At 71.2% G+C, this 57,671-nt stretch carries 46 protein-coding genes and 1 tRNA gene (2 of these 47 cut by a window edge); 19 read left to right on the top strand and 28 right to left on the bottom strand.

Annotated elements, in window-relative coordinates; all coding sequences use genetic code 11:
- The 3 genes from AB0E07_RS18425 to AB0E07_RS18435 all read left to right on the top strand — a co-directional run.
- Positions 1-118, top strand: the end of a protein-coding gene (locus AB0E07_RS18425) for a serine/threonine-protein kinase (protein ID WP_362252555.1). Its footprint begins 1,490 nt before the window's first position; the window shows 118 of its 1,608 coding nt (coding positions 1,491-1,608); the start codon falls outside the window, past its left edge; the stop codon is at positions 116-118.
- A gap of 50 nt (positions 119-168) precedes the next feature.
- Positions 169-2,349: a UvrD-helicase domain-containing protein gene (locus tag AB0E07_RS18430; RefSeq protein WP_362252557.1), complete on the top strand. Its 2,181-nt coding sequence runs from the start codon at positions 169-171 to the stop codon at positions 2,347-2,349.
- 89 nt (positions 2,350-2,438) lie between these two features.
- Positions 2,439-2,978, top strand: a complete 540-nt coding sequence (locus AB0E07_RS18435) for a DUF262 domain-containing protein (protein ID WP_362252560.1) — start codon at positions 2,439-2,441, stop codon at positions 2,976-2,978.
- Positions 2,979-3,700: 722 nt separating this feature from the next.
- Here AB0E07_RS18435 and AB0E07_RS18440 read toward each other — a convergent pair.
- Entirely contained in the window at positions 3,701-4,468 is a 768-nt protein-coding gene (locus AB0E07_RS18440) for an IclR family transcriptional regulator (protein WP_362252563.1), read from the bottom strand.
- 278 nt (positions 4,469-4,746) lie between these two features.
- On the opposite strand from AB0E07_RS18440, the gene AB0E07_RS18445 reads away from it, so the two are divergent.
- Positions 4,747-5,268, top strand: coding sequence for a hypothetical protein (locus AB0E07_RS18445; RefSeq protein WP_362252566.1), 522 nt, complete (start codon positions 4,747-4,749; stop codon positions 5,266-5,268).
- A 210-nt stretch (positions 5,269-5,478) separates the two neighbouring features.
- On the opposite strand, the gene AB0E07_RS18450 is transcribed toward AB0E07_RS18445, so the two are convergent.
- Complete coding sequence (locus AB0E07_RS18450) at positions 5,479-5,799, bottom strand: helix-turn-helix transcriptional regulator (RefSeq protein ID WP_362252569.1); 321 nt, start codon at positions 5,797-5,799, stop codon at positions 5,479-5,481.
- Positions 5,800-5,820: 21 nt separating this feature from the next.
- Between AB0E07_RS18450 and AB0E07_RS18455 the strand changes: the two genes are divergently transcribed.
- Both AB0E07_RS18455 and AB0E07_RS18460 read left to right on the top strand, forming a co-directional pair.
- Complete coding sequence (locus AB0E07_RS18455; protein ID WP_362252572.1) at positions 5,821-6,822, top strand: hypothetical protein; 1,002 nt, start codon at positions 5,821-5,823, stop codon at positions 6,820-6,822.
- Positions 6,819-8,720, top strand: a complete 1,902-nt coding sequence (locus tag AB0E07_RS18460) for a hypothetical protein (protein ID WP_362252575.1) — start codon at positions 6,819-6,821, stop codon at positions 8,718-8,720. Before AB0E07_RS18455 ends, AB0E07_RS18460 begins: the two co-directional genes overlap by 4 nt.
- Positions 8,721-8,962: 242 nt before the next feature.
- On the opposite strand, the gene AB0E07_RS18465 is transcribed toward AB0E07_RS18460, so the two are convergent.
- From AB0E07_RS18465 to sucC, 4 genes are all read right to left on the bottom strand, one after another.
- Positions 8,963-9,050, bottom strand: a tRNA-Leu gene (locus tag AB0E07_RS18465).
- Between the two features lie 191 nt (positions 9,051-9,241).
- Positions 9,242-10,789, bottom strand: a complete 1,548-nt coding sequence (locus AB0E07_RS18470; protein WP_362252577.1) for an aldehyde dehydrogenase family protein — start codon at positions 10,787-10,789, stop codon at positions 9,242-9,244.
- Between the two features lie 52 nt (positions 10,790-10,841).
- Positions 10,842-11,726, bottom strand: a complete 885-nt coding sequence (gene sucD, locus AB0E07_RS18475) for a succinate--CoA ligase subunit alpha (protein WP_362252579.1) — start codon at positions 11,724-11,726, stop codon at positions 10,842-10,844.
- A gap of 14 nt (positions 11,727-11,740) precedes the next feature.
- Complete coding sequence (sucC, locus tag AB0E07_RS18480) at positions 11,741-12,871, bottom strand: ADP-forming succinate--CoA ligase subunit beta (RefSeq protein WP_362252582.1); 1,131 nt, start codon at positions 12,869-12,871, stop codon at positions 11,741-11,743.
- Between the two features lie 145 nt (positions 12,872-13,016).
- On the opposite strand from sucC, the gene AB0E07_RS18485 reads away from it, so the two are divergent.
- The 4 genes from AB0E07_RS18485 (at position 13,017) to AB0E07_RS18500 (ending at position 19,608) form a co-directional block, all read left to right on the top strand.
- Positions 13,017-14,699 (top strand): thiamine pyrophosphate-binding protein, encoded by a 1,683-nt coding sequence (locus AB0E07_RS18485; RefSeq protein WP_362252585.1) that lies wholly within the window; start codon positions 13,017-13,019, stop codon positions 14,697-14,699.
- 10 nt (positions 14,700-14,709) lie between these two features.
- Positions 14,710-15,951 carry a formyl-CoA transferase gene (gene frc / locus AB0E07_RS18490; protein WP_362252588.1) on the top strand — a complete coding sequence of 414 codons (1,242 nt, stop codon included), beginning with the start codon at positions 14,710-14,712 and terminating at the stop codon, positions 15,949-15,951.
- Positions 15,952-15,955: 4 nt separating this feature from the next.
- Positions 15,956-18,100, top strand: coding sequence for an acetate--CoA ligase family protein (locus tag AB0E07_RS18495; RefSeq protein WP_362252591.1), 2,145 nt, complete (start codon positions 15,956-15,958; stop codon positions 18,098-18,100).
- A 122-nt stretch (positions 18,101-18,222) separates the two neighbouring features.
- The gene (locus AB0E07_RS18500) at positions 18,223-19,608 is read left to right on the top strand and encodes an OFA family MFS transporter (RefSeq protein WP_362252594.1); all 1,386 of its coding nucleotides are present in this window, start codon (positions 18,223-18,225) and stop codon (positions 19,606-19,608) included.
- A gap of 78 nt (positions 19,609-19,686) precedes the next feature.
- Here AB0E07_RS18500 and AB0E07_RS18505 read toward each other — a convergent pair whose 3' ends face one another.
- From AB0E07_RS18505 to AB0E07_RS18595, 19 genes are all read right to left on the bottom strand, one after another.
- Positions 19,687-20,736, bottom strand: coding sequence for a sugar phosphate isomerase/epimerase (locus AB0E07_RS18505; protein ID WP_362252597.1), 1,050 nt, complete (start codon positions 20,734-20,736; stop codon positions 19,687-19,689).
- 79 nt (positions 20,737-20,815) lie between these two features.
- On the bottom strand, positions 20,816-22,225 hold the full coding sequence (locus AB0E07_RS18510; protein WP_362252600.1) for a nucleotide pyrophosphatase/phosphodiesterase family protein: 1,410 nt from the start codon (positions 22,223-22,225) through the stop codon (positions 20,816-20,818).
- On the bottom strand, positions 22,222-23,379 hold the full coding sequence (gene eboE / locus AB0E07_RS18515) for a metabolite traffic protein EboE (protein WP_362252603.1): 1,158 nt from the start codon (positions 23,377-23,379) through the stop codon (positions 22,222-22,224). The genes AB0E07_RS18510 and eboE overlap by 4 nt, the downstream gene beginning before the upstream one ends.
- A 3-nt stretch (positions 23,380-23,382) precedes the next feature.
- Positions 23,383-24,231, bottom strand: a complete 849-nt coding sequence (locus AB0E07_RS18520; protein ID WP_362252606.1) for a TatD family hydrolase — start codon at positions 24,229-24,231, stop codon at positions 23,383-23,385.
- A complete protein-coding gene (locus tag AB0E07_RS18525; RefSeq protein ID WP_362252609.1) occupies positions 24,231-24,971 on the bottom strand; it encodes an EboA domain-containing protein in 741 nt (246 codons plus the stop codon). The genes AB0E07_RS18520 and AB0E07_RS18525 overlap by 1 nt, the downstream gene beginning before the upstream one ends.
- Positions 24,968-25,912: a sugar phosphate isomerase/epimerase family protein gene (locus tag AB0E07_RS18530; RefSeq protein ID WP_362252613.1), complete on the bottom strand. Its 945-nt coding sequence runs from the start codon at positions 25,910-25,912 to the stop codon at positions 24,968-24,970. Before AB0E07_RS18530 ends, AB0E07_RS18525 begins: the two co-directional genes overlap by 4 nt.
- Entirely contained in the window at positions 25,909-27,120 is a 1,212-nt protein-coding gene (locus AB0E07_RS18535; RefSeq protein WP_362252616.1) for an SCO3242 family prenyltransferase, read from the bottom strand. Before AB0E07_RS18535 ends, AB0E07_RS18530 begins: the two co-directional genes overlap by 4 nt.
- Entirely contained in the window at positions 27,117-28,295 is a 1,179-nt protein-coding gene (locus AB0E07_RS18540; protein ID WP_362252619.1) for an inositol-3-phosphate synthase, read from the bottom strand. The genes AB0E07_RS18535 and AB0E07_RS18540 overlap by 4 nt, the downstream gene beginning before the upstream one ends.
- Positions 28,296-28,380: 85 nt before the next feature.
- Positions 28,381-32,112, bottom strand: coding sequence for a ThuA domain-containing protein (locus AB0E07_RS18545; protein WP_362252622.1), 3,732 nt, complete (start codon positions 32,110-32,112; stop codon positions 28,381-28,383).
- A 377-nt stretch (positions 32,113-32,489) separates the two neighbouring features.
- Positions 32,490-33,488 (bottom strand): sugar phosphate isomerase/epimerase family protein, encoded by a 999-nt coding sequence (locus AB0E07_RS18550; RefSeq protein ID WP_362252625.1) that lies wholly within the window; start codon positions 33,486-33,488, stop codon positions 32,490-32,492.
- Positions 33,489-33,502: 14 nt separating this feature from the next.
- Positions 33,503-34,714 carry a Gfo/Idh/MocA family oxidoreductase gene (locus AB0E07_RS18555; protein ID WP_362252627.1) on the bottom strand — a complete coding sequence of 404 codons (1,212 nt, stop codon included), beginning with the start codon at positions 34,712-34,714 and terminating at the stop codon, positions 33,503-33,505.
- 55 nt (positions 34,715-34,769) lie between these two features.
- Positions 34,770-35,807 (bottom strand): substrate-binding domain-containing protein, encoded by a 1,038-nt coding sequence (locus AB0E07_RS18560; RefSeq protein WP_362252630.1) that lies wholly within the window; start codon positions 35,805-35,807, stop codon positions 34,770-34,772.
- A 17-nt stretch (positions 35,808-35,824) separates the two neighbouring features.
- Positions 35,825-36,844 (bottom strand): ABC transporter permease, encoded by a 1,020-nt coding sequence (locus AB0E07_RS18565; RefSeq protein ID WP_362252633.1) that lies wholly within the window; start codon positions 36,842-36,844, stop codon positions 35,825-35,827.
- Positions 36,841-38,358, bottom strand: a complete 1,518-nt coding sequence (locus AB0E07_RS18570; RefSeq protein ID WP_362252636.1) for a sugar ABC transporter ATP-binding protein — start codon at positions 38,356-38,358, stop codon at positions 36,841-36,843. Before AB0E07_RS18570 ends, AB0E07_RS18565 begins: the two co-directional genes overlap by 4 nt.
- Positions 38,359-38,471: 113 nt before the next feature.
- Complete coding sequence (locus tag AB0E07_RS18575) at positions 38,472-39,653, bottom strand: ROK family transcriptional regulator (protein ID WP_362252639.1); 1,182 nt, start codon at positions 39,651-39,653, stop codon at positions 38,472-38,474.
- A gap of 203 nt (positions 39,654-39,856) precedes the next feature.
- Positions 39,857-40,534, bottom strand: a complete 678-nt coding sequence (locus tag AB0E07_RS18580) for a GntR family transcriptional regulator (protein WP_362252642.1) — start codon at positions 40,532-40,534, stop codon at positions 39,857-39,859.
- Positions 40,535-40,646: 112 nt separating this feature from the next.
- Positions 40,647-41,585 carry a beta-ketoacyl-ACP synthase III gene (locus tag AB0E07_RS18585; RefSeq protein ID WP_362252645.1) on the bottom strand — a complete coding sequence of 313 codons (939 nt, stop codon included), beginning with the start codon at positions 41,583-41,585 and terminating at the stop codon, positions 40,647-40,649.
- A gap of 162 nt (positions 41,586-41,747) precedes the next feature.
- Complete coding sequence (locus AB0E07_RS18590; protein ID WP_362252648.1) at positions 41,748-41,882, bottom strand: hypothetical protein; 135 nt, start codon at positions 41,880-41,882, stop codon at positions 41,748-41,750.
- A complete protein-coding gene (locus AB0E07_RS18595) occupies positions 41,851-43,209 on the bottom strand; it encodes an OFA family MFS transporter (protein WP_362252651.1) in 1,359 nt (452 codons plus the stop codon). Before AB0E07_RS18595 ends, AB0E07_RS18590 begins: the two co-directional genes overlap by 32 nt.
- Before the next feature lie 154 nt (positions 43,210-43,363).
- Between AB0E07_RS18595 and AB0E07_RS18600 the strand changes: the two genes are divergently transcribed.
- From AB0E07_RS18600 to AB0E07_RS18625, 6 genes are all read left to right on the top strand, one after another.
- The gene (locus AB0E07_RS18600) at positions 43,364-44,404 is read left to right on the top strand and encodes a 2-dehydropantoate 2-reductase (protein WP_362252857.1); all 1,041 of its coding nucleotides are present in this window, start codon (positions 43,364-43,366) and stop codon (positions 44,402-44,404) included.
- On the top strand, positions 44,401-46,320 hold the full coding sequence (locus AB0E07_RS18605) for a molybdopterin-dependent oxidoreductase (RefSeq protein WP_362252654.1): 1,920 nt from the start codon (positions 44,401-44,403) through the stop codon (positions 46,318-46,320). Before AB0E07_RS18600 ends, AB0E07_RS18605 begins: the two co-directional genes overlap by 4 nt.
- 4 nt (positions 46,321-46,324) lie before the next feature.
- Positions 46,325-48,142, top strand: a complete 1,818-nt coding sequence (locus AB0E07_RS18610; RefSeq protein WP_362252657.1) for an NADH-ubiquinone oxidoreductase-F iron-sulfur binding region domain-containing protein — start codon at positions 46,325-46,327, stop codon at positions 48,140-48,142.
- A gap of 28 nt (positions 48,143-48,170) precedes the next feature.
- The gene (locus AB0E07_RS18615) at positions 48,171-49,031 is read left to right on the top strand and encodes a 2Fe-2S iron-sulfur cluster-binding protein (RefSeq protein ID WP_362252660.1); all 861 of its coding nucleotides are present in this window, start codon (positions 48,171-48,173) and stop codon (positions 49,029-49,031) included.
- A gap of 17 nt (positions 49,032-49,048) precedes the next feature.
- The gene (fdhD, locus tag AB0E07_RS18620; protein WP_362252663.1) at positions 49,049-49,897 is read left to right on the top strand and encodes a formate dehydrogenase accessory sulfurtransferase FdhD; all 849 of its coding nucleotides are present in this window, start codon (positions 49,049-49,051) and stop codon (positions 49,895-49,897) included.
- Positions 49,898-50,036: 139 nt separating this feature from the next.
- Positions 50,037-51,260, top strand: a complete 1,224-nt coding sequence (locus AB0E07_RS18625) for a DUF4185 domain-containing protein (protein ID WP_362252666.1) — start codon at positions 50,037-50,039, stop codon at positions 51,258-51,260.
- Here the strand turns inward: AB0E07_RS18625 and AB0E07_RS18630 are convergent.
- The gene (locus AB0E07_RS18630) at positions 51,196-52,200 is read right to left on the bottom strand and encodes a bile acid:sodium symporter family protein (RefSeq protein WP_362252669.1); all 1,005 of its coding nucleotides are present in this window, start codon (positions 52,198-52,200) and stop codon (positions 51,196-51,198) included. The genes AB0E07_RS18625 and AB0E07_RS18630 overlap by 65 nt on opposite strands.
- A gap of 160 nt (positions 52,201-52,360) precedes the next feature.
- On the opposite strand from AB0E07_RS18630, the gene AB0E07_RS18635 reads away from it, so the two are divergent.
- The 3 genes from AB0E07_RS18635 to AB0E07_RS18645 all read left to right on the top strand — a co-directional run bounded on the left by AB0E07_RS18635 (position 52,361) and on the right by AB0E07_RS18645 (position 56,220).
- Positions 52,361-53,224 carry a LysR substrate-binding domain-containing protein gene (locus AB0E07_RS18635; RefSeq protein WP_362252672.1) on the top strand — a complete coding sequence of 288 codons (864 nt, stop codon included), beginning with the start codon at positions 52,361-52,363 and terminating at the stop codon, positions 53,222-53,224.
- A gap of 225 nt (positions 53,225-53,449) precedes the next feature.
- Positions 53,450-55,276: an AMP-dependent synthetase/ligase gene (locus AB0E07_RS18640; protein WP_362252675.1), complete on the top strand. Its 1,827-nt coding sequence runs from the start codon at positions 53,450-53,452 to the stop codon at positions 55,274-55,276.
- A 107-nt stretch (positions 55,277-55,383) separates the two neighbouring features.
- Complete coding sequence (locus tag AB0E07_RS18645) at positions 55,384-56,220, top strand: aldo/keto reductase (protein WP_362252678.1); 837 nt, start codon at positions 55,384-55,386, stop codon at positions 56,218-56,220.
- Between the two features lie 138 nt (positions 56,221-56,358).
- On the opposite strand, the gene AB0E07_RS18650 is transcribed toward AB0E07_RS18645, so the two are convergent.
- Together AB0E07_RS18650 and AB0E07_RS18655 are read right to left on the bottom strand one after the other, a co-directional pair.
- On the bottom strand, positions 56,359-57,060 hold the full coding sequence (locus AB0E07_RS18650; protein WP_362252681.1) for an SDR family oxidoreductase: 702 nt from the start codon (positions 57,058-57,060) through the stop codon (positions 56,359-56,361).
- A 143-nt stretch (positions 57,061-57,203) separates the two neighbouring features.
- Positions 57,204-57,671: the 3' portion of a class I SAM-dependent methyltransferase gene (locus tag AB0E07_RS18655; protein WP_362252684.1), read on the bottom strand. Its footprint extends 444 nt past the window's final position; only the last 468 of its 912 coding nucleotides appear in the window; its start codon lies beyond the right edge, outside the window — the gene reads right to left on this strand; it ends in the stop codon at positions 57,204-57,206.

A 57,671-nucleotide genomic window follows, 5' to 3' on the forward strand; every position in this document is an offset into this window, starting at 1 on the left:
GCACGCGGACTTGTGCATGGTGTTCGGCCCGGGCGACGAACTCACCGCCGAGGTCGCCGAGACGCTGGCCGTGATCCGTCTGGATCTCGACGGTGGCAGCCCCGGCTCCTCCTCCTGACCTGGTACTCCGCCCGCATCGCACCCCGCCCGGCCTTTAGGATCCCCCTCATGCCGCAGCTCGCCTTCGACATCGGTTTCTTCGCCGAACTCCCCAAGCTCCAGCCCCCGGTCAGGAAGGGCGTGCTCGAGGCGTGGGAGAAGTTCAACCAGCTCACCCTCGATCAGCTCTTCAAGGATCAGGGGCTGAAGCTGGAGAGCCTGACGAACGCGAAGGATAAGCAGATACGGACGATCCGTATCGACCAGTTCTGGCGCGGTGTGGTCCTCGCTCCGCCGACGGGGGACACGTTCATCCTGCTGCGGGTCATGCAGCACGACAAGGCGATCGCCTGGGCGAAGAAGCAGAAGGCCAGCATCAACGAGGTGACGCGGGCCGTCGAGATCCGGGATGCGGCGACCCTGGACGAGCTCACGCCGGCGTACGAGCGGGTCGCGGAGGGCTCGCCGAAGAAGCGGCTGTTCGCGGAGTTCTCCGACGGGGACCTGAAGGCTCTCGGCATCGACGACGAGACGCTGCGGCAGGCGCGGTCGCTCGTCGACAAGGAGCAGTTGGAGGTGTTCGCGCCGCTGCTGCCGCAGGACCAGCGTGAGGTGCTGCAGTACCTCGCCGAGGGGATCCCGATCGAGGAGGTGTGGCAGGACATCGTCGCGCCCGCCCTCCAGGCGTCGACGCAGCCGGTGGACACGCAGGACTACGAGACGGCGATCCAGCACACCCGGGCGCGCATCGCGCTGGTCACGGCGCCGGAGGAGCTGTGGGACATCCTGGAGAAGCCGTTCGCGGCCTGGCGGGTGTTCCTGCACCCCTCGCAGCGCAAGGTGGCCTACCGGGCGTCGTACTCGGGGCCGGCCCAGGTCACCGGTGGGCCCGGCACCGGCAAGACCGTCGTCGCCCTGCACCGCGTCAAGCACCTGCTGGGGCACCTGCGCGACGGGGACCGCATCCTGCTCACCACCTACACCAACGCGCTCGTCAACGCGCTCCGCTCCGGCCTCGAGTCGCTGGTGGAGGACCCGGAACTGCGCGAGAAGGTGGACATCTCGACGGTGGACGGATTCGCCGGCCGGGTCGTCGCAGAGGCGCCGGGCGCGGTGGCTCTGCGGCCGCTGATGAACAACGAGGAGGAGAGCCGCTGGGGCAAGGCCGCCAAGGCGACCGGCTTCCCCGGCAGCGCGCAGTTCCTCGCCCAGGAGTACCGGCACGTCATCCTCGCCCAGGACATCCGGAGCCTCGCCGAGTACGAGTCGGCGGACCGGCGTGGGCGCGGGAGCCGGCTGACGGCGGCCGAGCGACCGCTGGTGTGGGAGACAGTGGAGCGGTTCACGAACGGCCTGGCCGCGGACGGGGCCCGGACCTGGCTGCAGACCTGCGCAGAGGCGGCGCGGCTGCTGGCGGAGAAGGGGCCGCGATACCGGCATGTGGTGGTGGACGAGGCGCAGGACCTGCACCCGGCGCAGTGGCGTCTGCTGCGCGCGGCCGTGCCCGCCCGCCCGGACGACCTGTTCATCGCGGGCGACCCGCACCAGCGCATCTACGACTCGAAGGTGTCCTTGAAGTCGCTCGGCATCAAGGTCACCGGGCGGTCGGTGAAACTGCGCAAGAACTACCGCAGCACCCAGGAGATCCTGCGCTGGTCCACCGCCCTGCTCATCGGCCGTCCCATCGCCCAGCTGGAGGACGAGGGCCGCGACGACACGCTGCTCGGCTACCGCTCCGCCCTGCACGGCGACGGGCCTGCCGTGCACGCGGCGGCGGAGGAGGACGTCGAACTCGCGGCTCTGGTCGCCCAAGTGCGGACGTGGCTGGATGCGGGCGTCGGCGCCGAGGAGATCGGGGTGAGCACCCGGTTCAACAAGACGTGCGCCAAGGCGGTGACCCACCTCAAGACCGCAGGCATCCCCGCCGTATCGCTGCGGTCCGCCGACACAGCGGGCGCGGCGGATGCCGTACGGGTCGGAACCATGCACTCGTTCAAGGGACTCGAGTTCCGCTGCGTCGCGGTGATCGGCGCCAACGACGGTGCCGTGCCGTTCGCGAAGGCGGTGACGCCGGCCGAGCTGGATTCCAAGCAGCACGAGACGGACATGATGTCGGAACGCTGCCTGCTGTTCGTCGCCTGCACGAGAGCGCGCGACAGTCTGTACGTGTCGTGGTCGGGCGAGGCGAGTCCGTTCCTGGTGGAGGCCGGAGTGGGGGCCGGTACACCTCAGGAGAGTCCGGCGGGGTGACTATAAGCATCACCGTGCCGTCCGGCGTGACGTCATAGAGTGCCCGCCCGACGCATGACGAAGGTCATCGGTGAAGAGGGGGCGCGAAGTTGCAGGCGAAAGAGACGTTGTTCGACGATCTCGTACAGGGGCGGGCACAGCAATCCCAAGTGCCGCTCTGCCAGAGGACGTACTCCTGGACGGAGAAACAACTCGCGCAGTTGTGGGACGACATCCTGGAGCAGGCGGAGTTGGTGGAGCCCGGGGACAAAAGGAGCACCCACTTCCTCGGCTCGGTGGTCCTCGCGCCCTCGCCGCAGAACGAGCCGACGTTCCCGCGCTGGCTGGTGGTGGACAGACAGCAGCGCCTCACGGCACTGGCGCTGGCCGCGATCCGTGATCACATCGCGGATTCCGAACCTGACGAAGCCGAGCGGGTGGACGAGGAATGCCTGATCAACAAGCGCCGCAAGGGCGCCGACCGGTACCGTCTGCTGCCAACGCAGGCCGACCGTCCGCAGTACGCCGCGCACATCCTGGACACCCCAGCGGATCAGGCTGCCGGGGACCGAGTGACCGCCGCCTACCGCTTTCGAGCGGGCCATCACCTCCAGGCTCACGCTCGTCGCCGTCACCGCCGAGCGCGGTGACAACGTGCACCGCATCTTCGAGTCGCTCAACAGCACCGGTCTCAAGCTCAGCCAGGCCGATCTCCGTACGGCTTGTGGGCTGCCCCCAGGCGCGACGAATCACACTCACCGCATTGAGCTTAGAGATGAAACTCGCGTCGATCCGGGACACGAGTGGCCGGTTAAGCGGCCGCATGTCAGGATCGGACTGTGCCTGTCTTCCTGGACGCTGCCGAGAGTTCGGGGCTCCCTGCCGTGCCGCCTCCCAGGATGCGGCGGGTGGTTTTCGTCGCGTTGCTGAGCTCGGACGGCCGGCTTGCGCTGGTGGCAGACGACCTGTCTGGAGTTCTTCCCCGATGGGTGCTCCCTTCAGGATCCGCCCGAGCCACAGAGACCTACCGTGAGGTGGCAGTGCGCGTACTCCGCGATGTGGTCGGCGCGATGCCGGTGCGCGGGGGCGCTGTTGAAGGATGCCGCTGGGCTCAGGTGCCTGTGCCCGTAGGCCGGAGCCGTCGAGAGGCGCACGTGTTCGTCTTTCGTCTCGCTGAAGCTGGTGATCCGCCGGATTATCTGTCCTGGAGGGGAGCGACACGCTGGGCGGGGCCTGAGCAGTGGCAGGAGTTGTGCGCACGGTGTGATCTGCCGAATGTGGATGTGCTGTTGACGGGATACCTGGAGGGGTGGATCCCGGACGGGCGGATCACCCTGGAGCCTTGAAGACCCCGGCACCTCGACATCCCCCGTCACTCGGCCCTGGCGATCGTGGCGGCGGTCTCCTGAAGGGCCGTAGCAACCGCTGGCATGTCCTGTTCACGCAGACGTACGGCGGGCGCGTACACGGAGATCGCGGCGAGCGGTTCCCCGATGCGGTTACGGATGGCCACGCCTACGCCGTGAAGGTCGTGTGCACTTTCTTCGAGGTCTGCCGCCCATCCCCGGACTCTGACTTCCTCCAACTCCACTTCAAGCAGCGGCCACTCAGTGATGCTTCCTGCCGCCGTGGCGGGGAGCGCGGCCGGGAGCGTCGCGCGGACATCTGCCGGGTCGCGCAGAGCGAGCAGAGCCTTGCCCGCCGCTGTGACGTGGGCGGGGAACTCCTGTCCGAGCGGAACGCTGACGCGCAGGACATGCCGGCACTCGACTCCGTCGAGTAGTCGGACGACGGCCGAATCCAGGGAGTACAGGCACACCGTCTCCTGCAGCTTCTCGGAGAGCTCCTCCAGGGGTCTGCGCGCCTGTCGTCGGACATCCAGCTGGGCGATCGCGGCCAGTCCCATGCGTACGAGCTGCGGCCCCGCCGAGTATCCGTGCTGGCCAGTATCGTGGCGCAGGAAACCCGTGCGCTGCAGCGTGACCAGGATGCGGTGTGCGGTGGAACGTGAGATACCGAGCTCCCGGGCGGTTTCGGTAACACCGATTTCCCCCCGGTCATACGCCAGGACTAGAACATCCAGGGCCTTCGTCACCGACGCCAAGGCCTCTGTCGCCGACAGATGCTTGCCATCCACCATGAAGGAACCGTAACGCTCAAACGTTCCCGGAGACCGGGAGCTTCGACAGAATCCACACGTCAGAATTCTGTGGTTGCACGTCTCACAGCTCCGGTGCGGTATCGCACGAACCCGGCGAGCCAACTCTGCGCCAACACGGGTCGAGTCCTGCGCTAACCCCGACCGGACTTGCCGTGCTTGAGCGCACTGCTGACCGTTTGATAGCGCCTCACAGGAACTGCGTGCGTGCCACAGTGTGCCGTCCCTACACTGGCAGCGACCTTCCTTAGGAGTTCGCTATGGCGGGATACCAGACCAACGCACCTGCGTCAGACAAGGGTGTCTACATCGGTCAGGCCCGGCATGCCGTGAAGGAGCTGATCACTTCACTGCGCGGCGAGTTGGCGACATTGGAAGCTGTGTACGCGATGATGTGCCAGGACGTCGAATCCACCGATGTCCGCGAAGAGCCGCCGGACACTGGCGAGGACGCGGAAACCGCCCAGCCTTCCCGGGAGGGTCCGTCTGAAGTTTCTGTCGCCGACGAGGATCCTTCGTCCGAAGATGTGCGCCCGGGGATTGGCACTCGGGCCCTGGGGCCACCACGTAACGGAAGCATGCGCGATGCGATCCTCACACTCCTGTGCGCCGCTCAAGAGGCAATGTCCATCACCGATATCGCGGCGGCAGTGCGCCCGGGAGCGGACGCGACGGTCCGCTCATCCGTAGGAAAAACCCTCAACCGCATGAAGCAACTTGGCGAGGTGGAAAACGTAGCACCGGGAATGTTCCGGGCCGTGCTGTCACCCCGGGCCGCTTGATCCACCCGAGAACGACCCTAACCCAACAAGCAGGCCTCCCTCGATTAGCGGTCGAGGGAGGCCGCCAAACACGCGAACGGACGCTTCTCCTAGCAGGGTTCCGGTCCGTCGCGCACGTTCACTCTAGCGCCCCCACGGATGGCGCTATAGGGCGTCTGCACCATTCCGCACTTGAGCGTGCACGACTGACCTCAAAGAGGCAATTGGGGATCAGTCATGAACACATTGGGTCGCATTCGATCCGGGCCAGAGCGCCAGACCCAGGGCACGCTCCAGTCGGCAGACCGTCAACACATCCGGCCAGGTGGCGCCCGCCAGCAGATCGCCGATGGTCTGTCTGCCGACGTTGCTCTGGGCGGCCAGGGCACGCAGCGAGAGCTCCGGCCTCTCACGCAGGGCGGCGGCGAGGCGACGGGCAATCGTCTGGACCACCGCCGCGGCGGGCTCCCCGGCGATCCGGGCATCCGGCCACTCCTCCGGATCGACGGCGTAGCTCCATGGCGGCGCCGTGCGCGCTCGGCCTCCGGTCATAAAGATGCGTTCCTTCAGATCGTGATCGACACTGACATCAGTGGCCGGTTAACCGGCCACCTGTCATGGGCCTTGCGCCTGGAGGTCGCTGTGTCGAATCGCCTGCTGGCCTACGCACCGAAGGCGGAGACGGTGCCGCCCACCCAGTGGCGCCGCATCGCTCCGGTCGTCCGCTCGCTGGGATTCATGGCCGTCGCAGCGGGACCCTACGGCCCAGACGTGATCATGACACCGCTCGCACGGCTGGTCGCCTGGGTCGAGGCCCAGGGCCTCCCGCTCGAACCCTCGGTGATCCTTGACCAGAGCACCGTCGAACGGTTCATCCTCGTCGGCTGCCGCGACATGGCCGCCAACAGCCGCCGAACCTGCAGCAGCCAGCTGCGCCGGGCCTCCGAAGCACTCCTGCTGGACCAGCTCGGACAACATCCGCCGATCCGGCTGAAGGCCACCGCCGCCCCAGTGGCCCCCTACCCGCCGGCGGAAATCGCCTACTGGCTGATCTGGGCGCAGAGCCTGCCCACCCCGGCCCAACGGCGCAACGCCTGCCTGCTGTTCTGCCTCGGCGTTGGCTGCGGGCTCGCCGTTGAGGATCTTGTGTACGTTCAGGGGGGGGACATCCTCGCGGGCCCCACCGGCCGGGCACTGGTCAAGGTGCACGGGCGCCGTCCGCGCACTGTCGTATGCCGGTACGCCTACGAGGAACTGCTGCTGGCGGAAGCCGCCCACATCCCGGCAGACGCGTACGCATTCCGGCCGGACTGGCAGGACCGCACCAGCAAGCACATCGCATCGGACTGGCTGGCCAGGTACCCACGGATCATCGGCCGTTGTGACGGTGCAGTGCTGCAGACCCAGCGGCTGCGTACGACCTGGCTCGTCGAACTGCTGAACGCAGGGATTCCGCTGAAGGTGATCCTCAAAGCGTCCGGACTCGGGACCCTGCACAGCCTCTCGCGCTACCTCGTCTTCCTCCACGACGTGCCCGAAGCGGAGGCATCCGATCTGCTGCGGGGGGCGGCATGAGCAGGAAGAACCCGGAGGACAAACCCTGCCGGCGTACCGGCCTCGCCTTACGCCCTGCACCGCAGGCCCCCGGCCGTACCCTCAGCGACCGCGTTGTGAGGCAGGTCTTCGACCTCGTGCGCCACAGCGGAGTACTGGAACGCCTTCCCTCCAACGAGCACCGGCCAGGCCCGAAGGGCTTCCCGTTCCGCACAGTGCTGATCGGCCTGATCCTGTCGCAGTACATGGGCAAGAGCGCGAACATCAACGACGCATGGGAGACGCTCTTCTTCGCCCTGTCTCCAGGGTCCAAAGCCCTCCTTGACGTCCCCGACGTCGACCTGCACATCCGCGAGGGCGCAACCCGAGAAGAAATCGACCGCGTCGCGCACCACCAGTACGCGACGTCGAAGCGCGTCTACCGGTCCTGGGCCTCGATGACCCGGCGCCTCGACCCGGCACCACACGACCGCCGCAAGCGGCTGTCGCTCAGCGAGGCCAAGAAGATCCGACGGAAGTGGAATGCCCGCGCCAACCAGGACACCGTGCGCAACCTGGAGGCCATCGCCCAGGATCTGATTCTCGCTCCGGTGATGGCTTCCTACCGGCGCGGCGACTTCGCTCGGTGGCCTGGCCACATCGCGGTCGACGACACTCCGGTTCCGGTCTGGGGCAAAGAGCCGGACTACCACCAGGACCGGGCCTCGCTTGAGATCACCGCCGGGATGTACGTGAAGGGAGGAACCCAGAAGAAGCCGAGGCCCAGCGGCAAAGCTGCGGCCTCCACGAACACTGGCACCCGGCGCGGCACGGCAAACAAGCCAGTGCCTCGCAAGACCAAGTCGGCACGGGAGAAGAAGGCCAAGGCGCCAGAGAAGAGAGAGTTCCGCTACGCCATGATGGCCGCATTCCCAGGCCATGGCCATGGCGACCTCGCTGGCGCCTACCCCGCGGTCTGCCTCGGCATGATCCTTCACACCCCGGGCACCGAACCCGGCCCGGCCGCCCTGCGCGCCATCCAGCCGGCCTTCGAACGAGGCCTGGTCAAAGACCTGTTCTGCGCCGACCGGGGCATCACCCAGGCCAAGCCTCACAACCTGCATCTGCAGCTGCTCAAACTCGGCCTCAACTCGGTGAAGCACTACAACGACGACAAGGTCGACCGGCAGGGAGAGTTCCGCGGCATGCAGCTGGTCGGCGGCGAGTTCTACTGCCCGCTCATGCCCACCCCGCTCGTCACTGCAGGCGCCACATACATCGACAGCCGCACTGACGAGGACCGCGCCCACGCACTCGACCTGATCCAGTCCCGGAAGGACTACCAGACCAAGATCAAGGAATACGGGCCCGCAGGGGACCAGCGTCGACAGTGCCCCGCCCTCGGGCCGCACGCCACGGTCACCTGCTACCGCCGGCCCCAGCCACGCCCATCTACCGTCGTCGACCTCGACGCCCCCACTGTCCGTACCCCGGCAGCCCTGCCCACCATCCCCAGGCCCAAGCGGGACAGCCCCGTCTACCCCGACATCTGCAGGGGGAAGAGCATCACCGTCCCGGGCACCGTGTTGGCCAAGTGGCGGCAAAAATACCCCCTGTTCACCCCTCTGTGGCAGGAAGCCTGGTCCGGACTGCGCAGTCAGAACGAGGGCGGCAACGGCAACCTCAAGAAATCCGCCCTCGACAGCATCGACAACCCCCAGCTCCGCCTGCCGCACGGACGCGTCGCACAGACCCTGCTCAATGCCGTCATCATCTTTGTGGCGAACCTCAGAGCCATCCGACGGTTCCTCCGCGACCAGGGCATCCAGCCCCGCAAAGCCAGCACGCAGAGCGCCGCAATCCAACCCGGTGAGCCCTCCGACTCGCCTCAGGCGCGACCGCTTCCGACTGAGCAGGTCGAGCCTCCGCCACGCGAGTGACACACCTCCGCCGCGCTCCGCCCCCTGAAAACCCCACATGCCTGCGCCACGGCTACCAGCCGTGGCGCAGGCATGTCCTGTTTCCGCAGGCGAGAGGCGCAGTACCTGGACCGCCACCGCCCCACCCCCTCACCGGGCCGATCACGAGGCTCAAGGCCCCAGAAACGACGAAATACCGGCGAGTCACATGACTCGACCGGTAATTCGTGAACGCTTCGGGACGATCTCGTGAACGTCCCTGCTGGTGTCCGAGGGGGGACTTGAACCCCCACGCCCGATAAAGGGCACTAGCACCTCAAGCTAGCGCGTCTGCCATTCCGCCACCCGGACCGGGTGTATGCCGCCTGACCGGGGGTGTTCCCCGCGGCGACATGGACAACAATACCAAGGTTTCGGAGTGCCAATCACCCGCGTTTTCCGTGGGCGGGAGGGCCTCGGCAGGCGCCCGCGCGAGGCGTCACCCGTGGTGACCCGGCCGTCACCGAGGCGCGATGGCGGCCGGGTCGTCCCAGGTCGCGGGCTCAGGGCATGAGGTGGTGGTCCGGGAAGTTCCCCGGCAGCCGCTCGCCCTCCGGGCCTCGTGTGACGGCGCGCACCAGCAGCTCGCCGCCGACGAAGGCGCCTCGCCAGGACCCGCCGAACCCGCCGAACAGCTCGTCGCGGTCCCCTCGGGAACGCGGGACGCCGTGGCCGACCTTGAACGCGCGGATCTGCGGGGCGAGCCGCTCGAAGACCGACCGGTCGTCCGTGGAGAGCGTGGCCACCAGGGCGCCGTTGGAGGCGTTCATGGCGGCGAGCAGTTCCGCCTCGGTGTCGACCAGGACGACGGTGTCGACCGGGCCGAACGGTTCCGCGTGGTGCAGCGGCGAGGAGGGCGGCGGGTTGAGCAGGGTGACGGGCTGGACGTAGGCGGCGGTGTCCTGGCCGGGGAGGAGGCGCGCCTCGGACGGGCGGCCCCGGTGCAGCGGGACGGCACCCCGGTCGATCGCCTCGGCGACCTGGTCGTGCAGCTCCTTGGCCTTGGCCGCGCTGATCACCGGGCCGAAGTCCAGCGCGGGGCAGGGGTCGTCGGGGTGTTCCACGGCCAGGGGGTGGCCGACCCTGAGCGTGCGGACCGCCGGGAGGTAGACGGCCAGGAACTCGTCGAACAGCTCGCGCTGGACGACGAAGCGCGGGTAGGCCGTGCAGCGCTGTTTGCCGTAGTCGAAGAGCTTCGGCACGACCGCGCCGAACGCGTCCCAGTCGGAGTGGTTCCAGATGCCCCAGGTGTTGAGTCCCTCCTGTTCGAGGATGTGCCGTTTGCCGAGGTCGGCGACTGCCGTGGCCACCGCGGCGCCGGTGTCGCGACCGCCGACGAAGGAGACGCAGCCGATCTCGGGCGCTCGCACCAGCGCCGGGGACAGCTCGCTCCCGCTGCCGCTGACGAGGGTGACGGGAATCCCCTCGCGCGCGGCGAGCGCCGAGGCCAGGGTGAGGCAGGCGACTCCGCCGTCGGTCGGGGTCTTGGCGATGACCGCGTTGCCTGCCAGTGCCTGTACCAGTACCGCGTGAACGAGCACGCTCATCGGGTAGTTCCAGCTGGCGATGTTGGAGACGGGACCTTCCAGCGGGGACCGTCCGGCGAGCATCGGCTCGATGCCGTCGACGTACCAGCGCACGCCGTCGACGGCCCGGTCGACGTCGGCGCGGGCGAGCCGCCAGGGCTTGCCGATCTCCCAGACCAGCAGGAGGGCCAGCAGGTCGCGGTGCTCGGCGAGCGCGTCGAGGGTGGCCGCGACGCGGGCGCGCCGCTCGTCGAGCGGGATGTGCCGCCAGGCTCGGTGCTGGTCGAGCGAGGCGCGTACGGCGCGGTGGGCGGTGGCCCGGTCCAGGCGGGGCGGGCCGGCGAGGGGCCCGCCGTCGACGGGTCCGGTGGCGGGCAGGACCCGGCCGTCGGCGTGCCAGGTGCCGTTCCAGAGGTTGAGGACGCGGTCGTCGCGGAACGCCTCCGGGGCGACGGCGAGACAGCGCCGCCAGGCATCGGCCCAGGAGGTGCCCGGTTTGAGGGCGAGGGTGGTGGTCGTCGTCATGGGGTTGCTCCGCTCTCGGTGCACGGTCGGGGGCGGGGTGGAGGGGAGGCGGCTACCGCTCTTCGCCGAGCAGGTCGAGGACGAGCCGCGCGGTCTCCGTGGGGGTGCTCCCCACCCGGACCCCGGCGGCCTGAAGGGCCGTACGCTTCGCCGCCGCCGTACCGGAGGAGCCGGACACGATGGCGCCCGCGTGGCCCATGGTCCTGCCCTCGGGCGCGGTGAATCCGGCGATGTAGCCGACGACGGGCTTGGTGACGTGGTCGCGGACGTGGGCGGCCGCGCGTTCCTCCGCGTCGCCGCCGATCTCCCCGATGAGGACGATCAGTTCGGTGTCGGGGTCGTCCTGGAAGGCGGTGAGGCAGTCGATGTGGCTGGTGCCGACGACCGGGTCCCCGCCGATGCCCACGCAGGTGGAGAAGCCGATGTCGCGCAGTTCGTGCATCAGTTGGTAGGTGAGCGTGCCCGACTTGGAGACCAGGCCGATACGGCCCGGCTTGGCGATGTCGGCCGGGATGATGCCCGCGTTGGACTGGCCCGGGGTGATCAGGCCCGGACAGTTGGGTCCGAGGACGCGGGTGCCCCGGGACTTCGCGTGGGCGAGGAAGGCGACGGAGTCGTGGACGGGGATGCCCTCGGTGATGACGACCGCGAGGCCGATCCCGGCGTCGGCGGCCTCGATGACGGCCGCCTTGGCGAAGGCGGGCGGTACGAACAGGACGCTGACGTCCGCGCCGGTCTCCGCGATGCCCTCGGCGACCGAGCCGAAGACGGGGACGGCGCGCTCGTCGAAGTCGACGGTGCGGCCCGCCTTGCGGGGGTTGACGCCGCCGACGACGTTCGTGCCCGCGGCGAGCATGCGCCGGGTGTGCTTCATACCCTCGCCGCCGGTCATGCCCTGGACGAGGACCTTGCTCTCCTTGGTGAGGTGGATCGCCATGGTGTCCCGTCTCCTCAGGCTGCGGTCGCGAGTCGGGCGGCCTGCCGGGCGGCGCCGTCCATGGTGGTGGCCTGCTCGACCAGGGGATGGGCGCGGGCGTCGAGAATCGCCCGGCCGCGGGCGGCGTTGTTGCCGTCGAGGCGGACGACCAGCGGCTTCGTCAGCCGGACGGTCTCCAGCGCCCGCACGATGCCGTCGGCGACCGCGTCGCAGGCGGTGATCCCGCCGAAGACATTGACCAGGACCGACTTCACGGCCGGGTCGGCGAGGACCACGGACAGTCCGTCGGCCATGATCCGGGCGGAGGCGCCGCCGCCGATGTCGAGGAAGTTGGCGGGTCGGGCGCCGCAGCCGGCGACCACGTCGAGCGTCGACATGACGAGTCCCGCGCCGTTGCCGATGATGCCGACCTCGCCGTCGAGCCCGACGTAGTTGAGGCCCTTCGCCACGGCCGACGCCTCCAGCGGGTCCGCGCGCGTCTCGGCCTCTGCGCCCCAACGGGTCTGCCGGAAGGCGGCGTTGTCGTCGAGGGTGACCTTGCCGTCGAGGGCGAGGATCCGCCCCTGCCGGGTGCGGACGAGCGGGTTGACCTCGACGAGCACGGCGTCCTCGCGGACCAGTACCTCCCAGAGCCGGACGAGCACGTCGACGGTACGCGGCGGGAGTCCGGCCGCCGCCGCGATCTCCTGCGCCTTGGCGGAGGTGACGCCCTCGGCCGGGTCGACGGGGACGCGGGCCACCACCTCCGGGCGTTGGGCCGCGACCTCCTCGATCTCCATGCCCCCTTCGGCGGAGGCGATGGCGAGGAAGCGCCCGGCCGCGCGATCGAGGACGTAGGAGACGTAGAACTCGGTCTCGATGTCGACGGGTTGGGCCAGCATGACGGTGCCGACGCGGTGGCCCTTGATGTCCATGCCGAGGATCTGCCGCGCCGTCAGTTCGGCCGCGGCCGGGTCAGCGGCGAGCCTCACCCCGCCCGCCTTGCCGCGCCCACCCGTTTTCACCTGGGCCTTGACGACGACCCTGCCGCCCAGCCGGCGGGCGATCCCGCGGGCCTCCTCGGCGGAGTCCGTGACTTCGGCCCTCGGCACCAAGATGCCGTATTCCTCGAAGAGTTGTCTTGCCTGGTGCTCGTACAGGTCCATTCCGGCTCCTGACTCAAAAGTGCCGCACGCCCCCTGGACACCACCCATCGGATGCGGGATAACAAGCTTCATACAGTATTCGTCGACTGTATGCAATGTACCGCGTGAGCCGCTCCAACCCCCTACGAAGGGACAGGACTTCGCCATGCCCGACGACACCCAGGACGTCATCTCCGGTGGCCATCTCGTAGCCAAGGCCCTCAAGGCCGAGGGGGTCGACCGCATCTACACCCTGTGCGGCGGCCACATCATCGACATCTACGACGGCTGCGTCGACGAGGGCATCGAAGTCGTCGACGTACGCCACGAACAGGTCGCCGCGCACGCCGCCGACGGCTACGCCCGGATCACCGGCAGGCCCGGCTGCGCCGTCGTCACCGCCGGACCCGGCACGACCGACGCGGTCACCGGCGTGGCCAACGCCTTCCGCGCCGAGTCCCCCATGCTGCTGATCGGCGGCCAAGGGGCACTCACCCAGCACAAGATGGGCTCGCTCCAGGACCTTCCGCACGTCGACATGATGACGCCGATCACCAAGTTCGCCGCGGCCGTGCCCGACACCGCGCGTGCGGCGGACATGGTCTCCATGGCGTTCCGCGAGTGCTACCACGGCGCGCCCGGCCCGTCCTTCCTGGAGATCCCGCGGGACGTCCTGGACGCCAAGGTGCCCGCCGCCAAGGCCCGCGTGCCCCGCCCCGGCGCCTACCGCGCCTCCACCCGTTCCGCCGGCGACCCGGAGGCGATCGAGCGGCTCGCCGACCTCCTCGTGCACGCCGAGAAGCCCGCGATCCTGCTGGGCAGCCAGGTGTGGACGACCCGCGGCACCGAGGCTGCCGTCGAACTGGTCCGCACGCTCAACATCCCCGCCTACATGAACGGCGCCGGACGCGGCACCCTGCCGCCCGGCGACCCGCACCACTTCCAGCTGTCACGCCGGTACGCCTTCTCGGGCGCCGACGTCATCGTCATCGTCGGCACGCCCTTCGACTTCCGCATGGGCTACGGCAAGCGGCTGTCCCCGGACGCGACCGTCGTCCAGATCGACCTGGACTACCGGACCGTCGGCAAGAACCGCGACATCGACCTCGGCATCGTCGGCGACGCCGGACTGGTGCTCAGGCAGGTCACCGAGGCCGCCTCGGGGCGCCTGAACGGCGGCGCCACCCAGCGCAAGGAGTGGCTCGACGAACTGCGCGCCGCCGAACGGACCGCGCTCGACAAGCGGCTGCCGCACCTGCGCTCGAACGCCTCCCCGATCCACCCCTACCGGCTGGTCAGCGAGATCAACGACTTCCTCACCGAGGACTCCATCTACATCGGGGACGGCGGCGACATCGTCACCTTCTCCGGTCAGGTCGTGCAGCCCAAGTCGCCCGGCCACTGGATGGACCCGGGACCGCTCGGCACCCTCGGCGTCGGCGTCCCCTTCGTCCTCGCGGCCAAGCAGGCCCGCCCGGACAAGGAGGTGGTGGCCCTCTTCGGCGACGGCGCCTTCTCCCTCACCGGCTGGGACTTCGAGACCCTGGTCCGCTACGACCTCCCCTTCGTCGGCATCGTCGGCAACAACTCCTCGATGAACCAGATCCGCTACGGCCAGAAGGCCAAGTACGGCGAGGCCCGCGAACGCGTCGGCAACACCCTCGGCGACGTCCACTACGACAAGTTCGCCCAGATGCTCGGCGGCTACGGCGAGGAGGTCCGCGACCCCGCCGACATCGGCCCCGCGCTGCGGCGCGCCCGCGAGTCCGGGAAGCCCTCCCTGATCAACGTCTGGGTCGACCCGGACGCGTACGCCCCCGGAACCATGAACCAGACGATGTACAAGTGAGGTGGCTGCCATGACTGGAACGCCGCACAAGGCACTCGACGGCATCCGCGTCCTGGACATGACGCACGTCCAGTCCGGTCCCTCCGCGACCCAGCTGCTCGCCTGGCTCGGCGCGGACGTCGTGAAGCTGGAGGCGCCGACCGGCGACATCACGCGCAAGCAGCTGCGTGACCTGCCGGACGTCGACTCGCTCTACTTCACGATGCTCAACTGCAACAAGCGCAGCATCACCCTCAACACCAAGACCGAGCGCGGCAAGGAACTGCTCACCGAGCTGATCCGGCGCTCCGACGTCATGGTCGAGAACTTCGGTCCGGGCGCGGTCGACCGGATGGGCTTCACCTGGGACCGCATCCAGGAGATCAATCCACGGATCGTCTATGCCTCCATCAAGGGGTTCGGCGAGGGCCCGTACACCAACTTCAAGGCGTACGAGGTCGTCGCGCAGGCGATGGGCGGTTCGATGTCGACCACCGGTTTCGAGGACGGGCCGCCGCTGGCGACGGGGGCCCAGATCGGGGACTCGGGCACGGGCGTCCACGCGGTGGCGGGCATCCTCGCCGCGCTGTTCCAGCGGGAGACCACCGGGCGTGGGCAGCGGGTGAACGTGGCCATGCAGCACGCGGTGCTCAACCTCTGCCGGGTGAAGCTGCGCGACCAGCAGCGCCTGACCCATGGCCCACTCGCTGAATACCCCAACGACGACTTCGGCACGGAGGTTCCCCGCTCGGGCAACGCGTCCGGCGGCGGGCAGCCCGGCTGGGCCGTCAGGTGCGCGCCGGGCGGCCCGAACGACTACGTGTACGTCATCGTGCAGCCCGTCGGCTGGAAGCCTCTCAGCGAGCTGATCGGCCGGCCCGAGCTGGCCGACGACCCCGAGTGGGCGACCCCGGAGTCCCGGCTGCCGAAGCTGGGCAAGATGTTCCAGCTGATCGAGGAGTGGTCCGCGACCCTGCCCAAGTGGGAGGTGCTGGAGAGGCTCAACGCGCACAACATCCCGTGCGGCCCGATCCTGTCCACCAAGGAGATCATCGAGGACGCCTCCCTGGTCGACAACGAGATGGTGGTCACCGTGCCGCATCCCGAGCGGGGCGAGTTCGTGACCGTCGGCAGCCCGCTGAAGCTGTCCGACTCACCCGTGGAGGTGAGCAGTTCGCCCCTGCTCGGCGAGCACAACGAAGAGGTCTTCGTCGGCGAGCTGGGTCTCGGTGACGAGGAGCTGCGCCTGCTCAAGTCGAACGGGGTGATCTGACGTGATGGCGGAGGACCGGGCCCTGAGGGTGCGCGCGCTGCTCGACTCCGTGCGGGCCGAGGGGCGCACCGCGCTGACCGCCCCCGAGGGCAAGGTGATCGCGGACGCCTACGGGATCGCCGTACCCGGGGAGGAACTCGCCACCGACGTCGAGGAGGCGGTGGCGTACGCGGCCCGCTTCGCGGGACCCGTGGTGCTGAAGATCGTCTCCCCGGACATCCTGCACAAGACCGACGCCGGCGGAGTGGTCGTGGGCGTGGAGGGCGCGGCCGGGGTACGGGAGGCGTTCCACCGGATCGTCGCCAACGCGCGCGCCTACGACGCCTCGGCGCGCATCGAGGGCGTCCAGGTCCAGCGACTCCTGCCCCCGGGGCAGGAGGTCATCGTCGGGGCGGTGACGGATCCGACGTTCGGGAAGGTCGTCGCGTTCGGGCTCGGCGGGGTGCTGGTCGAGGTCCTCAAGGACGTCACCTTCCGGCTCGCCCCGGTGGACGCCGACGAGGCCCTGTCGATGCTGGACTCGATCCGCGCGGCGGAGGTCCTGCGCGGGGTGCGCGGGCAGGCGGCCGTGGACCGCTGGGCCGTGGCGGAGCAGATCCGCCGGGTCTCGCAACTCGTCACGGACTTCCCGGAGATCGCCGAGGTGGACCTCAACCCGGTGATCGCCACGCCCGAGGGGGCGACCGCCGCCGACATCCGGGTGATCCTCGCCCAGGAGCAGCCGCCGGAGCGCCGCAGGTACACGCGCGAGGAGATCCTCACCTCGATGCGCCGCCTGATGCAGCCCTCGTCGGTCGCCGTGATCGGCGCCTCCAACGAGCAGGGCAAGATCGGCAATTCGGTGATGCGCAACCTGGTCGACGGCGGCTTCTCCGGAGAGATCCACCCGGTGAACCCCAAGGCCGACGACATCCTGGGCCGCAAGGCGTACCGGAGTGTCACGGACGTCCCCGGTGAGGTGGACGTCGCGGTCTTCGCGATCCCCGCCCGGTTCGTGGCCTCGGCCCTTGAGGAGGTGGGACGCAAGGGGATCCCCAACGCGGTGCTGATCCCGTCCGGGTTCGCGGAGACCGGGGAGCACGGACTCCAGGCCGAGATCGTCGCGATCGCCGAGCGGCACGGCGTGCGGCTGCTCGGGCCGAACATCTACGGCTACTACTCGACGTGGCAGGACCTGTGCGCCACGTTCTGCACGCCGTACGACGTCAAGGGCGGGGTGGCGCTGACCTCGCAGTCCGGTGGCATCGGCATGGCCGTCCTGGGCTTCGCCCGCACCACGAGGACGGGCGTGTCGGCGATCGTCGGCCTGGGCAACAAGTCGGACCTGGACGAGGACGACCTCCTGACCTGGTTCGGCGAGGACCCGCGCACCGAGTGCATCGCGATGCACCTGGAGGATCTCAAGGACGGCCGCGCCTTCGTCGAGGCCGCTCGGGCGACCGTACCGAGGAAGCCTGTCGTCGTGCTCAAGGCCGGCCGGACCGCCGCCGGAGCCAGGGCGGCCGGATCGCACACCGGGGCGCTCGCGGGCGACGACGCCGTGTACGACGACATCCTGCGGCAGGCGGGGGTGATCCGGGCGCCCGGCCTGCGCGACATGCTGGAGTACGCGCGCGCGTTGCCGGTGCTGCCCACCCCCCGGGGCGACAACGTGGTGATCATCACCGGGGCGGGCGGCAGCGGGGTGCTGCTGTCCGACGCGGTCACCGACAACGGCCTGACCCTGATGGAGATCCCGCCCGACCTGGACGCCTCGTTCCGGGCGTTCATCCCGCCGTTCGGGGCCGCGGGCAACCCGGTCGACATCACCGGGGGCGAGCCGCCCTCGACGTACGAGGCGACCATCCGGCTGGGTCTGGAGGATCCGCGTGTCCACGCGCTGGTCCTCGGCTACTGGCACACCATCGTCACTCCCCCGATGGTCTTCGCCGAGCTGACCGCGCGCGTGGTGGCCGAGTTCCGCGAGCGCGGCGTCGAGAAGCCGGTCGTGGCGTCGCTCGCGGGCGACGTCGAGGTCGAGGCGGCCTGCCAGTACCTGTACGAGCGGGGGGTCGTGGCGTACCCGTACACGACCGAGCAGCCGGTGGCCGTGCTCGGCGCGAAGTACCGCTGGGCGCGGGCCGCGGGACTGTTGGGGGGCGGTTCATGACGTGAGGGAGTTCGGGGCCGGCCGACGGTGCGCGTCGGCCGGCGCCAGGACCCGTGCGCGCACGAAAGGCAACGGACAGGGGGCGCTGGCCAGATCTTTCGACGCAAGGGGTGCAACGAGCCGTGACAACCACCGACGTTCCACAGGTCGCCGCCTACCGGGAGGTGGCCGACAAGAACGGACGCGTCTACCGCGTGGGCGAGTCCGACATCGACATCATGGGGCGCAAGCGCAAGTGGATGGTGATCCTGCCCTGGATCGGCATGATGGGCATCTCCTCCGCCGAATACGCGTTCGCGTCCGCCGAGGACACCCTGCACACCGCGCATTCCTGGAACAGCATGCACATCTTCTGGATGATGACCGTCTGGGTCTTCTTCCAGGCCGCGGTGGCCTTCCCCGCGGGAAAACTGCGTGAGAGCGGCCGGCTTCCGGCCCGCTGGGCGATGATGCTCGGCGCGGTGGGCACCCTGCTGGGCTATCTCTCGCTGGCGTTCGCGCCGCATGTCGTCTTCGCCTACATCGGCTTCAGCATGTTCAGCGGCATGGGCGCGGGCATGGTGTACGCCACCTGCGTCAACATGGTCGGCAAGTGGTACCCGGAGCGCAAGGGCGGCAAGACCGGCTTCGTCAACGGCGGTTTCGCCTACGGTTCGGTTCCCTTCGTGTTCCTCTTCAACGGCTACATGGATCTGACGAACTTCCGCTGGGTGCTGGTCTCGGCCGGTGTCCTGCTGGCCGGGATGGTCGGCTTCGCCGGCTTCTTCTTCAAGGACCCGCCGAAGAACTGGTGGCCGGCCGCCGTCGATCCGCTCAACCCGCCCAAGGACCCGCGCGCGGCGCGCTCGATGCGCATGAACCCGCCCGCGGTCCGCCAGTACTCCCCGAAGGAGGCGTGGGGCACCGGCCGGGTCGCCCTGATGTGGTTCTGCCTGGCCTGCACCTCGGGCGTGAACATCTTCGGCATCGCCTTCCAGGTGGACATCGGCGAGGAGGCGGGCTTCGCCGGGGGCATCGTGGCGACGGCGATGTCACTGAAGGCGATCGTCAACGGCACCGGCCGCGGTGTCATCGGCTGGCTCTCCGACCTCTACGGACGCAAGCGGTGCCTGCTCGTCGTCTGCGTCATCCTCGGCCTCTCCCAGTACGGCATCCTCTGGTCGGCCGAGGCGAAGAACCTTCCGCTCTTCCTGGTCTTCTCCTCGATCTCCGGCTTCGGCGGCGGCGCCATCTTCCCCATGTTCGCCGCGCTCACCGCCGACTACTTCGGTGAGAACAACAACGCGTCCAACTACGGCATGGTCTACAGCGCCAAGCTCGTCTCCGGGCTCGGCGCGGGCATGGGCGCCGTGGTCGTCAGCGCCTGGGGGCACTCCGGTGCCTTCATCCTGGCCGGTTCCATCTCGCTGTTCGCCGGCTGCATGGCGCTGTTCCTCACCCCGCCGGGGCGTGACAAGGGCAGGCGCATCGTCCCCAATCCCCAACCGCTCGGCGAGGAGACGGCGTGAGGCCGGCGCGCTGACCGTCCGTACGGCCGAGGAGGCCCTCCCCGTCGCGGGGAGGGCCTCCTCGTGCGGGTACGGCTGTCAGCACTTCTCGCGGAGGGAGTGCAGGTGCTCGCTGGACTTGCGGGCGAAGGTGAAGGACTCGGCCGGGTTGTCGTGCTCGGCCTGCCAGTGGTGGGCGAACCGTTGGCCCCGCAGCCGGGTCACCCCGGAGATGAACCGCTGGTAGTCGATGTCCCCGTCACCGACGTCGGTCATGCGGTAGCCGTACTGGTTCGCCGGGTCGCTGACGCCGTCCTTGACGTGGAAGAGCGGGTAGCGGTGCGGCTGCCTGAGGACGTAGTTCAGGGGGTCGAAGGGCGCGGGCCTGCCGTCGGGCCGCTTGGAGAAGCGGAACTGGCCCGAGTAGGCCCAGAAGATGTCCATCTCCAGGAAGACGAGATCGGGGTCGGTCTCCGCGAGGAGCACGTCGTAGAGGCGGACCTTGGGGTTGTCGGTGGCGAAGGAGAACTCCTCGGAGTGGTTGTGCTGGTAGAACTTCATGCCGCGGGCCCGTGCCGCCGCGCCGTAGGTGTTGAAGTCCTCGGCGGCGCGCTTCCAGGCGTCGACGGTCGAGCCGTAGCGGAAGGGGCCCGAGGCGGTGCCGATGTGCTTGAGGCCGAGGGCCTGGGCGTCGTCGAGGACCTTGGTGAGGTTGGTGGCGAAGGTGTACGCGGCCGGGTCGTCGGAGTAGTAGCCGACGTGGCTGCCGATGGGGTTCAGGCCGTGGTCGCGGGCCAGCCGCTTCAGCTGGGCGAGGGTGATGGGGCCCGCCGAGCCCTGGGTGTAGCCGGCGAACTCGACCTCGTCGTAGCCGTACTTCTCCAGTTCGGCGAAGACGGGGGCGAAGCCGAGGGTGGAGACCTTGTCGCGGAGGCTGTACAGCTGGATACCGAGGCGTCCGGGCGGCAGGACGGGACGGCCGCGGCGCCCGGCTGAGGCGGCGGGGGCCGCCGCCGGGGGCGCGGCCGCCGCCGGGGTGGCCGCGCTGCCCAGCAGTGCGGCGGCGGTGGTGCCCGCGGCCACGCCGAGCATGCCTCGTCTGCTGAGTCGGTGGGTGAGTTCGGGGTCGGGCTGGATCATGCGGCTCATGCGGGAACTCCTCCTGGTCACGGGGCGTTGTCGGTGGTGAGTGCTTCACTGGGAACCGGTCGAGGTCCGGGGGGTCCCCTCAGGCGAGACCGGCGACTCGGAGCAGTAGGGCTTTCACATCGGTGGCCGCGAGACGGTCGCCGACAGCACGGGGGGTGGAGCAGATGAGGAGCGGACCGTCGTCGTCGCTCTGCGGAAGGCGGCCGTGGCTGCCGCGAATAGGTGAGGGGTCCAGGGGCACGACCGCCATGCGGTAGCGCATGCCGAGCTTCTTGCGCGCCAGGGCGGTGGCGGCCTTGACCTTGACGTAGGGGTCGAGCGGGTCCATGAACAGCTCGACCGGGTCGTAGCCGGGTTTGCGGTGGATCTCGACCAGGCGCGCGAAGTCGGGCGCGCGATCGTCGTCGAGCCAGTAGTAGTACGTGAACCAGGCGTCCGGCTCCGCGAGGGCGACGAGTTCGCCGGCGCGCGGATGGTCGAGGTGGTGGGCCTTCTTGCCCTCGTCGTCGAGGAGTTCACCGAGTCCGGGCAGTCCGTCCAGCGCCGCCCGGGTCGCGTCGAGGTCCTCGGGGCGGCGCACATAGACATGGGCGATCTGGTGGTCGGCGACGGCGAAGGCGCGGGACGCCATCGCGTCCAGGTACTCCATGCCGTCCTGGGTGTGGACCTCCAGCAGGCCCGCGCGGCGCAGGGCGCGGTTGATGTCGACGGGCCGGTTCACACGGGTGATGCCGTATTCGGAGAGCACGACGACGGTACGGCCCTCGGCGCGGGCGTCGTCCAGGAGCGGTGCCAGCGCGGTGTCGAGGTCGGTGGCCGCCTTCAGGGAGCGCGGGTCGTCGGGGCCGAAGCGCTGGAGGTCGTAGTCGAGATGGGGGAGGTAGGTGAGGGCCAGGTCCGGGTGGCGCGTGCGGATGATGTGGCGGGTGGCGTCGATGATCCAGCGGCTGGAGACCAGGTCGGCGCCGGGTCCCCAGAAGTGGAAGAGGGGGAAGGTGCCGAGTTTCTCGGTGAGTTCGTCGTGCAGGTGGGGCGGGCGGGTGTAGCAGTCGGGTTCCTTGCGGCCGTCGGCGTAGTAGATCGGGCGGGGGGTGACGGTGATGTCGGTGTCGGCGCCCATGGCGTACCACCAGCAGATGTTGGCGACGGTGTAGCCGGGGTGGGCGCGGCGCGCGGCGTCCCAGAGCTTGTCGCCGGCGACCAGGCCGTTGTGCTGGCGCCACAGCAGGACGTCGCCGAGTTCCCGGAAGTACCAGCCGTTGCCGACGATTCCGTGCTCGGACGGGTGGGTGCCGGTGAGGAAGGTGGATTGGGCGGCGCAGGTGACGGCGGGCAGCACGGTGCCGAGCGCGGCGCGTGAACCGGACCCGGCGAGGGTCTTGAGGTGGGGCATGTGGTCGAGGAGACGGGGGGTGAGGCCGACGACGTCGAGGACGAGGAGCGGGACGGGACCGCTGTCGGGGGCGGTCCGTGGGGCGCTGGTGTTCATGGCAGCTCCTTCAGGCCGAGGTCGGTCAGCAGGTCGCGGGCCAGGGTGAGTTCGGCGGCGATGCCGTCGGCGAGCTGGGCGCGGGTGCCGGGGCGCAGTTCGGGCGGGAGGGCCTGCCAGGTGTAGGTCTCGACCTCCAGATGGCGGACGAGGGGGCGGGGGCCGCCGACGAGCCGGGTCAGTGTGTCCTTCAGGACGGGGAGGGTGGAGGTGAGGGGCGCGGCGGGGGCCGCGTGCAGCGGGACGTGGAAGTGGGACCGCCAGGGCACGGCGTCGGGGAGTGCCCGGCCGGTGAGGGCTTCGCCGAGGTCGTCGGTGCCGCGCAGGCCGGCCGCCGTCCGGGCGCGGGTCTGGTGCAGGAAGCGGGGTTCGTCGAAGGCGGCGAGCGCCTCGCGCACCTCGGGCAGGTGGGGTTGCTCGGCGTGCAGGGCGGCGGAGAGCTGGGATTTGACGACGGGTGTCCGGGACGCGGTGAGGGCGTCCAGGGCGGTGTGCGGATCTTCGAAGGAGGTGGCGAGGTGGCAGGTGTCGACGCAGATCCCGATGCGGGGGTGGCCGATCGCGGCGAGCGGGGCGATGGCGTCGGCGGTCGTCTCGACGACGCAGCCCGGTTCGGGTTCCAGTCCGATCCGGATGGAACGGCCGGTGAGTTCCGCGAGCGCGTCGAGGCGTTCGCCGAGCGCGCGCAGCGCGGTGCGGGCGGACTCGGCGGGGCGGGTCCGCCAGGCGAGCGGCAGGGTGGAGATGCTGCCCTCGTCGACGTCGTCGGGGAGCAGGCCGGTCAGGACCCGGGCGAGGGCGGTGGTGTGGTCGAGGCGTTCGGGTTCGGTCCAGTCCGGGCGGTAGACGCGGTACTTGACCTCCTCGGCGCCGAAGCCTTCGTAGGGGAAGCCGTTGAGGGTGACGACTTCGAGTCCCCGCCGGTCGAGTTCGCAGCGCAGGCCGCGCAGGGCGGCCGGGTCGGTGACGAGGGCGCGCGCGGCGTCCCTGGCCAGCCACAGGCCGATGCCGAGGCGGTCGCGGCCGAGGCGCCGGCGGACCGGTTCGCAGTGGTCGCGCAGTTGGGCGAGGACCCCGTCGAGGGTTTCCGCGGGGTGTACGTTGGTGCAGTAGGCGAGGTGGACGGTGGAGCCGTCGGGGTGCCGGAAGCGCATCGCTCACGCCCCGCCGCGCAGGATGGAGTTGCCCTCGTGGGTGGCGTCGGGGGCCGCGATCTCCAGGTTGAGCCGGCCGCTGAGCCCGTAGAAGGCGACGGGGTTGCGCCACAGCACGCGGTCGACCTCGTCCTCGGTGAAGCCGTCGGCCAGCATCGCCTCGCCGACCCTGCGGGTCTTCAGGGGGTCGCTGCGGCCCCAGTCGGCGGCGGAGTTCACCAGCACCCGCTCGGGTCCGTGGGCCCGCAGCACGGCGACCATCCGCTCCTCGTCCATCTTGGTGTCGGGATAGACGGAGAAGCCGAGCCAGCAGCCGCTGTCCTTGGCCTCCTTGACGGTGGTCTCGTTGAGGTGGTCGACCAGGACGCGGTCGACGGGCAGCGCGGACTCGCGGACGACGTCCAGGGTGCGCCGCAGCCCGGCCGCCTTGTCGCGGTGCGGGGTGTGCACCAGCGCGGGCAGCCCGTGGTCGGCGGCGAGCTGGAGCTGGGCGGCGAGGGCAGAGTCCTCGGCCGGGGTCATCGAGTCGTAGCCGATCTCCCCGACGGCGACGACCTGGTCCTTGACGAGATACCGGGGCAGTTCGTCGAGGACCGGGAGGCAGCGGGGGTCGTTCGCCTCCTTGGGGTTGAGGGCGAGCGTGCAGTGGTGGGCGATGCCGTACTGGGCGGCCCGGAAGGGCTCCCAGCCGAGGAGGGAGTCGAAGTAGTCGAGGAAGGTGGCCGGCGAGGTGCGGGGCTGGCCCAGCCAGAAGGAGGGTTCGACGACGGCGCGGACGCCCGCGTCGTGCATGGCCCGGTAGTCGTCGGTGGTCCTGGACGTCATGTGGATGTGGGGGTCGAAGATGCGCATCAGGACTCCTTGCCGTGGGGGTGGACCGAGCCGTGCGGCGGTGCGGGCGGGCCCGCCTCGGTCAGGGCCAGGACGCGGTACAGGTCCTCGGGGACGGTGCGGCCGGCGGCGGTGCGTTCGGCGGCGTAGTCGTCGAGCATGCGGGCGAGTTCGGTGTCGGCACGGGCCCGGCGCTCCAGGTCCGCCACGGCGCTGACGGGCACGCCGGTAAAAAGGCACTTCAGTACGGCGTGGCGCCACTGGTGGGGGTCGAGGTGCCGGGCGGCGTAGGGGCCGACGGCGGCGCCGAGGATTCCGGTGTCGTTGGTGCGCAGGGCGTCCTCGACGAGCGGGAGGGCCTCCGGGCCCGGCACGAGGTGGGGCAGGGCGTGCAGGACGGCCCGGCGTTCGGCGCCGGTGCCCTGGAAGTAGACGCGGGCGGCCGCGTCGGCGTCGGCCCGCGCCGCGATCAGGATGAGGAGGCGGACGGCGTCGGCGTGCCCGGCGCCGCAGCGGCGGCCCGCCTCGGCCACCCGCAACTCCCAGACGGAGATGGGTCCGTGGGCGCCGGGATGGGCGGCGGCCTCGTCGAGGGCCTGGTCCAGCCAGGCGCGGGCGGCTCCCGGGAGGTGGGTTCTCAGGTGGGCCCGGAGCTCTGCGGGCGGAGACTGTGCGAGGGCGGCGCCGGGAGCGGGCCGTCGGGCGGGGTCCGCTGTGGGGGTGCCCGTGGGGGTGCCCGTGGTGGGGCGGGGGTGGGTCATGAGGTGCTCCCTTCGGGGATGGCCGAGGGTTCGCCGGGGTGCGGGGCGGGGGTGGGCCCCGCAGCGGCGGTGGCGGTGGCGGCGGCGGCGGCGCGGAGGAACGGGAGGGAGCGCTCGGCGTGGTGGGGGCCGGCGTGGGAGTGGCGGGGCAGTTCCACCACGGTCAGGCCCCGGTAGCCGGTGGCGGCGAGGGCCGCCAGGACGGGCGGGAAGTCGATCTCGCCGTCGCCGAAGGGCAGGTGTTCGTGGACGCCGCGGCGCATGTCCTCGATCTGGACGTGCCGCAGCCAGGGAGCCGCGGCCCGGACGCAGTCGGCGGGAGGGAGGGGTTCGAGGCACTGGCAGTGGCCGATGTCGAGGGTCAGGCCGAAGGGGGCGGGGTCCCCGAGGAGGCGGCGCAGGTGGTGGAAGTCGGCGAGGGTGGCGAGGAGGTGGCCGGGCTCGGGTTCGACGGCGAGGGGGATCCCCGCGGTGGCGGCCGCTTCGAGGACGGGGGTGAGCGATGCGGCCAGCCTCTTCCAGGCGGTGTCCGGGTCGACGCCGTGCGGGGGGACGCCGCTGAAGCAGTGCACGGCGTGGGCGCCGAGGTCGGCGGCGATCCCGACCGCGCGGATCAGCAGGTCGGCCCGGCGGGCGCGGGCGCCGGGGTCGGGGTCGAGGAGGGAGGGGCCGTGCTTGCGGCGGGGGTCGAGGACGTAGCGGGCCCCGGTTTCGACGGTGACGTCGAGGCCCAGGGTGTCCAGCCGGTGCGCGAGGCGGCTCACGCGGCCGGGGAGGTCCGGGGCGAGCGGGTCCAGGTGCATGTGGTCGAGGGTCAGGCCGACGCCGTCGTAGCCGAGGTCGGCGAGGAGGGAGAGCGCGTCGTCGAGGCGGAGGTCGGTGAGGCCGTTGGTGCCGTAGCCGAAGCGCAGGGAGGGGGCGGGACCCGGCGTGGGGGTCACGTGATGCTCACCTTCCTCGCGAACCGGCGGCCCAGCGGGGCGAGGGCCGCGACCAGCACCGCGGTGACGGGGGCGCCGGCGCGGGCGGCGAGGGCGGCCTGGAGGGGGATGGCGGCGCGGACGCCGGCGCCGACGGCGCGTTGGGTGAGCGGGGGTGAGGGGTTGAGGGCGGCGTGCAGGTAGGGGCGGGCGGCGGTCGCGGCGTAGGTCGCGGCTAAGGCGGCACGGAGGGCGGCGGTCCCCACTCCGCCTGCCGTAACGGACTCGGCCCCCGTGCCGGTGCCACTCCCGGTCCCGGACCCGGTCCCAGTGCCGGTGCCGGTGCCGGTGCCAGTGCCAGTCCCACTGCCGGTCCCGGTCCCAATCCCACTGCCGGTCCCGGTGCGGGACCCGGTCCCGGTGCCGGATCCAGTGCCGATCCAGGCCCCCGTGCCGATCCCGGCCCCCGTACCCGTCCCGCTCGCTCCGGCGGGCGCGCCTCGCCCGTCCGCGCGGACGCCTGTGACCCGGGCGCCTGCGACCCGGACGCCTGTGACCCGGACGCCTGTGACCCGGGCGCCTGTGGCTCGGATGCCTGGGATCCGGGCGCCCGCGATCCGGGCGCCCAGTAGTCCCGTTGTCGCGAGTGCCGCGAGGGGGGCCAGGGAGGAGCCGCCCTGGGTTTCCTTCCGGGAGACGAGGGTGACCGCCAGGGTGTGGGTGCCGAGCAGGGCCGCGGACGGCAGGGCCCTGCGGGTGGGACCGCCGGTGGCCGCGGCGCCGAGCAGCAGGTCGAGGGCGCGGGCCGTCGCCATCGCCGCGGGTCCCGCCGGGGTGTGCTTCAGGCGCAGGTCGTAGGCCCAGACCGTGGCGGCGAGCGGGACGGCGACGCGGAGTGCGGGACGGCCCGCGCGGGCGGCGAGGGCCAGTCCGGTGGCCGTGAGGGCGCAGGCCGCGGTGAGGGCGGCGGCGGGGCGGACGCGACCGGAGGGCAGGGGGCGGTGCGGGCGTTCGACGGCGTCCTCGGCGCGGTCGGCCCAGTCGTTGAGGGCCATGCCGGCCTCGTACAGGCAGAGGGAGGAACCGATGGCCAGCAGGGTGCGGGGGCTACGGGGCGCTCCGGTGGCCGCCGCTCCGGCCAGGGCGTCGCCCGGGACGGTGAACAGGGCGGGCAGGCGCAGGAGTTCGGCCCAGGGGTGGCAGGTGCCGGCCCTGCCGAGCCCGCTCACCCCGCCTCCCCCACGCCGCTCCCCGGTGTTGGGCCCGCGTCCGCCGCCGCGTCCGGACCGGCCAGCAGCGCCCCGAAGCGGACGAGTTCCCCGTACTGCTCGGCGAGGGACGCGGGGCCGGAGCCCACCGGGTCCTTGAAGTAGAAGCCGAGGGCGCCGAGAGGGCCCGACAGGCCGCGCTCGTGGGCCCGGGCGGTCAGCCGCGCCAGGTCGAGGACGAGGGGCGCGGCCAGCGCCGAGTCGCAGCCCTGCCAGATGGTCTGGAGGACCATGCGGGTGCCGAGGAAGCCGTCGAAGGCGATGTGGTCCCAGGCGGTCTTCCAGTCGCCGAGGGCGGGGACGTCGTCGATGTGCACCTGCCCCTCGGGGACCGTGCCGAGGGTGTCGGCGAGGACGCGTTCCTTGCCCGCGTTCTTCGCCGCCGCGGCGGCCGGGTCGGCGAGAGCCGCTCCGTCGCCGCCGCCGAGCAGGTTGGTGCCGGACCAGGCCCGTACGGTGAGGGCGCGCTGGGCGAACATCGGTCCGAGCACGGCTCGCAGCAGGGTCTGGCCGGTCTTGCCGTCGCGGCCCGCGTGCGGCAGGCCGCTCAGCTCGGCCTCGCGGGCGGCGACGGGGTGGTGCAGGCCGGCGGAGGGGGTGAAGTTGACGTAGGAGCAGCCGGTCCGCAGGGCAGCCAGCGCGTACAGGGTGCCGGCGGGAAGGGGGGCGCCGGGCTGCTGCGGGGCGGGTTCGGTGGAGGCGACGTTGACGACGACGGTCCGTGCCAGGGCGTGCCGGTGCGTGAAGTCACGGATGTCGTCGGCGAAGGCCGCGATCAGTTCGGCCTCGGTCCTGGTGTCGCCCGGTACGGGGCCGCCGGGCCGGATCTCCCGGTCGGCGGCGGCGAGTTCGGCGGCGACGGCGGTGGCGACCCCGGGCGGCAGGACTCCGCCGGCGGTGAGGGTCTCGGCCCGTTTGGGGAGCGGGCAGTCGAGGGTGTCGTGGCCGCCGAAGACGAGGTCGGACAGGGCGGGCAGGCCGCTGTCGGCGAAGGCCGGGGTCTCGGTCACCATGCCGGTGGCCGGGTGGAGTCCGGCGGTGACGGCGGCGCACCCCGTGACGACGGTGGTGGCGACGGAGCCGCGTGCTCCGATCAGCCACACCCCCACACGCGGTCGGGCAAGGGACGCGGACATGAGCAGCCTCCTGATCGTGCGCGAGCCTGGTGGGGGTGGTACGAAGACGGCGGGCGGAGGTCCGGCGTCCTCCGCCCGCCGTCGCTCAGCCGCCCGTGGTGGGCAGTTCCTTCAGCCGGATGTCGCGGAAGGAGACCTGGTCGGCGGCACCGTGGTTCTGCAGGCCGATGTAGCCGTCGGTCAGGCTCCGCTCGGGGTCCTTGTTCGTGAAGTCGTTGATCTTCACGCCGTTGAGGAACACCTGGAGGCGTTCGCCCTGGACCTTGATCTCGTAGGAGTTCCACTGGCCGGGCGGCCGGAGAACCTGGTCACGGGCCTTGATGTTCGCCGACTTGAAGGAGTACACGGCACCCGTGGTGCGGTCGGCCGCGTCGGTGGCGTCGATCTGGATCTCGTAGCCCTTGTTCACCGCGGACCAGGGGTCGTCGGAGGCGGGGAAGCCCACGAAGATCCCGGAGTTGTCGTCGCCGCGCATCTTCCAGTCGAGCTTGAGCGAGTACGACTTCAGCTCCTTGGCCTGGTACCAGAGCAGGCCCATGCCGCCCTCGGAGACCAGGGTGCCGTCCTGGACGTCGAACTTGCCGGGGCCGGCCTGCTTCCAGCCGTCCAGGGTCTGCCCGTTGAAGATCTTCCGGTGGTCCTTGCTCGGCTTGCAGTCCGCCTTGACCTGGCCGGTGGCGTACTGGAGGCCGCCGAGCAGGTGGGCACGGAAGGCTTCGTCGGCGTAGGACTCCTTGGTGTGGCCGCCGCCGGTGTAGAAGGACCGGCCGCCGCCGTAGCTCTGGCACCAGGCGATCGGGTGGTCGCCCTTCATGGTGCCGCCCTGGTAGGTGGTCTCGTCCAGGGTGGCGAGGACCTTGGCCTGTCCGCGCGGGTTGGTGCGGTAGTTGTACCACTCGTCGGTGCGCTCCCAGGTGTCGCCGAGGTGCGCGGTGGACGGGTGGTCGTGGTCCTCGACGCGCACGGTGGCCTTCTGGATGGCCGGGTGCGAGTCGAAGTAGGCGCCGACCAGGCCGCCGTAGAACTCCCAGTCGTACTCGGTGTCGGCGGCGGCGTGGATGCCCAGGTATCCGCCGCCGCCCGCGACGTACTTCTCGAACGCCTGCTGCTGCTCGGCGTTGAGGACGTCACCGGTGGTGGACAGGAAGGCCACCGCGTCGTACTTGGCGAGGTTGGCGGTGGTGAACTGGCGTGCCTCCTCGGTCGCGTCGACGGTGACGCCGGCCGGGGCGCCCAGTTCCTTCAGGGCCGCGATGCCGGCCGGGATGGAGTCGTGCCGGAATCCGGCGGTCTTGGAGAAGACCAGGACCTTCTTGCCGCCCTTGAAGGGTTCCTTGGAGAACTCGAAGTCGTCGACGTCGTAGAGCGCGCCGTCGCCGCCCTTGAAGACGAGGTAGATCTCCGTGGTGCCCCGGGGCAGGGCGCGCAGCGGGACGTCGACGTTCTGGAAGGTGTCCCAGCTGCCGGTGGGCGGGATGTACGCCGAGCCGTGCAGGGGTCCGTCGGGTGAGCCGGTGCGCAGTTCGACGAAGCCGCCCGAGCCGCCGGAGGAGGCCCGTACGGTCAGCTTCTTCTGGCCGTCGAAGCGGTAGGGGCTGAAGGAGATCCAGTCGCCGTCGTTGATGTCGCCTACGGTCTTGCCGCCGTTGGCTCCGGCCTTGTCGTAGGTCTGGATGCCGGACTGCCTGCCGAAGTGCTCGGCCTGGCGGTGCAGCGGCTGGAGGACGGCGCGGGCCGTACCGGTGAGTGCCTCCTGGCCGTTGGCGCCGCCGTCGGTGTAACTGGCGCCGACGACACCGTAGATGTTGGCGTTGGGGTCGTGTCCGCCGTCACCGGGCGGCGGGGTGAGGGTGCCCTCGCAGCCCGTCTCGCTGGTGAGTTCGTGGGCGTGGGAATCGTGGCCGAGGCTGTAGGCGACCTTGACCTTGGTGCAGTCGACGGTCTCCTCGGGGTCGGTGACGGTCACCTTGAAGGGGACGGGCTTGCCGAACTCGGCGAGCGCGCCGTTGCCCGGGATGTCGATCCGTACCTTGGGCTCGGTGTTGCCGACGACGATCCGGACGCTGGCGTTGCCGGTATTGCCCTCGGGGTCGGTGGCGGTGAAGGTGGCGCTGTAGGTGCCGACCTTCTTGTACTTGTGGGTCGGGCTGAGCCCCTCGCCGGTGGTGCCGTCGCCGAAGTCCCAGCTGTAGGTCAGCTCCGGGAAGTCGGCGTCCTTGGCGGTCCCGGTGAAGGTGACCTTCAGGCCGGCCGCTCCGGACGTCCGGTCGGCGGTGGCCTCGGCGATCGGGGAGAAGCCGTCCTCGGCGTTCTCGATCCGGTACAGCGCGGAGTGCTCGTCGCCCTGGAACCAGGAGACGCCGTAGTCGAGGACGTAGAGCGCGCCGTCGGGGCCGAACTCCATGTCCATGATCTGGGTGCCGGTCCACGGGAAGTCGTTGATCTTCGCGACGGTGCCGTCCGCGTTCTGCTCGATGCGCTTGATCCAGCGGCGCCCGAACTCACCGGCGAAGAAGTCTCCGTCGTAGGACTCGGGGAACTTCACGCTGGAGTCGAGGTCGGGGTCGTAGCGATAGACAGGTCCGGCCATCGGGGACTCGGAACCGCTGCCGAACTCGGGCACGGAGCCGCCGTCGTAGGGGATCCAGGCCGCCTGCGCGGGCGGCAGGTCGACCAGGCCGGTGTTGTGCGGCGAGGTGTTCCTCGGCGCGGCGCAGTCGAAGGTCTCGCCGGAGGTGCCGGCGGCGAAGTCGTAGTCGACGTAAGGGTCGTTGTCGCCGGTGCAGAACGGCCAGCCAAAGTTGGCGGCCTCGGTGACCTTGGCGAACTCGACCTGTCCGGCCGGGCCGCGTGTCGGCGAGGCCGCACCCGCGTCGGGGCCGTAGTCGCCGACGTACACGGTGCCGGTCTTGTCGTCGACGCTCATCCGGAACGGGTTGCGGAAGCCCATCGCGTAGATCTCGGGGCGGGTCTTCTCGGTGCCCGGGGTGAAGAGGTTGCCCTCGGGGACGGTGTAGGAGCCGTCCTCGGCGACCTTGATACGGAGGATCTTGCCGCGCAGGTCGTTGGTGTTGCCGGAGCTGCGGCGTGCGTCGAAGGCGGGGTTGCGCCCCTCGCGGTCGTCGATCGGGGTGTAGCCGTCGGAGGCGAAGGGGTTGGTGTCGTCGCCGGTCGACAGGTACAGGTTGCCGTCCGCGTCGAAGTCGATGTCGCCGCCGACGTGGCAGCAGGTGCCGCGGGAGGCCGCGACGTCGATGACCTTCTTCTCGCTGGCGAGGTTCAGTGTGCCGTTGCCGTTGAGGACGAAGCGGGAGAGGCGGTTGACGCCGTCGAACCTCGCGAACTCCTCGGCGGTGCCGGTCTCGGGGGCGTCCCCGGCGGGGGTGTCCAGCGGCGGGGCGTAGTAGAGGTAGATCGCCCGGTTGTTCTCGAAGTCCGGGTCGATGCCGACGCCCTGGAGGCCCTCCTCGTCGTGGCTGTAGACGTCGAGTTTGCCGGCGACCTTGGTGACGCCGCCCTGGTCGGTCAGGCGGAGCGTGCCGTCGCGCGAGGTGTGCAGGACGCTGAGGTCGGGGAGGACGGCGAGCGACATGGGCTCGCCCGTCTCGGGTTCGCCCTTGGCGAGCGGAACCTGCTGGAACTGCCCCTCGGCGGCGGCCGGTTCGTCGTGCTCGGGGTGGCCGGGGTGGCCGGGGTGGGCGCCGGCGACGGTCGCCGGGGCGCCGACGGCCAGGACGAGGCCGGTGAAGAGGGCGAGGGCGGTGCGAAGCCTGGGGCTTCTTCGGGTGCGGGTGCGGGTGGATCCGGTGCTGTGCACGAAGTCCCTCCGGGAACGGTGTGGGCCGTGTGGGATGGGTGCGGAGACGTGCGGTGCGGGCGCCGGGGTGCGCCGTCACCCCGGAGGTGTGTGCCGTGAGCGCTTTCCATGGGCGCGGAGGGCACTTCGGTGTGTCCTGGACTCACGAGCCTGTTCTCGGCTCACAAGCCTGTTCTCGGCTCACGAGCCTGTTTCCAACTGACGACTCTGTCCTGAACACATCAGGGACGTTAACCGTGTCAGTGCGAGTCGAACACCCCTTGCACCGGGATTGATTCAACTTTTTCCCGGCTCAGGACAAAGTGGCATCAGGGCAGGTCGGAGAGGGGACCGGTGGTTGCGCCGACCCCGTCCCGACCCGCCGTCGGATACCCGATTCAGCTGTTGAACGCCGCGTCGAAGGACGCGCTGGGCGGCTCGAAGTCGTAGGCCTTCAGCCGGGTCAGGGCCTCCGGGGCGCCCTGGAGCCGGTCCATGCCCGCGTCCTCCCACTCGACCGAGACGGGACCCGTGTAGTCGATGGAGCGCAGCATCCGGAAGACGTCCTCCCAGGGGACGTCGCCGTGCCCCGCGGAGACGAAGTCCCAGCCGCGGCGCGGGTCGCCCCAGGGCAGGTGGGAGCCGAGCCGGCCGTTGCGCCCGTCGAGGCGCTTGCGGGCCTCCTTGCAGTCGACGTGGTAGATCCGGTCCCGGAAGTCCCAGAGGAAGCCGACCGGGTCGAGGTCCTGCCACACGAAGTGGGAGGGGTCGAAGTTCAGCCCGAAGGCCGGCCGTCGGCCGACCGCCTCCAGCGCGCGCCGGGTCGTCCAGTAGTCGTAGGCGATCTCGCCGGGGTGGACCTCGTGGGCGAAGCGGACGCCCTCGGCGTCGAAGACGTCGAGGATCGGGTTCCAGCGCTCCGCGAAGTCCTCGTAGCCGCGTTCGATCATCGACTCGGGAGCGGGCGGGAACATGGCGACCAGGTGCCAGATGGCGGAGCCGGTGAAGCCGATGACGGTGTCGACGCCGAAGGCCGCGGCGGCCCGCGCGGTGTCCGCGATCCGGGTGGCCGCGCGCCGCCGCACCCCCTCGGGGTCGCCGTCGCCCCACACCGCGTCCGGCAGGATCGCCCGGTGGCGCTCGTCGATGATGGCGTCGCAGACCGCCTGGCCGACCAGATGGTTGGAAATCGCCCAGCACTTCAGCCCGTACTTGTCGAGCAGTTCGTGCCGGGAGGCGAGGTAGCCGGGGTCGGCGAGCGCCTTGTCGACCTCGAAGTGGTCGCCCCAGCAAGCCAGTTCGAGTCCGTCGTAACCGAAGTCGCGGGCCAGGCGGCAGACCTCCTCCAGCGGGAGGTCGGCCCACTGGCCGGTGAAGAGCGTGAACGTGCGCGGCATGACCAGGGGCCTCCTCAGACCGCTATGGGCGTGTAGACGGAGTTCTTCTCGGCGCTCTCCTCCACCGCCGCGAGCACCCGCTGCACCTGGAGCCCGTCGGCGAAGGACGGCTCGGGCCCCCGGCCCTCGGCGACGGCGTGGACCAGGTCGCGGGCCTGGTGGACGAAGGAGTGCTCGTACCCGAGGCCGTGGCCCGGGGGCCACCAGGCGTCCAGGTACGGATGGTCGGGTTCGGTGACCAGGATGCGGCGGAAGCCGGCGCGCGCGGCGGGCTCCGTGCCGTCGTGGTACTCCAGCTCGTTGAGCCGCTCCAGGTCGAAGGCGAGCGAACCGCGCTCGCCGTTGAGTTCGAGCCGCAGGGCGTTCTTGCGTCCGGTGGCGAAGCGGGTCGCCTCGAAGGAGGCCAGCGCGCCGGAGGGGAAGCGGGCGGTGAACAGGGCGGCGTCGTCCACGGTGACCTGGCCGGTGCCGCCGTCGGCCGAGACCGCGGACAGCCCCTGCACGGACCCGCCGGGCAGCGGCCGGGTCCGTACGAAGGTCTCGGTCAGCGCCGACACCCCCGCCAGGCGCTCCCCCGCCACGTACTGCGCGAGGTCCACGATGTGCGCGCCGAGGTCGCCGAGCGAGCCCGACCCGGCGTGTTCCCTGCGCAGCCGCCAGGTGAGCGGGAACTGCGGGTCCACCAGCCAGTCCTGGAGGTAGGTGACCCGCACGTGCCGGAGCCGGCCGAGCCGGCCCTCGGCGACCATGCCGCGGGCGAGCGCGGTGGCGGGCAGGCGACGGTAGTTGAACCCCACCATCGCCACCTGCCCGCGCCGCTCGGCCTCCTCGGCCGCCCGCACCATGGCCTCGGCCTCCTCGACGGAGTTCGCGAGGGGTTTCTCGCACAGGACGTGTTTCCCGGCCTCCAGCGCGGCGACCGCGATCTCGGCGTGGCTGTCCCCGGGGGTGCAGATGTCGACGAGGTCGACGTCGTCCCGGGCGATCAGCGCCCGCCAGTCGGTCTCGGCCGCCGCCCAGCCGTGCCGGTCCGCGGCCCGGCGCACGGCGGCCGCGTCCCGGCCGCAGACCGCGGCCAGGACGGGACGCCGGGGCAGGTCGAAGACGCGCCCCACGGTGCGCCAGCCCTGGGAGTGGGCGGCGCCCATGAAGGCGTAGCCGACCATGCCGACGCGCAGCGGCGGCTTCTCGGCCTCGGCACCTTCTGACTGCTCGGGCTGTGCCATGCGGATGTCCTCCTCGTGCTTCGTCGGGGGTGGCTCAACCGGTGGACGGCACGGCTCACTTGAAACCGGTGGGCATGTACTGGTCGACGTTCTCCTTGTCGACGACGGCCGAGTACAGGGTCAGCGAGGCGGGGATCTCGAACTCGGCGAGCCCGCCGACGCCCTTGGCCTGGCCGAGCGCGCGGGCCAGGTCGATCGCGGAGGCGGCCATGGTCGGCGGGTACAGGACCGTCGCCTTGAGCACCCCGCTGTCCTGCTTGATGGCCTCGAACGCGGAGAGCGCGCCGGCCCCGCCGACCATCAGGAAGTCGTCCCGTCCAGCCTGTTCGATGGCGCGCAGCGCGCCGACACCCTGGTCGTCGTCGTGGTTCCACAGAGCGTCGAAGTCGGACTGCGCCTGGAGCAGTTGGGCCATCTTGGCCTGCCCGGACTCCACCGTGAACTCGGCGGCCTGGCGGGCCACCTTCTCGATGTTGGGGTAGTTCTTCAGGGCGTCGTCGAAGCCCTGAGTGCGCTGCTGGGTCAGCTCCAGGTTGTCCAGGCCCGCGAGTTCGATGACCTTGGCGCCGGACTTGTCCTTGAGCTTCTCGCCGATGTAGTGACCCGCGTTCAGGCCCATGCCGTAGTTGTCGCCGCCGATCCAGCAGCGGTACGCCTGGGGCGAGTTGAAGATGCGGTCGAGGTTGATGACCGGGATGCCTGCGCGCATCGCCTTCAGTCCGACCTGGGTGAGGGCCTTGCCGTCGGCGGGCAGCACCACCAGGACGTCGACCTTCTTGTTGATCAGCGTCTCGATCTGGCCGATCTGGGCGGCGGTGTCGTTGGAGCCCTCGGTGATCTCCAGGGTGACGTCGGAGTACTTCTTCGCCCGGTTCTTGGCGTTGTCGTTGATGGCGTTGAGCCAGCCGTGGTCGGCCTGCGGGCCGGCGAAGCCGATGGTGACGGCCTTGCCGGGCTTGTCGTCGGCGGCCGGCTGGTCGTTGGCGGCCGGTTCGTCGTCCGACTCGTTGCTGGTGCACCCCGCGAGGAGGACGCCCGCGCCCACGGCGGCGGATCCGAACAGCAGCCCTCTGCGACTCGTGAACTCTGGCATGGCGGTGAACCCTTTCCTCAGGTCGTGCTTGCGGTACGGCGCTGGACCAGCACGGCGGCGACGATGATCGCGCCCTTGGCGATCTGCTGGACGTCGCTCTGCAGGTTGTTCAGGGCGAAGATGTTGGTGATGGTGGTGAAGATCAGGACGCCGAGGACGGAGCCGGTGATGGTGCCCCGGCCGCCGCTGAGCAGCGTGCCGCCGATGATCGCGGCCGCGATGGCGTCGAGTTCGTAGAGGTTTCCGTTGGTGTTCTGGCCGGAGCCGGACAGGATGATCAGCAGGAAGGCGGCGATGCCGCAGCACAGTCCGGACAGCAGGTAGAGGTAGAGACGCTGGCGGCGGACGTCGATGCCGGCCAGGCGCGCCGCCTCGGAGTTGCCGCCGACGGCGACGGTGCGGCGGCCGAAGGTGGTGCGGTTGAGGATCAGCCAGCCGATCACCGTGACGACGGCGAAGACCATCACCAGCGGCGGGACGCCGAGGACGTAGGCGTCTCGTTCGCCGAGGTCGAGGATGCTCGGGATGCTGACGATCTGTGTCTTGCCGTCGGTGATCTGGAGAGCCAGGCCGCGGGCGGAGGCGAGCATCGCGAGGGTCGCGATGAACGGGACCATCCCGCCGTACGCGATGAGCAGGCCGTTGACCAGGCCGCAGCCGACGCCGACCAGGACCGCGGTGAACAGCACCCCGCCGAAGCCGTAGTCCTGGGTGGCGACCGTGGTCGCCCACACCGAGGCGAGGGCGACGATCGCGCCGACCGAGAGGTCGATGCCGCCGGAGGTGATGACGAAGGTCATGCCGACGGTGACGACACCGATCACGGAGGCCTGGGTGAGGACGAGTTGGAGGTTGCGGGTGTCGAGGAACTCGTCGGGCTTGGTGATGCCGCCGATGACGATCAGTGCCGCGAGCACTCCGAGCAGGGAGAGGGTGCGGACGTCGGCGCGGGCCATCATGCCGCGCCAGGGCGGGAGTTGGGGCATCGCCGCGGTCTTGCCGGTGCCGTCCCTCGGTGGGGACGCGTGCTGCGTCATGACGCCGGGCTTCCTTCCATGACGAGGTCGAGGACACGGTGTTCGTCGAGTTCACGGGCGGGCGCGGTGTGCACGACCCGCCCCTCCCTGAGGACCAGGACACGGTCGGCGAGGCCGAGCACCTCGGGCACCTCGCTGGAGACGAGCAGCACGGCGAGGCCCTCGTCGGCGAGGCGCCGGACGACCGCGTACAGCTCGGCGCGGGCGCCCACGTCGACGCCCCGGGTGGGTTCGTCGAGGAGCAGTACCCGGCAGCCGCGCAGCAACCAGCGGGCGAGGACCGCCTTCTGCTGGTTGCCGCCGGACAGGGTGCGCACGGGCGCGGTGGGGTTGTCGGGCCGGAGGGACAGCTCGCGGGTGGCGGCGCGCGCCGCGCCGAGTTCGGCGCCCCGGTCGATCCAGCCGCCGCGGGAGAAGCGGGACATGGAGGAGACCGAGACATTGCGGGTGACGGACTCCAGCATCAGCAGGGCCTGCGCCTTGCGTTCCTCGGGGGCGAGCCCGAGTCCGGCGGCCACTGCTGCCCGGACGCTCCCCGACCGCAACGGGGTTCCGTCGACGAGGACTTGGCCTCCGCTCGGGCGGCGCGCTCCGTAGATCGTCTCCAGGATCTCCGAGCGCCCGGAGCCGACGAGGCCGGCGAGCCCGACGATCTCGCCGGGCCTGATCTCCAGGTCCAGCGGCTCGAACTCCCCTTCCCGGGAGAGCCCCTTGACCTGGAGGACCGGGGTGCCCGAGGCGTCGGACACGGGCCGTTCGGGGAAGACGTACTCGACGTTGCGGCCGGTCATCAGCGCGACGACGTCCCGGGTGGGGGTCGACTTGGCGGGCAGTCCGACCGCCACGGCCCGGCCGTCCTTGAGCACGGTCACCCGGTCGCCGATGCGCCGGATCTCCTCCAGGCGGTGCGAGATGTAGACGACGGCGACGCCCTCGGCGGTCAGGTCCCCGACGATCCGGAAGAGGTTGTCGACCTCGTCCGGGTCCAGGGCGGCGGACGGTTCGTCCATCACGATGAGCCGTACGTCGTGGGAGAGCGCCCGTGCCATGGAGACGATCTGCTGCTGGGCCGCCGACAACTCCCCCACCAGCCGGGCGGGTTCGATCTCGGGGTGCCCGAGCCGCTTGAGGAGCCGGGCCGTCGAGGCCCGCGCCTCCTTCCTGCGGACGACGAAGCCGGCGGCGGTCGGTTCGTGGCCGAGGTGGACGTTCTCGGCCACCGACAGGTGCTCGACCAGGTCGAGTTCCTGGTAGATGGTGGCGATGCCCAGCCGCATGGCGGCGATGGGCGAGCGCAGGGTGACCTCCTCGCCGCGCCAGCGGATGGTGCCGCTGCCGGGCTGGTGGGCGCCGGCCAGGACCTTGATGAGGGTGGACTTCCCGGCGCCGTTCTGGCCGAGCAGACAGTGCACCTCCCCCTCCTGGACGTCGAGATCGACTCCGTCGAGGGCCCGGACACCGGGGAAGGACTTGGTGATGTCGGACATGCTGAGCAGCGGTGGTTCTGGTGCCATGGGCTCCCCTTGGCGGGCGTGCGGGCCGGTTTCAGGGCAGGGCGGAGCAGGGCGCCGTACTGGAGTGACTCGTGTAACGAGCCGGTTGCGCCGGCTCCTCGCGAAGCGTGCGGTTACGCGGGTGAGAACAGGTGGTCGCTGATGAGCCGGGCCGCGCCGATGACTCCGGCGGTGGGGCCGAGCTCGCCCAGCACGATGGGCAGGTTGCCGGTCGCCAAAGGCAGCGACTGGCGGTAGACCTGGGTGCGGATCGCGGCGAGCAGGGTGTGGCCGAGGCCGGTCACCCCGCCGCCGATCACCACCAGGCCCGGGTTGAAGAAGCTGACGAGACCGGCGATGACCTGGCCGGTGCGGTTTCCGCCCTCACGGATCAGTTCGAGGGCGGTGGCGTCGCCCGCCGCGGCCGCCGCGGCGACGTCGACGGCGGTGAGGCCGCCGTTCGTCTCCAGCAGCCCGGCGAGTTCGGCCGACCGCCCCTGCTGGGCCGCCTCCACGGCGTCCCGGGCCAGGGCGGCCCCGCTGAAGTGGGCTTCCAGACAGCCCCGGTTGCCGCAGGCGCAGGGCCTGCCGTCGGGTACCGCCTGGATGTGGCCGATGTCGCCGGCGCTGCCCGTGACACCGCGGTGGACGTCACCGCCGACGACGATGCCGCAGCCGATACCGGTGCCGATCTTCACGCAGAGGAAGTCGCCCACGGAACGTGCCACGCCCGCGTGCTGCTCCCCCATGGCCATCAGGTTCACGTCGTTGTCGACCATGACCGGGCAGCCGAGTTCCTGGCTGAGCGCCTCCCGGACCGGGAAGCCGTCCCAGCCCGGCATGATCGGCGGGGCCACCGGGACGCCCTCGGGGAAGCGGACCGGGCCGGGGACGCCGATGCCGGCGCCGTCGTACCCCTCCGCGAGCCCGGACGCCCGCAGTTTGGCGGCCATGGCGAGGACCTGCTCGAAGACCGCGACCGGACCCTCGCGCACGTCCATGGGGTGGTTGAGGTGTCCGAGGATCTCCAGTTCCGCGTTGGTGACGGCGACGTCGACCGAGGTCGCGCCGATGTCGACACCGAGGAAACGGAGCCCCGGGTTGAGCCGGATGTTGTGGGAGCGGCGGCCACCGCGCGAGGCGGCGAGTCCGTCGGCCACGACCAGGCCCGTCTCCAGCAGCCGGTCCACCTCCACGGCCAGCTTGGACCGCGACAGGTCGACCTGGTCACCCAGTTGCGCACGGGAGTTGGGACCCCCGTCGCGCAACAGCTTGAGCAGCCGGGCCTGATGGGCGTTCGCGGGTCGTGCCGTCATGCGTCTCACATGCCCCTCCCCGCCTCAATCGGCCACCGGTCGCCGTGCTTTCGAGGGGAACGTAGCAGTGGGCGCCGTGGCTGGGAAGAAGCTGTGCAGGAATTGCTCCCGACTTTTTCCACTCACAGGACAAAGCCGGGTCCGGTCGGCACCGCGAGGGTCGACCGGACCCCGTGTGCCGCACTCCTGACGCGCGGCGCGACTCAGCCGCGCTGACGGGCGTGGTAGGAGGTCCGGGTGTGCTCGGTGTGCTCGCGCATCAGCTCGGTGGCGCGCACCTGGTCCCGGCCGGAGATCGCCGCGATGAGCCGGCGGTGCTCGATCCAGGACTGCTTCCCGCGCTGCCGGGCGATCGGCGTGTAGTACCAGCGCACCCTGCGGTCCACCTGGGCGGCGAGTTCGGCGAGGACGGCGTTGCCCGCCAGCTCCATCACCTTCGCGTGGAAGCGGGCGTTGAGGGCGACGGCGCCGTCCACGTCGTCGCCCTCCACCGCGCGCTCGCCCTCGGCGCACAGCTCCTCCAGCGCGGTGATACCGGCCGCGCCGGCGTTGGCGGCGGCGAGCCGGGCCGCCTCGGCCTCCAGCAGCGTGCGCACGGTGAGCAGCTGGTCGGCCTCCTCCTCGGTGGGCTCGTGCACGAACGCGCCCTGGGCGGGCCGCAGATCGACCCAGCCCTCGGTGTTCAGCCGTTGCAGGGCCTCGCGCACCGGCTGCCGGGAGACCCCGAGATGCCCGGCGAGTTCACTCTCGACCAGGTGCTGGCCGGGGCGCAGGGCACGGGTGGTGATGAGTTCGAGGAGCGCCTCGTAGACCCGGTCGCGCAGTGGACCGGGTCGTTCGAGCTTGGGCACAGCCCCCTGCGGCAGTCCTGTCGACAACATCGCCGTCCCCCTCCAGAGCCGTCGGACAGCAGAACAAAGGATTGTCTTTCGTCTACAGTCTACGGCGCACAAAGGCCAGGCAAAGGGGGAGTTGGCCGCGTCACACCCGCGATCACGGGCAGCGGACGACCTGCCCCGCGTACGACAGGTTCCCGCCGAAGCCGAACAGCAGCACCGGGTCGCCGGTGGAGATCTCGCCGCGTTCGACGAGCTTGGAGAAGGCGAGCGGGATGCTGGCGGCGGAGGTGTTCCCGGAGTCGACGACGTCCTTGGCGACCACGGCGTTCACGGCGCCGATCCGCTGGGCGAGCGGCTCGATGATCCGCAGGTTGGCCTGGTGCAGGACGACCGCGGCGAGGTCGGCCGGGGTGACCCCGGACCGTTCGCACGCCTGGCGGGCGATGGCCGGCAGCTTGGTGGTGGCCCAGCGGTAGACGCTCTGCCCCTCCTGGGCGAACCGCGACGGCGTTCCCTCGATGCGCACGGCGTGCCCCATCTCGGGCACCGATCCCCACAGCACCGGGCCGATGCCGGGCTCGTCCGCGGCCTCCACGACCGCCGCCCCGGCGCCGTCGCCGACGAGGACACAGGTCGTCCGGTCGGTCCAGTCCGTCACGTCGGACATCTTGTCGGCGCCGATCACCAGGGCACGGGTGGCGGCGCCGGCCCGGACCGCGTGGTCGGCGGTGGCCAGCGCGTGGGTGAAGCCGGCGCACACCACGTTGACATCCATCGCGGCGGGCGAGGGGATGCCGAGCCGGGCGGCGACCCGGGCGGCCATGTTCGGGGAGCGGTCGACGGCGGTGGAGGTGGCCACCAGCACCAGGTCGATGTCGCCCGGCGTCCGGCCGGCCGCGGCGAGCGCCTTGGCCGCGGCGTGCCCGGCGAGCTCGTCGACGGGTTCGTCGGGTCCGGCGATGTGGCGTGTGCGGATGCCCACCCGGGAACTGATCCACTCGTCACTGGTGTCGACCAGGCCGGCCAGGTCCTCGTTGGTGAGCACCTTGGCCGGCTGGTAGTGGCCGACCGCGGCGATGCGCGAGCCGTTCATCGGGGGGTCCCCCTCGTTGCCTTGGGTAGCGGGATCCACCAGTCTGATCAGTGACTCACGGGTACGACGGCAGGTGATGCCACAGGAAACGGGCGCCGGGGTTGTCGGCTTCCATCAGGCACTCGGACACCCGAACACTTTTCGAACGGCCGGCCGCCCCGGTCACCCGGTGAACAGCTGGGTCGCCTTCCGCACCAGTTCGTACAGGCCGTAGGCGAGCGGCAGGCCCACCCACAGCCAGGCGAAGGCGATCAGCCCGCGCCGGTCAGGCGGACTCTGACTGCTGTCGTTCGACATCGGGGACGGCCTCCTGACGGGGTGCGGGGACGTGGTGGTGGCGGGGGTGGACGGGCCGGACCAGTTCGTTGGCGACGAAACCGACGGCCAGCAGGCCGATCATGATGGCGAAGGACAGTCCGTACAAGGAGGCGCCGGTCCTCCCGGCCTCCTCCTGCCGGTCGGCGATCCAGTTGACGATCAGTGGTCCGAGGACTCCGGCGGTGGACCAGGCGGTGAGCAGCCGGCCGTGGATGGCGCCGACCTGGTGGGTGCCGAAGAGATCCTTCAGATAGGCGGGGATGGTGGCGAAGCCGCCGCCGTAGAAGGAGAGGATCACCAGCGCGCAGAGGACGAACAGCGGCTTGGAGGTGTCGCCGAAGAGGGCGATGGAGGCGTACATCAGCGCGCCGACGCCCAGGTAGACGCGGTAGATGTTCTTCCGGCCGATCAGGTCGGAGGTGGAGGACCAGCCGATGCGCCCGGCCATGTTGGCGGCCGAGAGCAGCGCGACGAAGCCGGCCGCGGCGGTCGCCGACACCGTTGTCGAGGTGTCGGCGAAGAAGTCGGTGATCATCGGGGCGGCCTTCTCCAGGATGCCGATGCCCGCGGTGACGTTCATGCAGAGCACGACCCACAGGCACCAGAACTGGGGGGTGCGGATCGCCTGCTTCGCGGTCACCTGCGGGCCGGCGGGGGCCGGTCGGGCCGCCGCGGACTCCGTGCCGCCGCGCACCGCCGGGACGTTCCGCGGAACCCTGACCAGCAGGACGCCCAGCAGCATGAACACCGCGTACGACAGACCGTGGACGAGGAAGGCCAGCGCGATCCCGGAGGAGTCGCCGCCGAAGGACTCCAGCATCCGCGCCGACCACGGCGAGGCGATCAGCGCGCCGCCGCCGAAGCCCATGATGGCGATACCGGTGGCCATGCCGGGCCGGTCCGGGAACCACTTGATCAGGGTTGAGACGGGCGAGATGTAGCCGATGCCGAGGCCGATGCCGCCGACGAAGCCGTAGCCGAGCACGATCAGCCAGTACTGCTCGGTGGCGGCGCCGAGGGCGGAGAGCAGGAAGCCGGAGGAGAAGCAGCACAGGGCGACGGTCATCGCCCAGCGCGGCCCGTTGCGCTCGACCAGCGTGCCGCCGAACGCGGCCGACAGGCCGAGCATGACGATGCCCAGCTGGAAGGGGAGCGCGCTCTGCGTGCCGCTCAGACCGAGCGCGGACTCCAGCGGCGGCTTGAACACCGACCAGGCGTAGGCCTGTCCGATGGAGAGGTGGACCGAGAGGGCGGCGGGGGGAACGAGCCAGCGGCTCCATCCCGGGGGTGCCATGGGGGGACTCATGATCCGGAACGGTAGGAAGACGGCGGGTGGTTGAGAACCCAACGAGTCGACCGTATGCGGTGAGCGGTACGCACCGCGCGACGAACGGTCGGACCGACCGGTTCTTCCGTGCTGCGCGACCCCTTGCCGCCCCAACGAGCATACTGTAGACAATATTTCGTCGACAGCGTGTCGGCGGTGCGTCAACTCCGCGGTACCCCTCGGCCGAACGGAGCTCCCCCGTATGAAAGTCGCAGTCCTCGGCGCCGGTGCGATCGGCGCCTATGTCGGTGCCGCGCTCCACCGCGCCGGCGCCGACGTCCATCTCGTCGCCCGTGGACCGCATCTGGCGGCCATGAGGCAGCACGGCGTGCGGGTGCTCAGCCCGCGCGGTGACTTCACCGCCTTCGCCCACGCCACCGACGACCCGGCCGAAGTCGGCCCGGTCGACTACGTGTTCCTGGGTCTGAAGGCCAACGCGTACGCGGCGTGCGGGCCGCTGATCGAACCCCTGCTGCACGACTCCACGGCGGTGGTGGCCGCCCAGAACGGCATCCCCTGGTGGTACTTCCACCGGCACGGCGGCCCGCACGACGGCCACCGTGTGCACAGTGTCGACCCCGGCGGCGCGGTCAGCGCGGTGCTCGCGCCCGAGCGGGCGGTCGGCTGTGTCGTCTACGCCGCCACCGAGCTGGAAGGGCCGGGCCTGGTACGGCACTTGGAAGGCACTCGGTTCTCCGTCGGGGAGCCCGACCGCAGCGTCTCGCCGCGCTGTCTGGCGTTCAGCGAGGCGATGCGGGCCGGCGGTCTGAAGTGCCCGGTCGAGCCGGACCTGCGCAACGACATCTGGCTCAAGCTGCTCGGCAACATCTCCTTCAACCCGATCAGCGCGCTGGCCCGCGCCACCATGCGGCAGATGTGCCTGCACGGCGGCACCCGCAGGGTGATCGAGACCATGATGGCCGAGACGCTCGCCGTGGCCGAGGCCCTCGGCTGCGAGGTCGGCGTCTCCATCGAGCGCCGGATGGCCGGCGCCGAGAAGGTCGGCGACCACCGCACCTCCACGCTCCAGGACCTGGAGCGCGGCAAGCCGCTCGAACTCGACGTCCTGCTCGCGGCCGTCGTGGAACTCGCGGAGATCACCGGCGTCCAGGTGCCCACCCTGCGCACCGTGCACGCCATCTCTGACCTGCTCGCACTGAGGAGTGCCGCATGAGGAAACGGCAGGCGAAGACCTATACGAGGCTCACGCGTCCCCTCGTCCGGGACTCCCGTGACGAGCCCTTCCGCGAGGCCGGCTGGGAGGAGGCCCTGGACCGGGCCGCCCGGGGCCTGGACCGACACCGCGGCGCCTTCGGGATGTTCTCCTGCGCCCGCGCCACCAACGAGATGAACTACGTGGCCCAGAAGTTCGCCCGGGTCGTGATGGGCACCAACAACGTCGACTCCTGCAACCGCACCTGCCACGCGCCGAGCGTGGCGGGCCTGTCGGCGGCCTTCGGCTCCGGCGGCGGGACCTCCAGCTACGAGGAGATCGAGCACACCGACGTCGTCGTGATGTGGGGCTCCAACGCCCGCTTCGCGCACCCGATCTTCTTCCAGCACGTGCTGAAGGGGATCAGGAACGGCGCCCGGATGTACGCGGTCGACCCGCGCCGGACGTCGACCGCCGAGTGGGCGGAGAGCTGGCTCGGGCTGAACGTCGGCACCGACATCCCGATGGCCCACGCGGTCGGCCGGGAGATCATCCACGCCGGCCTGGTGAACGAGTCCTTCGTGGAGCGGGCCACCACCGGCTTCGAGGAGTACCGGGCGCTCGTCGAGCCCTGGACGCTGTCGCTCGCGGAGAAGGTGACGGGCGTACCGGCTTCCGCCATCGAGGAGTTGGCGCACGCCTACGCCCGCGCCGAGCGCGCCCAGTTGTGCTGGACCCTCGGCATCACCGAGCACCACAACGGCACCGACAACGTCCGCGCCCTGATCAACCTGTCCCTGCTGACCGGTCACGTGGGCCGCTGGGGCTCCGGTCTCCAGCCGCTGCGCGGTCAGAACAACGTGCAGGGCGGCGGCGACATGGGCGCGATCCCCAACCGGCTCCCGGGGTTCCAGGACATCCTCGACGCCGGGTCCCGGCTGAAGTTCGAGTCGGCCTGGGACACCGTCATCCAGCCGCACTACGGGCTCAACCTCACCGAGATGTTCGAGGCGATGGAGGAGGGCGCGCTCAGGGCGGTCTACTGCATCGGGGAGAACCCGGCTCAGTCCGAGGCCGACAGCGAGCAGGCCGTGCGCCGGATGGGGCGGCTGGACTTCCTGGTGGTGCAGGACATCTTCCTCACCAGGACCGCGGAGCTGGCCGACGTGGTCCTGCCCGCGACCGCCGGGTGGGCCGAGACCGACGGCACCACCACCAACAGCGAGCGGCGGGTGCAGCGGGTACGGCGGGCGGTCACCCCACCCGGTGAGGCGCGCGAGGACATCGACATCATCTGCGAGCTGGCGGCCCGGCTCGGCCACGCGTGGAAGTACGCCGACGCCGAGGCCGTCTGGAACGAACTGAGGTCCCTCTCCCCCGACCATCACGGGATGACGTACGAGCGGCTGGAGCGGCACCAGGGCATCCAGTGGCCCTGCCCGAGCACGGAGTCGCTCGAACCCTCCTATCTGCACGGCAGGTTGTGGGAGGCGGACCCGGCCGCGCGCGGTGTGCCGGCGCCGTTCGGGATCGTCCGGCACGATCCTCCGGTCGACCTCACCGACGAGCGCTACCCGATCAGGCTGACCACCGGGCGGCGCCTGGACTCGTACAACACCGGTGTTCAGAGCGGGAGTTACGCCTCGCCGCTGCGGCGCGGGGAGTTCGTCGAGCTGTGCCCGGAGGACGCCGAGCGGTACGGGGTGCGGGTGGGCGAGGAGGTGCTGGTCAGCTCGCGCCGGGGGTCCGTGGTCGCGCCGGTGTGGATCGACACCGACCTCAGGCCCGGCCTCGCCTTCATGACCATGCACTTTCCCGACGAGGTCGACACCAACCAGCTGACGATCGAGGCCAACTGCCCGATCGCAGGGACGGCGGAGTTCAAGGCGTCGGCGATCCGGATCGAGAAGCTTCCCGTCGCGACCATCGTGAGGTGATCCAGTGGACCTGCACTTCGGTGACAGCAAGCCGACGGACGACGAACGGGCCGCCGTAGACGCCCTGTTGGGCCCACCGGAGTCCTCGTGGGAGGGCGCCGACCGCTCCGACGCCGACCTGAGGTGGGCGCGCGGCGGACGCACGGCCCGGGAGCGCCGGGACCTGCTGCTGCCGGGGCTGCACGCGATCAACGACCGGATCGGCTGGATCAGCGACGGCGCCCTGGACTACCTGTGCCGCCGGCTGACGGTGCCGCCAGCCGAGGCGTACGGCGTCGCCACCTTCTACGCCCTGTTCTCCGTCCGGCCCCGCCCGGCGACCGTGCTCCACGTCTGCACCGACCTGGCCTGTACGGCGGCAGGCGCGGGCGCGTTGTGCGCGGGCGTCGAGGCGGGCCTGGGCCCCGGGGTGCGGGTGGAGCGCGGCCCGTGCCTCGGCCTGTGCGAGCGGGCTCCGGCGGCGCTGGCGGTCCGGGCCGGTGATCCGGTGCGTACGGCCGTGGCGGCGCCGGCCACCGTGCGTACGGCCGTGCTCGCCGCGACCTCCCCGGACTCCGCGCCGGAGGAACCGCCGGCGGCGGTGGCCGTGCCGCAGGCGGGCTCGGCGGGACTGACGCTGCTCGCCCGCGTCGGCGTCGTCGACCCGGCCTCCCTGGACGACTACCGCGCCCACGGCGGCTACACCGCCCTGCGCCGGGCCTTCGAGCTGGGCCCGGCGGGCGTCATCCGCGAGGTGACCGACTCCGGCCTGGTCGGACGGGGCGGGGCCGCCTTCCCCACCGGCCGCAAGTGGCAGGCCACCGCGTCCCAGCCGGACCGCCCGCACTACCTGGTCTGCAACGCCGACGAGTCCGAGCCCGGCACCTTCAAGGACCGCGTGCTCATGGAGGGCGATCCGTACGCCCTCATCGAGGCGATGACGATCGCCGGGTACGCGACCGGGGCCCACCACGGCTACCTGTATCTGCGCGGCGAGTACCCGCGCGCCCTGCGCCGGATGGAGCACGCCGTCGACCGGGCCAGGGCGCGCGGGCTGCTCGGCGCGGACGTCCTCGGCCAGGGCTACGCCTTCGACATCGAGATCCGGCGGGGCGCCGGCGCCTACATCTGCGGCGAGGAGACCGCGCTGTTCAACTCCATCGAGGGCTACCGGGGCGAACCCCGCTCCAAGCCCCCGTTCCCGGTGGAGAAGGGCCTGTTCGGAAAACCGACGGTGGAGAACAACGTCGAGACCCTCGTCAACGTGCTGCCCGTACTGACCATGGGCGCCCAGGCGTACGCGGCCGTCGGCACCCCCGGGTCCACCGGACCGAAGCTCTACTGCGTCTCGGGAAGCGTGGACCGGCCCGGTGTCTACGAGCTGCCGTTCGGCGCGACGCTGGGCGAGCTGCTCACCCTGGCCGGGGTGCGGGACGGCCTGCGCGCGGTGCTGCTGGGCGGCGCCGCGGGCGGCTTCGTACGCCCCGACGAACTGGACGTGCCGCTCACCTTCGAGGGGACCCGGGAGGCGGGCACCACCCTCGGATCCGGGGTCGTCATGGCCTTCGACGACACGGTGCCGCTGCCCCGGCTGCTGCTGCGCATCGCCGAGTTCTTCCGGGACGAGTCCTGCGGGCAGTGCGTGCCCTGCCGGGTGGGGACCGTGCGCCAGGAGGAGGCGCTGCACCGGATCGCGGACCGCACGGGCGCGGCGGCGGCCGATGACATCGCCCTGCTCAGGGAGGTCGGCCGCGCCATGCGGGACGCCTCGATCTGCGGTCTGGGACAGACCGCGTGGAACGCCGTGGAATCCGCCATCGACCGTCTGGGGGCGTACGAATGACCGTCATCGACCGTCCGGGGGCCCGCGCATGACCGTGACACCGCTGGGCGTCCCCCGCCGGCTGCTGGAGTTCACCCTCGACGGGGAACCGGTGCGCGCACCGGAGGGCTCGACGATCCTCGACGCCTGCCGGGCCGCCGGGAAGGACGTGCCGACCCTGTGCGAGGGCGACACCCTGCGCCCCAAGAACGCCTGCCGGGTCTGCGTGGTCGAGGTCGAGGGGTCCCGGACCCTGGTCCCGGCCTGCTCCCGCAGGGCCGAGCCGGGCATGCGGGTGAGCACGGACGGCGAGCGGGCCCGGCACAGCCGCAAGGTGGTCCTGGAACTGCTCGCCTCCTCCGTCGACCTGTCGACCACCCCGCGGGCGGCCGAGTGGATCAGGGACTACGGGGCCGAGCCGGACCGCTTCGGACCGGACGCGGCCCGGCTGGACGAGGAGCCCCGCGTCGACAACGAGCTGTACGTGCGGGACTACGGCAAGTGCGTCCTCTGCTACAAGTGCGTGGACGCCTGCGGCGACCAGTGGCAGAACACCTTCGCGATCTCGGTGGCCGGGCGCGGCTTCGACGCCCGGATCGCGGTGGAGCACGACGCGGCCCTGCCCGACTCGGCCTGCGTGTACTGCGGGAACTGCGTGGAGGTGTGTCCGACCGGGGCGCTGTCCTTCAAGTCCGAGTTCGACATGCGGGCGGCGGGCACCTGGGACGAGTCGGCGCAGATGGAGACGACGACGGTGTGCGCGTACTGCGGAGTGGGCTGCAACCTCACCCTGCACGTGCAGGACAATGAGATCGTGAAGGTCACCTCGCCGCACGACAACCCGGTGACCCACGGCAACCTGTGCATCAAGGGACGCTTCGGCTACCAGCACGTCCAGAACCGGAACTGATCGGGGCTGATCGGGACATGGGACGAGTCACGGAACGACGCAAGGTGATCCGTATCCGGGACGGGGCGGTCAGCTCCCGGCCCGACACGCTCGTCGCCGAGGAACCCCTGGAGATCCGGCTCAACGGCAAACCCCTCGCGATCACCATGCGCACCCCCGGCGACGACTTCGCGCTCGCCGCCGGGTTCCTGGTGAGCGAGGGGGTGCTGGGCGCCGCCGCCGACCTGACGAACATCGTCTACTGCGCGGGCGCCACCGAGGACGGTTCGAACACCTACAACGTGGTGGACGTGCGGACCTCGGCGGGCGTGATCCTCCCGGAGATCACGCTCGAACGGAACGTCTACACCACCTCCTCCTGCGGGCTGTGCGGCAAGGCCAGCCTGGACGCCGTCCGCACGACGGCGCGCTGGCCGATCGCCGACACTCCCCCGCTGCGGATCGAGCCCGCGCTGCTGGCGGCGCTGCCCGATCGGCTGCGCGCCGCCCAGCGGGTCTTCGACCGCACCGGCGGGCTGCACGCGGCGGCCCTGTTCAGCGAGGACGGGCAGCTGCTCGACGTCCGGGAGGACGTGGGCCGGCACAACGCCGTCGACAAGCTGGTCGGCCGCGCCCTCCAGAGCGGCGGCCTGCCGCTGTCCCGCACGATCCTGCTGGTCTCCGGGCGCGCCTCGTTCGAGCTGGCGCAGAAGGCCGTGATGGCCGGGATCCCGGTGCTGGCGGCGGTGTCGGCCCCCTCCTCGCTGGCCGTGGACCTCGCGGCCGAGACGGGCCTGACCCTGGTGGGCTTCCTGCGGGGCAGTTCGATGAACGTGTACGCGGGCGAGGACCGGATCGCCGTACGGGCCGCGGCCGCCCAGGGCTGACGGTCTCCCCGCCGCACGGCGGCGGGGCCCTCGCAGGCGGGGAGCGCCCCCTGCGCCGCGGGGGCCCCGCCTCGGCCGGTTCGGTGGCCGCCGAAGGCCCCATGGACCCGGAGCGCGCCTGCCACTAACGTCCCGGAGCGTGTCCGACGACGCACGAGCGCGCCACCGCGCGGGAACGGGCCTCGGTCTGCTGCTGGCCCTGGTCCTGGGCGCCGTGCTGCTCAGCGCGCTGCCCGAGGACGAGGAGGGCGCGGGCGCCTGCCCGGCCCGCACGGTCCGCTCGTGGTCGGCCGACGAGCGGCTGACCGCGGAGTTCGCCCGGTACGGCGACGACGCCGCGCGCACCGACGACTGGACCGGCGGCGACGGCACCCACTCGGTGCGGCTGCCGGACGGCCGGGTGCTGTGGCTGTTCTCCGACACCTATCTGGGCCGGGTGTACGGCCCGCCCAACCCGGTCGGCGAGTCCTACGCCTGGCGGGACGCCACGGCGCCGCTGGTGCGCAACTCGGCGGTGGTGATGCGCGACGGGCGGCTGGAGAGCACCCTCCCGGCCCCGCTCTTCGGCGACCCGGGCCCCGGCAGCTGGCGCTGGCCGGTCGCGGCCCGGGTGGAACCCCGCCGGCCCGGCTCCGCCGACCTGGTCCTGCGGGTGGTGCTGTGGGTGCGGACGGCCGGGCAGGCACCGTGGATCTACGGGGTGCCCACCGCCACCGAGGTGGCCACCCTGTCCCTGCCCGATCTGCGCCTGGAGTCCACCGCGCGGGTCCTCGACCAGCGTTCCGTCACCGACCCGTCCCGGCGGGTGCTGTTCGGCACGACCCTGGTCGAGGAGGACGGCTGGACGTACGTCTTCGGCGGCGACGACGGCCGGGCCGTGTCCCGGCCCGCCTCCCGCGCCTACGCGGCCCGGGTGCCGGAGGGCGGGCTCGCCGACCCCGCGGCCTGGGAGTACTGGGACGGGAAGGAGTGGGCGGCGGGGGTCCGGCCGCGGCCGGTGCTCGGCGACGGGCGGCGCACCGGGGTGGGCAGCGCGTTCTCGGTGGTGCGCGACGGCCGGACGTACGTGCTGTTCACGATGGCGGCGGGCGGCTCGGGGCTGACCACCGTCACCTCGTACTGGGCCTGCTCGCCCACCGGGCCCTGGCACGGGCCGACCCGGGACTTCACTCCCGCCCTGCCCGAGGGGCAGGTCGCCGCGTACAACCCGCAGGCCCATCCGGTGCTGAGCGGAGGCGGGCGGCTGGTGCTCAGCTACGACGTCAACTGGCTGGAGACGACGGGCGCTGCGGCGCACCTCAGCCGGAACGTGTCCCTGTACCGACCGCGATTCGTGACGCTGCGGCTGGCGGCTCCGCGCTGACCTCCGGGTCCCGCGAGCGCCGCTTCGCGATCACCGCGCAGACCATGAGCTGCATCTGGTGGAAGAGCATCAGCGGCAGCACGGCCAGTGAGGCGTGCGCGCCGAACAGGACGCTCGCCATGGGCAGTCCGGCGGCCAGGGACTTCTTGGAGCCGGCGAACTGGATGGCGATGCGGTCTTCGCGGTCGAAGCGCAGCGCCTTCGCGCCGTACCAGGTGAGCAGGAGCATCACGGCGAGCAGGACGGCCTCGACGGCGAGCAGCACGGCCAGCCGTCCGGGGCTGACCCGCTGCCAGACGCCCTGGACCATGCCCGCGCTGAACGCGGTGTAGACGACGAGCAGGATCGAGCCGCGGTCGACGAGGCCGAGGATCCGCTTGTTCCGGGTGATGAAGCCGCCGATCCAGCGGCGCAGGACCTGTCCGGCCAGGAACGGCACCAGCAGGTGCAGCACGATCCTCACCAGCGAGTCCGCGGAGAACCCGCCGCCGCTGTTGCCGAGCAGGCTCGCCGCGAGCAGCGGGGTGGCGACGATGCCGACCAGGGAGGAGAACGAGCCCGCGCAGATCGCGGCGGGCACGTTGCCGCGGGCGAGGGAGGTGAACGCGATCGAGGACTGGACGGTGGAGGGCACCAGGGTCAGGAAGAGCAGGCCCTGGTACAGGGGGTCGGTCAGCACCGGGACCAGTCCGCGGGCGGCCAGGCCCAGCAGCGGGAAGACGAGGAAGGTGCAGGCCAGGATGGTGAGGTGGAGGCGCCAGTGGCGCAGCCCGTCCAGGGCCTCACGGGTGGAGAGCCGGGCTCCGTAGAGGAAGAACAGCAGGGCGATGGCGGCCGTGGAGGCGCCGGAGGCCACCTCGGCGCCGGTCCCGCGCGCGGGCAGCAGGGCGGCCAGTCCCACCGTCCCCAGCAGCAGGAGGACGTAGGGGTCGATCGGCATCCTTCGCGGCCAACGCAGGCGTTTCACTGGGCTCCACCACTCGCTGTGCATCCGTAGTCACCGGCACGGGCGTGCCCTCTCCATCGTCCTCCCCGGGCCCTCGATCGGGAATCCGGCATACCACTCTGACTGTCATCACGTTCCGCGATAGCCTGGCCCCGTGTACGACCCGTCCCAGCTGCGCACCTTCCTGGCGGTGGCCCAGACCCTGAGCTTCACCCAGGCCGCCCGGCGGCTCGGGCTGCGCCAGTCGACGGTCAGCCAGCACGTGCGGCGGCTGGAGGACGCGACGGGACGGCAGCTCTTCGCCCGCGACACCCACTCGGTGGAGTTGACCGAGGACGGCGAGGCCATGCTGGGCTTCGCCCGCCGCATCCTGGAGGTCCACGAGCAGGCGGCGGCCTTCTTCACCGGGACCCGGCTGCGCGGCCGGCTGCGCTTCGGCGCCTCGGAGGACTTCGTGCTGACCCGGCTGCCGGAGATCCTGGAGGGCTTCCGGTACGAGCACCCGGAGGTCGATCTGGAGCTGACGGTGGAGCTGTCGGGCACCCTGCACGAGCAGCTGGCCGCCGGGAAGCTGGACCTGGTCCTCGCCAAGCGGCGCCCCGAGGACGCGCGGGGCGAGCTGGTCTGGCACGACCGGCTGGTGTGGATCGGCGCGGAACGGCTGCGCCTGGACGCGGACCGGCCGGTACCGCTGATCGTCTACCCGCCGCCGGGCATCACCCGGGCCCTGGCCCTGGAGGCGCTGGAGCGCCAGGGCCGGGAGTGGCGGATCGTCTGCACCAGCGGCAGCCTGAACGGCCTGATCGCGGCGGCACGCGCGGGGCTCGGGGTGATGGCGCACTCCCGGGGCCTGATCCCGCCGGGCCTGGTGCGGATGCCGGACCGCTCGGGGCTGCCGGAGCTGGGCCGGGTCGACTTCGTGCTCGTGCACGGCCCGCGGCGGACGGCGGCACAGGGCGCGGCGCAGGCTCTGGCGGCGGCGATCCTGGCGGGCGGCGAGCGGCTGCACCGGCGCTGAGAACGGGTCGTACAGATTCCGTGGAGATTACCGCCCCGAAACTTACTCAACCGTCAGGTTTGTGTCCGACCCTGCCCCATGTGAGCGCATTTCCACTCACTGACCTGTGCGAACCCGCGGCCCGCGTGCCTTCCGCTCCCCTCCCGCCCGGTGGGACGGTGGGGTAGCTTTCACGGCGCTGTGCGGAGCGTCACCAGCATCGGGGACAGGAGCGGGGAGCGGGGTTTGCGCGAGTTCACCAACCCTCCGTCGGCGTTGGCACCGCCGGTGGGCGGACTGGCCGACGTGGTGTTCCGGCGTGCCCACGAGGACCCTGCCCATGTGGCCCTCGGCCGCAAGGACGAGGCCGGCCGGTGGCGGGACGTGACCTCGGCGGAGTTCCGCGACGAGGTGCTGGCCCTCGCCAAGGGACTCCTCGCGCGGGGCGTCCGGTTCGGCGACCGGGTCGCGATCATGTCCCGCACCCGGTACGAGTGGACGCTCTTCGACTTCGCCCTGTGGGCCATCGGCGCCCAGGTGGTGCCCGTCTATCCGACCTCGTCGGCGGAGCAGTGCTTCTGGATGCTGCACGACGCGGAGGTGACCGCGGCGGTCGTCGAGCACGAGGACCACGCGATGACCATCGCCACGGTCATCGACCGGCTCCCGAGGCTGCGCGAGCTGTGGCAACTGGACGCGGGCTGCGTGCCCGAGCTGTACGACGCGGGCGCCCACCTCGACGACGAGGTCGTGCACCGGCACCGCCGGGCCGTCACCCCCGATTCGGTGGCGACGGTCATCTACACCTCCGGCACCACGGGCCGCCCCAAGGGCTGCGTGCTGACGCACGGCAACTTCATGTACGAGGCGGACACCGTCATCGAGCGCTGGGAGCCGGTGTTCCACTCCCGGAAGGGCGACGAGGCGGCCACCCTGCTCTTCCTGCCGCTCGCCCATGTCTTCGGCCGGATGGTGCAGGTCGCCGCGGTCCGCGGGGGCGTGCGCTTCGGGCACCAGCCGCAGATGAACGCGGCCGCCCTGCTGCCCGACCTCGCCGCGTTCCGGCCGACCTTCTTCCTCGCGGTGCCGTACATCTTCGAGAAGGTCTTCAACGCCGCCCGGCGGAAGGCGGAGAAGGAGGGCCGCTCCGGCGCCTTCGAGAAGGCCGTCGACGTCGCGGTGAAGTACGCGGACGCCGTGGAGGCCAAGGCCTGGGGCATCGGGCCCGGCCCGTCCGCCGGCCTGCGCATGCAGCACCAGCTCTTCGACAAGCTCGTCTACGCCAAGATGCGGGCCGCGATGGGCGGCCGCATCCGGCACGCGATGTCCGGCGGCTCGGCCATGGACCGCCGGCTCGGCCTGTTCTTCGCGGGCGCCGGCGTGCACATCTACGAGGGCTACGGCCTGACCGAGTCGACCGCGGCCGCCACCGCCAACCCGCCCGAACTCACCCGCTACGGCAGCGTCGGACAGCCCATCCCCGGGGTGACGGTGCACATCGCGGACGACGGGGAGGTCTGGCTCAACGGCGGCAACGTCTTCCAGGGCTACCTCAACAACCCCAAGGCCACCGACGAGACCCTGCACGACGGGTGGCTCGCCACCGGCGACCTCGGCTCCCTGGACGAGGACGGCTACCTCACCATCACCGGGCGAAAGAAGGAGATCCTGGTGACCTCGGGCGGCAAGAGCGTCTCACCCGGGGTGCTGGAGGAGCGGGTCCGCGACCATCCCCTGGTCGCCCAGTGCATCGTCGTCGGCAACGACCGCCCCTACGTCGCCGCCCTGGTCACCCTGGACCAGGAGGCCGTGGAGCACTGGCTCGGCATGCGGGACAAGCCGCTGATGAACCCGGCCCAGCTGGTCCGCGACGCCGACCTGGAGGCGGAGGTGCGGCGGGCCGTCGTGGCCGCCAACACGCTGGTCTCCCAGGCCGAGTCGATCCGCACCTTCCGCATCCTCGCCCAGCCGTTCACCGAGGAGCACGGCCTGCTCACCCCGTCCCTGAAACTCAAGCGCCGGGCGATCGAGAAGGCGTACTCCGACGAGGTGGCGGCCCTGTACCAGGCGTGAGCGGGGCCGGACGGGAGGGCCGGATTCGGCGATCAGGAATGCATCACGGGCCGTGATCGTTGACGATGGAGGTACCACCTGACGACAACCGTAAGGATCAAGAGCTCGTGAGCAGCAAGGTCCCCCAGATCACCCTCAACAACGGCGTCGAGATGCCCCAGCTGGGCTTCGGTGTCTGGCAGGTGCCGGACGACGAGGCCGAGCAGGCGGTCGCCACGGCGCTGGAGGCCGGGTACCGCAGCATCGACACAGCGGCGATCTACGGCAACGAGGAGGGCACCGGCAAGGCCATCACCACCTCCGGCGTCCCGCGCGAGGACGTCTTCGTCACCACCAAGCTCTGGAACGCCGACCAGGGGTACGACGCCACCCTGCGCGCCTTCGACACCTCGCTGGGCAAGCTCGGCCTGGACTACGTCGACCTCTACCTCATCCACTGGCCGCTGCCGGCGAAGGACACCTACGTCGACACCTACAAGGCGTTCGAGCAGCTGCTCGCCGACGGCCGGGTCAAGGCCATCGGCGTGTCCAACTTCCTGCCCGAGCACCTGGAGCGGCTGACCGGCGAGACGTCCGTGGTCCCGGCCGTCAACCAGATCGAGCTGCACCCGCACCTCCAGCAGCACGCCTCCCGCGAGCAGCACGCCTCGCTGGGCATCGCCACCGAGGCCTGGTCGCCGCTGGGCCAGGGCAAGGGCCTGCTGGAGGTCCCGGCGATCGTGGCCATCGCCCAGAAGCACAACCGCACCCCGGCCCAGATCGTGCTGCGCTGGCACCTCCAGCTCGGCAACGTGGTGATCCCCAAGTCGGTCACCCCGTCCCGGATCCGGGAGAACATCGAGGTCTTCGACTTCAACCTGGACACCGAGGACCTCGCGGCGATCAGCGCCCTCAACGAGGACCGCCGGATCGGCCCGAACCCGGCGACCTTCGACGTCGTCTGAGTCCGTCGCGGCACGGCGGGCGGCCCTCCTGAAGGGCCGCCCGCCTCCGCCCGGTTGGGCTGTGCCCGTCGCCCGGTTGGGCTGACCCTGTTGCTCAGTTGGGCAGTCCCCGCCGCCCAGTTGGGCAGTCCCCGCCGCTCAGTTGGGCTGACCGACCGGCCGTACGACGACCGTGTTGACGTCGACGCCCTCGGGCTGCCGGATCGCCCAGACGACCGAGTCGGCGATCTGGTCGGCGGTGAGCAGGTGGCCGGGCGGCAGGCTGCCGTAGCCGTCCCAGAACGGGGTCTCGACCCGGCCGGGCGCGATCAGCGTCACGCCGACGCCCCACTGCGTCACCTCGCGGCGGGTGTTCTCGGCGAGCCCGGTCACCGCCCACTTGGTCGCGCCGTAGAGATTGCCCGGCGTGGGCACGAGGCCTGCGACACTGCCCACCAGCACGATCCGGCCCCGGGTCTCCTTCAGCGCGTCGATCGAGGCCCTGATGAGGACCGCCGGCCCGAGGACGTTGGTGAGGATCATGTCCCGCCAGCCCGCCGGATCCCCCTCGGCGACCGTGTCGTGCGTGGCCACACCGGCGTTGGCGACGACCGTGTCGATCCGCCCGAACTCCTTCAGGGTGGTGGCGACGGCGGCCTCGATCCGAGCGTGGTCCGCAGCGTCCCCCTGGAGCGTCAACAGCCCCTCGGGCTCGCCGAGTTCCTCCGCGAAGCCGCGCAGCCGCTCCGCGCCCCGGCCGGTGACGGCCACCCGGTGCCCGGCGTCCAGCAGTTGCCGGGCGACCGCGGCGCCGATACCGCTGCCGCCGCCGGTGATGAGCGCGACCGGAGAATCGGACATGGTGAATACCCCCTGTTTCGACCGGCACCAGGGCGGTGCCGAAGGGGAGTTCATCAGTTGAAGCGCTCTCGAAGTCAAGCCCCGCCGCAGGTCACGCGGCCCGCCCGGGCGGCGGTCGGCGGGCCGCCCGGAAGCGGGACGCCTCAGGCGGTGCGGACCGCGGTGTGGACGGTGCGGGCGGTCAGGACGAAGAGGTCGCCCCGCCGGTGCACGCTCGCCTCGTCCTCGGGGTCCAGGAGCCGGTCCAGCGTCGCCCGGTCCTCGGCGTCGAGGTCCTCGCCGAACACCTCCCGGAAGCGGCCGAAGGTGGCCGCGGCGACGGCGCGGGCCCGGTCGGGGGCGGGGGCGGGCAGGTCGAGCAGGAAGGTCCGGGTGCCGGTGGGCCGCAGCCCGGCGGCGGACATCAGCGCGCGCCAGTCCTCGGACACCGCCACCCCGTCCGGCAGGTCGGTGCGCATCTTGCTGAACCAGTCCTCCTGCACCGCGTCGATGCGCGCCTGGAGGCCCGGACGGCCGAGGCCGAAGTCGCGGGGCAGGAAGCGGGTGGGCAGGCCGCCCTCGACGAGGGCGAGCGTGCCGCCCACGGCGAGCCGCTCGGCGCAGGCGGCGAC

This window comes from Streptomyces sp. NPDC048002 (assembly GCF_040653275.1).
Classification (GTDB): domain Bacteria; phylum Actinomycetota; class Actinomycetes; order Streptomycetales; family Streptomycetaceae; genus Streptomyces.

What these genes read in the sequence shown, in the direction of transcription:
- AB0E07_RS18560 (WP_362252630.1), bottom strand. Translation starts at nt 35,807, where the DNA reads ATGCCAGAGTTCACGAGTCGCAGAGGGCTGCTGTTCGGATCCGCCGCC.
- AB0E07_RS18445 (WP_362252566.1), top strand. Translation starts at nt 4,747, where the DNA reads ATGGCGGGATACCAGACCAACGCACCTGCGTCAGACAAGGGTGTCTAC.
- AB0E07_RS18595 (WP_362252651.1), bottom strand. Translation starts at nt 43,209, where the DNA reads ATGAGTCCCCCCATGGCACCCCCGGGATGGAGCCGCTGGCTCGTTCCC.
- AB0E07_RS18440 (WP_362252563.1), bottom strand. Translation starts at nt 4,468, where the DNA reads ATGGTGGATGGCAAGCATCTGTCGGCGACAGAGGCCTTGGCGTCGGTG.
- AB0E07_RS18430 (WP_362252557.1), top strand. Translation starts at nt 169, where the DNA reads ATGCCGCAGCTCGCCTTCGACATCGGTTTCTTCGCCGAACTCCCCAAG.
- AB0E07_RS18540 (WP_362252619.1), bottom strand. Translation starts at nt 28,295, where the DNA reads ATGTCCGCGTCCCTTGCCCGACCGCGTGTGGGGGTGTGGCTGATCGGA.
- AB0E07_RS18550 (WP_362252625.1), bottom strand. Translation starts at nt 33,488, where the DNA reads ATGCCGCGCACGTTCACGCTCTTCACCGGCCAGTGGGCCGACCTCCCG.
- AB0E07_RS18460 (WP_362252575.1), top strand. Translation starts at nt 6,819, where the DNA reads ATGAGCAGGAAGAACCCGGAGGACAAACCCTGCCGGCGTACCGGCCTC.
- AB0E07_RS18470 (WP_362252577.1), bottom strand. Translation starts at nt 10,789, where the DNA reads ATGACGACGACCACCACCCTCGCCCTCAAACCGGGCACCTCCTGGGCC.
- AB0E07_RS18555 (WP_362252627.1), bottom strand. Translation starts at nt 34,714, where the DNA reads ATGGCACAGCCCGAGCAGTCAGAAGGTGCCGAGGCCGAGAAGCCGCCG.
- AB0E07_RS18505 (WP_362252597.1), bottom strand. Translation starts at nt 20,736, where the DNA reads ATGAGCCGCATGATCCAGCCCGACCCCGAACTCACCCACCGACTCAGC.
- AB0E07_RS18580 (WP_362252642.1), bottom strand. Translation starts at nt 40,534, where the DNA reads ATGTTGTCGACAGGACTGCCGCAGGGGGCTGTGCCCAAGCTCGAACGA.
- frc (WP_362252588.1), top strand. Translation starts at nt 14,710, where the DNA reads ATGACTGGAACGCCGCACAAGGCACTCGACGGCATCCGCGTCCTGGAC.
- AB0E07_RS18565 (WP_362252633.1), bottom strand. Translation starts at nt 36,844, where the DNA reads ATGACGCAGCACGCGTCCCCACCGAGGGACGGCACCGGCAAGACCGCG.
- AB0E07_RS18510 (WP_362252600.1), bottom strand. Translation starts at nt 22,225, where the DNA reads ATGAACACCAGCGCCCCACGGACCGCCCCCGACAGCGGTCCCGTCCCG.
- AB0E07_RS18525 (WP_362252609.1), bottom strand. Translation starts at nt 24,971, where the DNA reads ATGACCCACCCCCGCCCCACCACGGGCACCCCCACGGGCACCCCCACA.
- AB0E07_RS18495 (WP_362252591.1), top strand. Translation starts at nt 15,956, where the DNA reads ATGGCGGAGGACCGGGCCCTGAGGGTGCGCGCGCTGCTCGACTCCGTG.
- AB0E07_RS18575 (WP_362252639.1), bottom strand. Translation starts at nt 39,653, where the DNA reads ATGACGGCACGACCCGCGAACGCCCATCAGGCCCGGCTGCTCAAGCTG.
- AB0E07_RS18450 (WP_362252569.1), bottom strand. Translation starts at nt 5,799, where the DNA reads ATGACCGGAGGCCGAGCGCGCACGGCGCCGCCATGGAGCTACGCCGTC.
- AB0E07_RS18570 (WP_362252636.1), bottom strand. Translation starts at nt 38,358, where the DNA reads ATGGCACCAGAACCACCGCTGCTCAGCATGTCCGACATCACCAAGTCC.
- sucC (WP_362252582.1), bottom strand. Translation starts at nt 12,871, where the DNA reads ATGGACCTGTACGAGCACCAGGCAAGACAACTCTTCGAGGAATACGGC.
- AB0E07_RS18650 (WP_362252681.1), bottom strand. Translation starts at nt 57,060, where the DNA reads ATGTCCGATTCTCCGGTCGCGCTCATCACCGGCGGCGGCAGCGGTATC.
- AB0E07_RS18520 (WP_362252606.1), bottom strand. Translation starts at nt 24,231, where the DNA reads ATGCGCATCTTCGACCCCCACATCCACATGACGTCCAGGACCACCGAC.
- AB0E07_RS18615 (WP_362252660.1), top strand. Translation starts at nt 48,171, where the DNA reads ATGACCGTGACACCGCTGGGCGTCCCCCGCCGGCTGCTGGAGTTCACC.
- eboE (WP_362252603.1), bottom strand. Translation starts at nt 23,379, where the DNA reads ATGCGCTTCCGGCACCCCGACGGCTCCACCGTCCACCTCGCCTACTGC.
- AB0E07_RS18590 (WP_362252648.1), bottom strand. Translation starts at nt 41,882, where the DNA reads ATGTCGAACGACAGCAGTCAGAGTCCGCCTGACCGGCGCGGGCTGATC.
- AB0E07_RS18630 (WP_362252669.1), bottom strand. Translation starts at nt 52,200, where the DNA reads ATGCCGATCGACCCCTACGTCCTCCTGCTGCTGGGGACGGTGGGACTG.
- fdhD (WP_362252663.1), top strand. Translation starts at nt 49,049, where the DNA reads ATGGGACGAGTCACGGAACGACGCAAGGTGATCCGTATCCGGGACGGG.
- AB0E07_RS18605 (WP_362252654.1), top strand. Translation starts at nt 44,401, where the DNA reads ATGAGGAAACGGCAGGCGAAGACCTATACGAGGCTCACGCGTCCCCTC.
- AB0E07_RS18485 (WP_362252585.1), top strand. Translation starts at nt 13,017, where the DNA reads ATGCCCGACGACACCCAGGACGTCATCTCCGGTGGCCATCTCGTAGCC.
- AB0E07_RS18585 (WP_362252645.1), bottom strand. Translation starts at nt 41,585, where the DNA reads ATGAACGGCTCGCGCATCGCCGCGGTCGGCCACTACCAGCCGGCCAAG.
- sucD (WP_362252579.1), bottom strand. Translation starts at nt 11,726, where the DNA reads ATGGCGATCCACCTCACCAAGGAGAGCAAGGTCCTCGTCCAGGGCATG.